57 protein-coding genes (1 of these 57 running past the window's edge) are annotated in these 55,619 nt (G+C 63.3%); 7 read left to right on the forward strand and 50 right to left on the reverse strand.

Translation table 11 applies throughout. The features are described from left to right. Positions 1-380: 380 nt before the first annotated feature. Complete coding sequence (locus AC07YS_RS21225; protein ID WP_307695367.1) at positions 381-815, forward strand: low molecular weight protein-tyrosine-phosphatase; 435 nt, start codon at positions 381-383, stop codon at positions 813-815. Further along, positions 812-3,073: a polysaccharide biosynthesis tyrosine autokinase gene (locus AC07YS_RS21230; protein ID WP_495269520.1), complete on the forward strand. Its 2,262-nt coding sequence runs from the start codon at positions 812-814 to the stop codon at positions 3,071-3,073. The genes AC07YS_RS21225 and AC07YS_RS21230 overlap by 4 nt, the downstream gene beginning before the upstream one ends. 70 nt (positions 3,074-3,143) lie before the next feature. On the opposite strand, the gene AC07YS_RS21235 is transcribed toward AC07YS_RS21230, so the two are convergent. The 17 genes from AC07YS_RS21235 to AC07YS_RS21315 all read right to left on the reverse strand — a co-directional run bounded on the left by AC07YS_RS21235 (position 3,144) and on the right by AC07YS_RS21315 (position 20,175). After that, positions 3,144-3,500, reverse strand: coding sequence for a VanZ family protein (locus AC07YS_RS21235; protein ID WP_495269521.1), 357 nt, complete (start codon positions 3,498-3,500; stop codon positions 3,144-3,146). 41 nt (positions 3,501-3,541) lie between these two features. Beyond that, positions 3,542-4,120, reverse strand: a complete 579-nt coding sequence (locus AC07YS_RS21240; protein ID WP_495269522.1) for a PglD-related sugar-binding protein — start codon at positions 4,118-4,120, stop codon at positions 3,542-3,544. Between the two features lie 14 nt (positions 4,121-4,134). Continuing rightward, complete coding sequence (locus AC07YS_RS21245; RefSeq protein ID WP_307695372.1) at positions 4,135-4,695, reverse strand: sugar transferase; 561 nt, start codon at positions 4,693-4,695, stop codon at positions 4,135-4,137. Beyond that, a complete protein-coding gene (locus AC07YS_RS21250) occupies positions 4,679-5,638 on the reverse strand; it encodes a UDP-glucose 4-epimerase family protein (protein ID WP_495269523.1) in 960 nt (319 codons plus the stop codon). The genes AC07YS_RS21245 and AC07YS_RS21250 overlap by 17 nt, the downstream gene beginning before the upstream one ends. After that, positions 5,635-6,888, reverse strand: a complete 1,254-nt coding sequence (locus tag AC07YS_RS21255) for a glycosyltransferase family 4 protein (protein WP_495269524.1) — start codon at positions 6,886-6,888, stop codon at positions 5,635-5,637. Before AC07YS_RS21255 ends, AC07YS_RS21250 begins: the two co-directional genes overlap by 4 nt. A gap of 7 nt (positions 6,889-6,895) precedes the next feature. Next, on the reverse strand, positions 6,896-8,032 hold the full coding sequence (wecB, locus tag AC07YS_RS21260; RefSeq protein WP_495269525.1) for a non-hydrolyzing UDP-N-acetylglucosamine 2-epimerase: 1,137 nt from the start codon (positions 8,030-8,032) through the stop codon (positions 6,896-6,898). Between the two features lie 25 nt (positions 8,033-8,057). Then, entirely contained in the window at positions 8,058-9,185 is a 1,128-nt protein-coding gene (gene wbjC / locus AC07YS_RS21265; RefSeq protein ID WP_495269526.1) for a UDP-2-acetamido-2,6-beta-L-arabino-hexul-4-ose reductase, read from the reverse strand. Between the two features lie 4 nt (positions 9,186-9,189). After that, positions 9,190-10,242 carry a polysaccharide biosynthesis protein gene (locus tag AC07YS_RS21270; protein ID WP_495269527.1) on the reverse strand — a complete coding sequence of 351 codons (1,053 nt, stop codon included), beginning with the start codon at positions 10,240-10,242 and terminating at the stop codon, positions 9,190-9,192. Continuing rightward, positions 10,239-11,042 carry a glycosyltransferase family 2 protein gene (locus AC07YS_RS21275; RefSeq protein ID WP_495269528.1) on the reverse strand — a complete coding sequence of 268 codons (804 nt, stop codon included), beginning with the start codon at positions 11,040-11,042 and terminating at the stop codon, positions 10,239-10,241. The genes AC07YS_RS21270 and AC07YS_RS21275 overlap by 4 nt, the downstream gene beginning before the upstream one ends. 73 nt (positions 11,043-11,115) lie before the next feature. Next, positions 11,116-12,201: a glycosyltransferase gene (locus AC07YS_RS21280; RefSeq protein WP_495269529.1), complete on the reverse strand. Its 1,086-nt coding sequence runs from the start codon at positions 12,199-12,201 to the stop codon at positions 11,116-11,118. Then, the gene (locus AC07YS_RS21285) at positions 12,179-13,420 is read right to left on the reverse strand and encodes a hypothetical protein (RefSeq protein ID WP_495269530.1); all 1,242 of its coding nucleotides are present in this window, start codon (positions 13,418-13,420) and stop codon (positions 12,179-12,181) included. Before AC07YS_RS21285 ends, AC07YS_RS21280 begins: the two co-directional genes overlap by 23 nt. 178 nt (positions 13,421-13,598) lie before the next feature. After that, complete coding sequence (locus tag AC07YS_RS21290) at positions 13,599-14,993, reverse strand: lipopolysaccharide biosynthesis protein (RefSeq protein ID WP_495269531.1); 1,395 nt, start codon at positions 14,991-14,993, stop codon at positions 13,599-13,601. 1 nt (position 14,994) lies between these two features. Next, positions 14,995-16,083: a DegT/DnrJ/EryC1/StrS family aminotransferase gene (locus AC07YS_RS21295; protein WP_495269532.1), complete on the reverse strand. Its 1,089-nt coding sequence runs from the start codon at positions 16,081-16,083 to the stop codon at positions 14,995-14,997. Beyond that, positions 16,080-16,670 (reverse strand): acyltransferase, encoded by a 591-nt coding sequence (locus AC07YS_RS21300; RefSeq protein WP_495269533.1) that lies wholly within the window; start codon positions 16,668-16,670, stop codon positions 16,080-16,082. The genes AC07YS_RS21295 and AC07YS_RS21300 overlap by 4 nt, the downstream gene beginning before the upstream one ends. A gap of 17 nt (positions 16,671-16,687) precedes the next feature. Then, on the reverse strand, positions 16,688-17,635 hold the full coding sequence (locus tag AC07YS_RS21305; protein ID WP_495269534.1) for a Gfo/Idh/MocA family protein: 948 nt from the start codon (positions 17,633-17,635) through the stop codon (positions 16,688-16,690). 24 nt (positions 17,636-17,659) lie between these two features. Then, positions 17,660-18,961, reverse strand: a complete 1,302-nt coding sequence (gene tviB / locus AC07YS_RS21310) for a Vi polysaccharide biosynthesis UDP-N-acetylglucosamine C-6 dehydrogenase TviB (protein WP_495269535.1) — start codon at positions 18,959-18,961, stop codon at positions 17,660-17,662. A gap of 140 nt (positions 18,962-19,101) precedes the next feature. Then, on the reverse strand, positions 19,102-20,175 hold the full coding sequence (locus AC07YS_RS21315) for a polysaccharide biosynthesis/export family protein (protein WP_082818073.1): 1,074 nt from the start codon (positions 20,173-20,175) through the stop codon (positions 19,102-19,104). 751 nt (positions 20,176-20,926) lie between these two features. Here AC07YS_RS21315 and mscL point away from each other — a divergent pair. Continuing rightward, positions 20,927-21,358, forward strand: coding sequence for a large conductance mechanosensitive channel protein MscL (mscL, locus tag AC07YS_RS21320; RefSeq protein ID WP_495269536.1), 432 nt, complete (start codon positions 20,927-20,929; stop codon positions 21,356-21,358). A gap of 22 nt (positions 21,359-21,380) precedes the next feature. On the opposite strand, the gene pdxA is transcribed toward mscL, so the two are convergent. From pdxA to AC07YS_RS21335, 3 genes are read right to left on the reverse strand one after another with little or no spacing between them, the layout of a single operon-like run. Continuing rightward, the gene (gene pdxA / locus AC07YS_RS21325; RefSeq protein ID WP_495269537.1) at positions 21,381-22,421 is read right to left on the reverse strand and encodes a 4-hydroxythreonine-4-phosphate dehydrogenase PdxA; all 1,041 of its coding nucleotides are present in this window, start codon (positions 22,419-22,421) and stop codon (positions 21,381-21,383) included. Then, positions 22,418-23,191: a Nif3-like dinuclear metal center hexameric protein gene (locus tag AC07YS_RS21330; protein WP_062473645.1), complete on the reverse strand. Its 774-nt coding sequence runs from the start codon at positions 23,189-23,191 to the stop codon at positions 22,418-22,420. The genes pdxA and AC07YS_RS21330 overlap by 4 nt, the downstream gene beginning before the upstream one ends. Further along, a complete protein-coding gene (locus tag AC07YS_RS21335) occupies positions 23,188-24,540 on the reverse strand; it encodes an MFS transporter (protein ID WP_492697827.1) in 1,353 nt (450 codons plus the stop codon). Before AC07YS_RS21335 ends, AC07YS_RS21330 begins: the two co-directional genes overlap by 4 nt. A gap of 291 nt (positions 24,541-24,831) precedes the next feature. Between AC07YS_RS21335 and AC07YS_RS21340 the strand changes: the two genes are divergently transcribed. Further along, complete coding sequence (locus AC07YS_RS21340) at positions 24,832-25,992, forward strand: S1C family serine protease (RefSeq protein WP_307584233.1); 1,161 nt, start codon at positions 24,832-24,834, stop codon at positions 25,990-25,992. Positions 25,993-26,092: 100 nt separating this feature from the next. On the opposite strand, the gene tatC is transcribed toward AC07YS_RS21340, so the two are convergent. From tatC to AC07YS_RS21385, 9 genes are all read right to left on the reverse strand, one after another. After that, a complete protein-coding gene (gene tatC, locus AC07YS_RS21345) occupies positions 26,093-26,908 on the reverse strand; it encodes a twin-arginine translocase subunit TatC (protein WP_095743773.1) in 816 nt (271 codons plus the stop codon). 73 nt (positions 26,909-26,981) lie between these two features. Beyond that, complete coding sequence (gene tatB / locus AC07YS_RS21350) at positions 26,982-27,443, reverse strand: Sec-independent protein translocase protein TatB (protein ID WP_062471652.1); 462 nt, start codon at positions 27,441-27,443, stop codon at positions 26,982-26,984. A gap of 19 nt (positions 27,444-27,462) precedes the next feature. After that, the gene (tatA, locus tag AC07YS_RS21355; RefSeq protein ID WP_070059921.1) at positions 27,463-27,711 is read right to left on the reverse strand and encodes a Sec-independent protein translocase subunit TatA; all 249 of its coding nucleotides are present in this window, start codon (positions 27,709-27,711) and stop codon (positions 27,463-27,465) included. A 65-nt stretch (positions 27,712-27,776) separates the two neighbouring features. Continuing rightward, positions 27,777-28,136 (reverse strand): histidine triad nucleotide-binding protein, encoded by a 360-nt coding sequence (locus AC07YS_RS21360; RefSeq protein ID WP_070059922.1) that lies wholly within the window; start codon positions 28,134-28,136, stop codon positions 27,777-27,779. Beyond that, a complete protein-coding gene (locus tag AC07YS_RS21365; RefSeq protein ID WP_056572726.1) occupies positions 28,126-28,515 on the reverse strand; it encodes a DUF4870 family protein in 390 nt (129 codons plus the stop codon). Before AC07YS_RS21365 ends, AC07YS_RS21360 begins: the two co-directional genes overlap by 11 nt. Positions 28,516-28,540: 25 nt before the next feature. Beyond that, entirely contained in the window at positions 28,541-28,930 is a 390-nt protein-coding gene (locus tag AC07YS_RS21370; protein ID WP_062471661.1) for a phosphoribosyl-ATP diphosphatase, read from the reverse strand. After that, positions 28,927-29,316 carry a phosphoribosyl-AMP cyclohydrolase gene (hisI, locus tag AC07YS_RS21375; RefSeq protein WP_095743771.1) on the reverse strand — a complete coding sequence of 130 codons (390 nt, stop codon included), beginning with the start codon at positions 29,314-29,316 and terminating at the stop codon, positions 28,927-28,929. Before hisI ends, AC07YS_RS21370 begins: the two co-directional genes overlap by 4 nt. Positions 29,317-29,358: 42 nt before the next feature. Continuing rightward, on the reverse strand, positions 29,359-30,144 hold the full coding sequence (hisF, locus tag AC07YS_RS21380; RefSeq protein ID WP_495269538.1) for an imidazole glycerol phosphate synthase subunit HisF: 786 nt from the start codon (positions 30,142-30,144) through the stop codon (positions 29,359-29,361). Between the two features lie 22 nt (positions 30,145-30,166). Continuing rightward, complete coding sequence (locus tag AC07YS_RS21385) at positions 30,167-31,027, reverse strand: D-hexose-6-phosphate mutarotase (protein WP_495269539.1); 861 nt, start codon at positions 31,025-31,027, stop codon at positions 30,167-30,169. A 105-nt stretch (positions 31,028-31,132) separates the two neighbouring features. Here AC07YS_RS21385 and AC07YS_RS21390 point away from each other — a divergent pair, with 105 nt between their 5' ends. Together AC07YS_RS21390 and AC07YS_RS21395 are read left to right on the forward strand one after the other, a co-directional pair. Beyond that, the gene (locus AC07YS_RS21390) at positions 31,133-32,440 is read left to right on the forward strand and encodes a dicarboxylate/amino acid:cation symporter (RefSeq protein WP_070059926.1); all 1,308 of its coding nucleotides are present in this window, start codon (positions 31,133-31,135) and stop codon (positions 32,438-32,440) included. Between the two features lie 11 nt (positions 32,441-32,451). Then, a complete protein-coding gene (locus tag AC07YS_RS21395; RefSeq protein WP_495269540.1) occupies positions 32,452-33,366 on the forward strand; it encodes an amino acid ABC transporter substrate-binding protein in 915 nt (304 codons plus the stop codon). A gap of 18 nt (positions 33,367-33,384) precedes the next feature. Here the strand turns inward: AC07YS_RS21395 and AC07YS_RS21400 are convergent, their stop codons facing one another. The 13 genes from AC07YS_RS21400 to AC07YS_RS21460 all read right to left on the reverse strand — a co-directional run bounded on the left by AC07YS_RS21400 (position 33,385) and on the right by AC07YS_RS21460 (position 44,310). Further along, positions 33,385-34,557, reverse strand: coding sequence for an AAA family ATPase (locus AC07YS_RS21400; protein WP_495269541.1), 1,173 nt, complete (start codon positions 34,555-34,557; stop codon positions 33,385-33,387). A 20-nt stretch (positions 34,558-34,577) separates the two neighbouring features. Next, positions 34,578-35,321 (reverse strand): 1-(5-phosphoribosyl)-5-[(5-phosphoribosylamino)methylideneamino]imidazole-4-carboxamide isomerase, encoded by a 744-nt coding sequence (hisA, locus tag AC07YS_RS21405; protein WP_062471681.1) that lies wholly within the window; start codon positions 35,319-35,321, stop codon positions 34,578-34,580. A 63-nt stretch (positions 35,322-35,384) separates the two neighbouring features. Then, positions 35,385-36,044 carry an imidazole glycerol phosphate synthase subunit HisH gene (gene hisH / locus AC07YS_RS21410; protein ID WP_307695396.1) on the reverse strand — a complete coding sequence of 220 codons (660 nt, stop codon included), beginning with the start codon at positions 36,042-36,044 and terminating at the stop codon, positions 35,385-35,387. A 19-nt stretch (positions 36,045-36,063) separates the two neighbouring features. After that, a complete protein-coding gene (gene hisB / locus AC07YS_RS21415) occupies positions 36,064-36,681 on the reverse strand; it encodes an imidazoleglycerol-phosphate dehydratase HisB (RefSeq protein WP_062471688.1) in 618 nt (205 codons plus the stop codon). After that, complete coding sequence (gene hisC / locus AC07YS_RS21420; RefSeq protein ID WP_495262616.1) at positions 36,678-37,781, reverse strand: histidinol-phosphate transaminase; 1,104 nt, start codon at positions 37,779-37,781, stop codon at positions 36,678-36,680. The genes hisB and hisC overlap by 4 nt, the downstream gene beginning before the upstream one ends. Next, entirely contained in the window at positions 37,778-38,158 is a 381-nt protein-coding gene (locus AC07YS_RS21425) for a hypothetical protein (protein WP_095743766.1), read from the reverse strand. Before AC07YS_RS21425 ends, hisC begins: the two co-directional genes overlap by 4 nt. Positions 38,159-38,170: 12 nt before the next feature. Next, entirely contained in the window at positions 38,171-38,998 is an 828-nt protein-coding gene (locus AC07YS_RS21430) for a hypothetical protein (RefSeq protein WP_095949881.1), read from the reverse strand. Between the two features lie 37 nt (positions 38,999-39,035). After that, positions 39,036-40,358, reverse strand: coding sequence for a histidinol dehydrogenase (gene hisD / locus AC07YS_RS21435; RefSeq protein ID WP_495269542.1), 1,323 nt, complete (start codon positions 40,356-40,358; stop codon positions 39,036-39,038). Between the two features lie 11 nt (positions 40,359-40,369). After that, positions 40,370-41,011 carry an ATP phosphoribosyltransferase gene (gene hisG, locus AC07YS_RS21440; protein WP_390346376.1) on the reverse strand — a complete coding sequence of 214 codons (642 nt, stop codon included), beginning with the start codon at positions 41,009-41,011 and terminating at the stop codon, positions 40,370-40,372. Continuing rightward, positions 41,008-42,297 carry a UDP-N-acetylglucosamine 1-carboxyvinyltransferase gene (gene murA / locus AC07YS_RS21445; RefSeq protein ID WP_062471705.1) on the reverse strand — a complete coding sequence of 430 codons (1,290 nt, stop codon included), beginning with the start codon at positions 42,295-42,297 and terminating at the stop codon, positions 41,008-41,010. The genes hisG and murA overlap by 4 nt, the downstream gene beginning before the upstream one ends. 42 nt (positions 42,298-42,339) lie before the next feature. Beyond that, a complete protein-coding gene (locus AC07YS_RS21450) occupies positions 42,340-42,582 on the reverse strand; it encodes a BolA family protein (protein WP_062471708.1) in 243 nt (80 codons plus the stop codon). Positions 42,583-42,601: 19 nt separating this feature from the next. After that, positions 42,602-43,366, reverse strand: coding sequence for an ABC transporter permease (locus tag AC07YS_RS21455; RefSeq protein ID WP_070059933.1), 765 nt, complete (start codon positions 43,364-43,366; stop codon positions 42,602-42,604). Further along, complete coding sequence (locus AC07YS_RS21460; RefSeq protein WP_070059934.1) at positions 43,363-44,310, reverse strand: ABC transporter ATP-binding protein; 948 nt, start codon at positions 44,308-44,310, stop codon at positions 43,363-43,365. The genes AC07YS_RS21455 and AC07YS_RS21460 overlap by 4 nt, the downstream gene beginning before the upstream one ends. Before the next feature lie 404 nt (positions 44,311-44,714). Between AC07YS_RS21460 and AC07YS_RS21465 the strand changes: the two genes are divergently transcribed. Further along, positions 44,715-46,073 carry a serine hydrolase domain-containing protein gene (locus AC07YS_RS21465; protein ID WP_495270010.1) on the forward strand — a complete coding sequence of 453 codons (1,359 nt, stop codon included), beginning with the start codon at positions 44,715-44,717 and terminating at the stop codon, positions 46,071-46,073. A gap of 4 nt (positions 46,074-46,077) precedes the next feature. Here AC07YS_RS21465 and AC07YS_RS21470 read toward each other — a convergent pair whose 3' ends face one another. The 8 genes from AC07YS_RS21470 to AC07YS_RS21505 form a co-directional block, all read right to left on the reverse strand. Continuing rightward, the gene (locus AC07YS_RS21470) at positions 46,078-46,353 is read right to left on the reverse strand and encodes an STAS domain-containing protein (RefSeq protein ID WP_495270009.1); all 276 of its coding nucleotides are present in this window, start codon (positions 46,351-46,353) and stop codon (positions 46,078-46,080) included. A gap of 12 nt (positions 46,354-46,365) precedes the next feature. Next, positions 46,366-47,028, reverse strand: coding sequence for an MlaC/ttg2D family ABC transporter substrate-binding protein (locus tag AC07YS_RS21475; RefSeq protein ID WP_492743310.1), 663 nt, complete (start codon positions 47,026-47,028; stop codon positions 46,366-46,368). Between the two features lie 166 nt (positions 47,029-47,194). Then, entirely contained in the window at positions 47,195-47,944 is a 750-nt protein-coding gene (locus AC07YS_RS21480; protein WP_070059937.1) for an MlaA family lipoprotein, read from the reverse strand. Continuing rightward, complete coding sequence (gene mlaD, locus AC07YS_RS21485) at positions 47,941-48,429, reverse strand: outer membrane lipid asymmetry maintenance protein MlaD (RefSeq protein ID WP_062471729.1); 489 nt, start codon at positions 48,427-48,429, stop codon at positions 47,941-47,943. Before mlaD ends, AC07YS_RS21480 begins: the two co-directional genes overlap by 4 nt. A gap of 41 nt (positions 48,430-48,470) precedes the next feature. After that, a complete protein-coding gene (gene mlaE, locus AC07YS_RS21490; protein ID WP_062471733.1) occupies positions 48,471-49,253 on the reverse strand; it encodes a lipid asymmetry maintenance ABC transporter permease subunit MlaE in 783 nt (260 codons plus the stop codon). Continuing rightward, positions 49,250-50,113 (reverse strand): ABC transporter ATP-binding protein, encoded by an 864-nt coding sequence (locus tag AC07YS_RS21495; RefSeq protein WP_062471736.1) that lies wholly within the window; start codon positions 50,111-50,113, stop codon positions 49,250-49,252. The genes mlaE and AC07YS_RS21495 overlap by 4 nt, the downstream gene beginning before the upstream one ends. A gap of 65 nt (positions 50,114-50,178) precedes the next feature. Continuing rightward, positions 50,179-51,657 carry a glutamate synthase subunit beta gene (locus AC07YS_RS21500; protein WP_495270008.1) on the reverse strand — a complete coding sequence of 493 codons (1,479 nt, stop codon included), beginning with the start codon at positions 51,655-51,657 and terminating at the stop codon, positions 50,179-50,181. Positions 51,658-51,692: 35 nt separating this feature from the next. Beyond that, positions 51,693-55,619, reverse strand: partial view of a glutamate synthase-related protein gene (locus tag AC07YS_RS21505; RefSeq protein ID WP_495270007.1) — the 3' portion only. Its footprint extends 819 nt past the window's final position; only the last 3,927 of its 4,746 coding nucleotides appear in the window; the start codon falls outside the window, past its right edge — the gene reads right to left on this strand; it ends in the stop codon at positions 51,693-51,695.

Genomic DNA, 55,619 nt, shown 5'->3' on the forward strand with positions numbered 1-55,619 from the left:
CCCCAATTCAGGGGATTCGCGACACTCATAATGTCATTTTTTGTATCTTTTGCATCGACATGACTTTGGTCATAGACGCACTGATCAGCGCCACGGGTCCGCTGTCCCTTTGGTACCTAGACCGATTCGAGCCTAGAACGCCCACGGCTTGACCACATCCGCGAGGCTGTGGCCGCCAATGCCCTGACTACAATGCCACGGGCGTGCCTAACCATCCTTCGGCCCTCTAGTTATATGGCGCGATCCAATCGCTCAACGAAGAAACAAATGGTGAGAACATTTCCGTATGACATGTGATTCATGCGGGAAATGAAGCACACGGCACGCACTACGCTGAGTCTGACAACAGAGGCACAAGCCTTCGCAGGGAGCCAAGTCTCATGAAATCTGTTCTGGTGGTATGCATTGGCAACATCTGCCGTAGCCCGATGGGGGAAGCATTGATTGCTGCAGCGTTGCCGCAGATTCAAGTCACGTCAGCGGGGACTGGAGCCTTGGTTGGGCACCCAGCAGATCCGATCGCACGCAAACTCATGGCCGAACGCGGCATCGACATCGAAGCCCACCGGGCACGCCAACTTACAGGGCAGATGTGCCAGCAGGCAGACCTCATTCTTGCGATGGACGAAGCCCAGCGGATTCACATCGGGCAGCGCCATCCGTTGACCCGGGGCAAGCTGTTTCGCTTGGGCGAAGTCGCACGCGTTGACATTCCCGATCCTTACCGCATGGGCCGTCCGGCCTTCGAACACGCCCTGCAACTCATCGCTGACGGCGCCCAAGCCTGGGCTGAACGCATTCGCAAACTCTCATGACTTCTTCTGCTTCCACTTCGGCTCCTTCCGCAGCACTCGCGCGCGACGATGACAACGATGCAATTCATCTGTCCGAGTACTTCGATATCCTGCTCGACCGAAAGTGGCTGGTGGCCGGCGTTACTGCCGTCGCTCTCGTCATCGGTACGGCCTACGCGCTCCTGGCTACGCCGATCTATCAATCCAACCTTTTGATTCAGGTTGAAGACTCCGCCCCAGACGCCAAGAATTTTCTCGGCGACACCGCGAACCTCTTTGATGTGAAGACGCCGGCCACGGGCGAAATCCAGATCATTCGCTCGCGATTGGTCATCGGAGGAGCCATCGAGGCAAAGCAGCTGTATATTGATGCGCAGCCACGCTACCTGCCGTTCATCGGCGAATGGTTTTCAAGGCGCGCCAAGGAACTGTCGAGTCCAGGCTTTCTTGGCATGGGAGGCTACGTTTCTGGCACCGAAACGGTCAACATTGCCAAGTTCGACGTGCCTTCCACGTTCGAAGACCAGAAGCCCTTCACGATCACCGCGCTGGCCGGTGATCAATACACGCTGAGCCATCCCGATCTTGCCGAACCATTGACCGGCACTGTCGGCAAGGTGCTCAACCAGCAGATTCCCGAAGGAGCCATCACCTTGGTGGTATCTCGACTCGACGGCAAACCCGGCGCCGAATTCTTGGTCTCGCGTGCATCGTTGCTCACCACCATCGAAGATCTTCAAAAGCGTCTCCAATTGGGAGAACAGGGCAAGCAGTCGAACGTGATCAGTGTTTCGCTCGAAGACAGCGACCGCGACCGCCTGCGGAGCACGCTCAACGAAATCGGTGCTCAGTACGTTCGCCAGAACGTTGAGCGTAAAGCCGCCGAGGCCGAAAAAACCATTGAATTTCTTGACCGGCAGCTTCCCGAATTCAAGCAACAACTCGAAGACTCGGAAGACGCATACGCACGCTTTCGCAATCAGAACGGCACCGTCGCTTTCGATGAAGAGGCCAAGGCTGCCCTGACCATGTCAGTGCAGCTGCAGACCAAGCTGCTGGAGTCCCAACAACTGCGACGCGAACTGCTTTCGCGCTTCACGGAGAGCAACCCCAAGGTCCGAATGATCGACGGCCAGATCGCGGCCGTTCGCCATGAGATCGAGGGCCTCGAGACCCGTGTCAGTGCCATGCCGGCCGTTCAGCGTGACGCCTTGCGGCTCGAGCGCGATGTGCGCGTCAATGGTGAGCTTTACAAGTCACTGCTCAATAGCTCACTGCAACTGCGCCTTGTGAAGGAAGGCAAGATCGGCAACGTGCGACTGCTCGATACCGCTGTCGAACCGAAGAAGGCCGTCAAACCGCAGAAGCCCTTGGTCGTCGCGCTTTCCCTAGTGCTCGGATTGTTGGCTGGCGTGGCCTTTGCCATTGTCCGAAGCAAGCTTTCAAGCGGCATCCAGAACCCGCAAGAAATCGAGGAGCGTCTCGGCCTCAACGTCTATTCCGTTGTGCCACTGGCGCTCGAGCAGGAAACGATTCTGGAGCATATTGCAGGCGGCGCGAAGGGTGTGCAATTGCTGGCCGTAACCTCCCCCGAGAGCCTTGCCATCGAGAGCCTGCGTAACCTACGTGTTTCCCTGCAACTGACTTTGATGGAGACCGGGAACAACCGTGTGCTCATCACGGGCGCTACGCCCGGCGTGGGCAAGAGCTTCGTCTCCGGCAATTTCGCCGTCATCATGGCGCAAGCCGGTAAGCGTGTTCTGTTGATCGATGCCGACCTACGCAAAGGTCATCTTCAAAAAGCTTTTGGCTTGCCACGTAAAGGCGGCCTAGCGGACGTATTGTCCGGCGAGATGACACCCGAGCAAGCGATTCATGCTCAAGTGGTCCCGAACCTGGACGTCCTGACCACGGGCGCCTACCCGTTCAATCCCGCCAACATGATGCTGTCGTCAGCGCTGGGCGAGTTGCTGGACGCCTTCTCGGAACGCTACGACCTGGTGGTGATCGACAGCCCGCCGGTGCTGGTGGCCGCCGATGCCGCTGCAGTTGCTGCGCATGCAGGTGCCGTGCTGCTGGTCGCTCGCGACAACCTGACCCAGTTGGGCGAATTGAACGAGAGCATCAAGCGCCTGGCGCATGCTGGCCAACAAGTCAACGGCGTGGTCTTCAATGGCATGGACCTCTCGCGCAGGCACTATGGCAGCTATGGCTACAAGTACGGTGGCTACCGCTACACCGAATACAAGTACAAAGAAGCTGGAGCGGCCTCGGAGTAACTGGCGAGACGCGGCTAGGGGAGCCGCTCTCCACCGGGCCTCTTCAGTGAGTCTCTGCAATGCAGAGAAATCAGCGCCCTGCTTGTCGATGAGCCAGCCACCGCGTCAGCCGCGCGAACATTTCCCCGACAAGCAGGCCGAAGCCATCTGCCCAAAGATCGCTCCATTCAGCGTATCGATCAGGCGTGAAAGACTGCAATATCTCGATGAGTGCGCCGTAGGCTAGCAAGCTAGGCAGCAGCCACATGCGCCCCGGCCAGGCCTTGTGTGCCAAGAAGGCCAATATTGCAAAGGCCAGAACATGATTGCTCTTGTCCCAGCCGGTGCTAGGCATGGGGATCGAGGAAGGCGCGAGCGACAGCACAAGAATCGCACAAACACAGGCCCAGAAAGCCCGGGCTGATAGCAACGCGAGCTTCGGCTTCACCTGCTTACGCTCTTTCGGGCTCGGGTCGCATGGAGACCTCCTCAGGCATCGACCACTTCGCCCGCTCGCAGCACGCGCCCAGCAGGAACCCTCACCCCATAAGCGAGCGCTGAGCCCACGGGCATCCACGCCGAGCGTCCGAGCACACTGCCCCCCGCCATGCCCGCATGGACACCGAGATGGCCAAATGACTCCACCACGCAGTCATGATCGACAACGGCGCCACAATTGACGATAACGCCCTCGCCCAGCTGAGCCCCGGTTCCGACGATAGCGCCGGCCATGATGGCACTGCCCTCCCCGATGGTGGCTGTGGGCGACACGATGGCTGCCGGATGAACCACCATCGCCAGCGTCAATCCCTGCGCCTTTACTTGCTGGTGCAGAGCCTCGCGCAACGCGTTATTGCCGATCGCCACGATCACCGTATCGATTCGGCCACGGCAGTCAGCCAGCATTGCGGTTGTGCCCCAGACCGGGCAGCCCCACAAATGATGCTGCTGTGACTTGGCCGCGTCGTCCAGGAACGCCGTCAATGCATAGTCCTGCCCGAGCAATGCGGCCTCAGCAACGGAACGTCCGTGACCACCCGCGCCAATGATCAGCAAGCGCTTTTTCATCTGCTGCCTCATGTTCAGTGCGTCACACCTTCGCGCCTCAGCACCTTGACGAAGGTAAGCCATAGGATGCGGATATCAAACCAGAACGAGCGACGCTGAAGGTATTCGATATCGAGCTGGACTTTGGCAGGGATAGGTAATTCATCGCGTCCATTCACCTGCGCCCAGCCCGTCAGGCCCGGCACCAATACATCCACACCATGCTGCGTCCGCAGATCGATCAGATCCTGCTGATTAAAGAGCGCTGGTCGGGGCCCCACAAAACTCATGTCCCCGACCAAGATGCTCCAGAGTTGCGGCAGTTCGTCGAGACTGCTTTTGCGCAGAAAAGAGCCGATAGGCGTCAGATACACCCTGGGGTCGGACAACAAATGTGTAGCTACTGCCGGCGTACCGACACGCATGCTACGGAACTTGGGCATCTTGAAAATGCGGTTATCGCGGCCGATCCGATCAGACCAGTAGAGAGCAGGCCCGCGAGAGGTAAGGCGTACTGCTATCGCCACGATCATGACGGGCAACAGCAACACGCCCCCCGCGCACAATGCCAAAAACAAATCAAACAGACGCTTCACGCCAATATCCTTCTGCAGTCCTTTTCAAGCCCTCGTCAACCGAAATGGGGGGCGTCCACCCCAGCAAGTCCCTCGTCTTTGAAATGTCGACTTGCAAAGAGCCACAGAGTCGTTGCGCGACATGGGCTTGACCCAGCATCGAAGCGCCTCGCTCCAACCAACTCGCCGGAACAGGAAGCAGCCGCGCAGGCTTCCCCATGGCCTGCCCCAGGCGTTTCAGCAGTTGTGCGGTGGAAAGATCTTCACCGTCCGAAACCAGAAAAGTCTGATTGCCCGCTGCGGGGTGGTGCACGCAAGAGGTCAACAGATCCACCAAGTTGTCGAGCGACACCATGCTTCTGCGATTGCCGGCGATGCCCCCGAGCGGCAACGGAATTCGGCGCGCGACGATGCTCATCATCGTGCGGAAGTTCGCCTTGACGCCCGGGCCGTACACGAGAGGCGGACGAACGATCACCACTTCCATTCCGGTTTGCGTTGCCAGTTCTCGCAAGGCCTGCTCCGCCTCCAGTTTGGAAACGCCGTATGGATCCACCGGCGCTGTCGGCCCATCCGCTGAAAAAGCACCGCCGATCGACGTTGCTTCTCCGTTGGCTTTGATGGAGCTCACGAAGACAAAGCGCCGCACCCCCGCCTCTGCGGCTTGCCGCGCCAATCGCAACGTTCCATGAAGATTCGTGCGCCGATATTCCATCAATGGATCGCTCGCACCGTCCGACATCACGTGGACGCGGGCGGCGGTGTGGATCACAGCCTCAACATTTGCGACAGCTTCTTGCCAGTCAGTTTCCGCACTGAGGTCGCCGACCATCGCGGTTTCGACCTTGAACTTCTCGAGCGCGGATTCACGACGAATCGCCGCGCGTACAGGCAGGCCATCAGCGAGCAGCCGCGCAATCAGCGCAGTACCTACAAAGCCCGTCGCTCCCGTTACCAAGATCATCTTGCCTCACTTTGTTTTTTTGTGGCCGCGGCGGGAAAGGACAGCGACTGAAGCCATCCTTCCAATCGATTGATCAGCGAGCCTCGCTCGAATTCGCTGGCACTCAACGCAAGGCCATTCGCGCCCATTGCCTCGCGTTCTTCAGCCGATTTTTTCGAGAGATCCAGAACTGCCTTGGCAAGCTCCTTGTGATCCCCTGCGTTGCAAGTCAAACCAGCCGCGGCATTTTTCACCACGTCAGCACCTTCGCCGTTCAGCATGGCCAATACGGGAACGCCTGCTGCCAGATACGACTGGAGCTTGCCAGGAATGGTCATGGAGAAGATCGGCTCGTTCTTCAAGCTGACCAGCAATGCGTCGGCATGCTTGAAGAAAGAGGACATTCGCTCCACTGGGTGCCGTCCCAGCATATGGACGCACTCCTGCAATCCGCGCCGCTGGATTTCATCGGCCACCCACTGCGCCATTCGGCCATCACCAACGATCAACCAACGGATGTTTCTGTGTTCCTTGAGCATCTCTGCCGCCGCAAGGATCGCCGGGAAATCTTGAGCATCGCCGATGTTTCCAGCGAACATCACATTGAAGCTTTCCGATTGGACCTGTACCTCAGGCGCGGCAACCGCTTGCTCTACATCGAACAGCATCTCGGCCCAACTGGGGAAGTACTCGATTCGGCCGCTGTTGCCCGCGTACTTCTTGATTTGAGGCACAAAGCTTTTCGACTGCGCCAGGATCAGGTCGCAGCGCTTGTAGATGAACGACACAAGCCGTCCCACTGAACGCAGGATGAAAGGCGAACGAACCACGCCAATGGCTTCCAACGTCTCGGGCCAGAGGTCAAGGACCCAGAAAGCCAGCGGTGCCCGTTTTACCGCTCGCAATGCAACTGCGGGCACGCCGACCGTGATGGGCGATGGCTCATAGGCGAGAACCGCGTCAAAGTCGCGCCCTCGCAGCTTCCACATCCCAAGCACGGAGGCACTGATCGCGAAGGTTGCAAAGTTCAGCATCAACCGGATGCCTCCCTTTCCACGTGCAGACATGGGCACCCGGACGACCTCCGCCCCTTCATAGCGCGCAAACTTCTCGGGGTCATCGCGGTACGCGGGGAAGACTTTGCCGTCGGGGTAGTTGGGCACGCCGGTCAACACCGTGACTTGGTGACCACGCCGCACGAATTCGGCGACAAGATCATTGATCCTGAAGTTTTCCGGCCAGAAGTATTGAGAGACGACGAGCAATCGCATAGTGACGTCAGTACTTCTTCCAGACCACGCGGTTCACGTAGTCGGTGTAGCTGTGAACGATCCGCAGCACCTTGTCCGACACATTGGGCATGCTGTAGTCGGCCACCTGACGCAAGCCGCGCGCATCGCCTCGCGGCTGGCTCTCCAGAATCGCCAGCCCCTGGCGCACACGCTCCACCTCGAGGCCCACCATCATCACGGCGGCCTCTTCCATGCCTTCGGGCCGCTCGTGCGCTTCGCGCAAGTTGAGCGCCGGAAAATTCAGGATCGACGACTCTTCGTTGATCGTGCCGCTGTCGGACAGCGTGGCGCGCGCCGAGAGCTGCAGCTTCACGTAGTCGTGAAAACCCAGCGGCTTCAACAGCCGCACCTGCGGATGAAAGCGAGCGCCCGTGGCATCGATGCGCTTTTGCGTGCGCGGGTGCGTCGAGACGATGACCGGCAGGTCGTGGTCTTCGGCGACGGCATTGAGCACCGCCACCAGCTTGGAAAAGGACTGCGGCGATTCGATGTTCTCTTCGCGATGGGCACTGACCACGAAGTACTGCTCGGCCTGCAGGCCAAGCCGCTCCAGCACATCGGACGCCTCGATGCGCGGGCGGTAATGCGTCAGCACCTCGAACATCGGGCTGCCGGTCTTGATGACCAGATCTGGCGGCAGCCCTTCGCGCAACAGGTAGTCGCGCGCGATCGTGCTGTAAGTGAGGTTGACGTCCGCCGTGTGGTCCACGATGCGGCGGTTGGTCTCCTCGGGCACGCGCTGGTCGAAGCAACGGTTGCCCGCTTCCATGTGAAAGATTGGAATCTTGCGGCGCTTGGCCGGAATCACAGAGAGGCAGCTGTTGGTGTCGCCCAGCACCAGCATGGCCTCGGGCTGCACCTCGCCTAGCACTTGGTCCACCGCGATGATGAGGTTGCCGATGGTGTGCGCCGCGCTGGTGGCGTTCGCCGCGCTGTTCAAAAAGTGGTCGGGCTTGCGCACGCCCAGGTCGTCGAAGAAGACCTGGTTGAGTTCGTAGTCGTAGTTCTGGCCGGTATGCACCAGCACGTGGTCGCAATGCTCGTCCAGCCGAGCCAGCACACGCGACAGGCGAATGATTTCGGGTCGCGTGCCGACCACGGTCATGACTTTGAGTTTTTTCATGGGAGATGGATCCAAAGCCAAGGGACTACAGCGGACAAGCGAAGGTGTCTGGCCGCGCGCGATCGAACACCTCGTTGGCCCAGAGCATCACGACCATTTCTTCGGTGCCGATGTTGGTGATGTCGTGCGTCCAGCCGGGCACGGTCTCGACAATTTCAGACTTGTCGCCCGCAGTCACCAGTTCATGGGTTTCGCCGGTGTGCATGTGCCGGAACTTGAAACGCGCCTGCCCCTTGATGACGAGGAACTTCTCCGTCTTGCTGTGGTGGTAGTGGCCGCCTCGCGTGATGCCCGCATGCGCGGTGAAAAACGAGAACTGGCCGGCGTCCGGCGTCTTGAGCATTTCGACAAACACACCGCGCGCATCCCCGTGCTGCGGCACGGTGTAGGCAAACGATTCGGGCGGCAGGTAGCTCACGTAAGTCGAATAGAGCGCGCGCACCAGGCCCGTTCCCACGCGGTCGGTCATGAGGGTGTTGCGGCTGTCCTTGAACGACTGGATCTGACGGGCCAGCTCGCCCACCGTGGTGGTGTATTGCGGCGTGACCGTGGCAAAACCTTCTGCGTCCACAGTGGCGTCAGCGCCATCCATGAGCTGCACGAAACGCTCGATGACATCGTCGACATACACCAGCGTGACCGGCGCGGCCGGGTCGTTGACCTGGATCGGCAGGTCGCGCGCGATGTTGTGGCAGAACGTGGCCACGGCAGAGTTGTAGTTGGGCCGGCACCATTTGCCAAACACGTTGGGCAAACGGAAGACGTGCACCGGAATGCCGAGGCTGGCGGCTGCGGCTTGCAGCGCTTCTTCCGCACCGCGCTTGCTGTTGCCATAGGGGTTGTCGCGGCCCGCCTGCGTGGAGGACGTGTAGATGATCGGCACCTTCTTGCCGGTCGCCTTCGCCACGTCGCCGACGGCGCTGCAGAGGCTCTGCGTGAGTTCCGCGTTGCCTGTAGCGAATTCCTGCGGGTCTTGCGGACGATTGACGCCTGCGAGGTGAAACACGAAGTCCACCCCCTCCAACAGCGCGGGCAGTTGCTCCACGCTGTGGTCGCGCGTGAAGCAGACCACCTGCACGTCCTTGCGCTCGGCCAGGTGCAGCTGCAGGTTCTTGCCCACGAAACCACCGGCGCCGGTAATCAACACCTTCATCGTCTTATCCCTCTGCCACGGCCGGTTCACCCCGTGCGATGCGCTGCATGAAGTCGAGCTTGAGCAGCAGCTTCTTCATGCCTTCCACATCGAGGCGGGTGGTGTTGTGCGAGTTGTAGTCCTCGCCGTGCGAGCTGTGCGTGATGCGCTTCTCGCCCTGCTCCACGTACTTGGCGTAGTTCAGGTCGCGGCCGTCTGGCGGCACGCGGTAGTAATCGCCCTGGTCTTCGGCGCAGGCCATTTCTTCCCGGCTCAGCAGCGCTTCATAGAGCTTCTCGCCATGGCGAGTGCCGATTTCGCGCACTTCGTGGTCCAGCTTGCCCATCACTTCCAGGATGGCTTGCGTGAGAACCTGCACCGTGGCGGCGGGCGCCTTCTGCACAAAGATGTCGCCGTTGTTGCCGTGCTCGAAGGCGTGAAGCACCAGTTCGACTGCGTCTTCCAGCGTCATCATGAAACGGGTCATGGACGGGTCGGTCACGGTGATGGGCTTGCCCGCCAACACCTGCTCCACGAACAACGGGATGACCGAGCCGCGGGAGGCCATGACGTTGCCGTAGCGCGTGCCGCAGATAACGGTGTTGGTGCTTTCCAGATTCCGGCTGGCCGCGACCATCACCTTTTCCATCATGGCCTTGCTGATGCCCATGGCGTTGATGGGATAGACCGCCTTGTCGGTGCTGAGGCAGACGACGCGTTTTACGCCTGCGGCAATTGCGGCTTCCAGGACGTTTTCGGTGCCGAGGACGTTGGTGCGGACTGCCTGCATCGGATGGAATTCGCAGGACGGGACTTGCTTGAGTGCTGCTGCATGAAAGACGTAGTCCACACCGCGCATTGCTGCGCTCACGCTGCGTGAGTCGCGTACGTCGCCGATATAGAACTTGAGCTTTGGATGGTTGTAGCGCTTGCGCATGTCATCCTGCTTTTTCTCGTCTCGGCTGAAAACGCGAATTTCCGCTATGTTGGTATGGAGAAAGCCTTTGAGGACGGCATTGCCAAAAGATCCCGTCCCTCCCGTTATAAGCAAAACGCCTGAAATGTTTCTCTCAGTCATAGCATCCTCCTGTAATCGGGATACCCTGCTTTCGCATATTCATATATTTGCTTTCTCGGAATTTTTGCTGTCGAAACACTCTCCGCATGAACAACTCGAAGCTTGGGCTCGTACCAGAGGATGCCGCCCGCATCATGTATTTGCTTCGAAAAATATGCTTCTTCTCCATATAAAAATTGCGGGTAATAAAGGCTATCAAATTTTTTCAGAAATGCAGGAAGAAGAACGTAACAGGCACCAATTCCCATATGAATCTCGCAGCCTTCTTCCAAAATTGGCAAAACTCTCCTTGTGGGCCGAAATACTGCCAGCATCCGAATCATTAACTTGGCAATAAAATAATTTGTGTAGTACAGGTCAAATTGAAATCGCCTGATTCGGCCAATTGGAGATAGAACGTGCGGATTTTGATGATAGCCATCAATGGTTACTACATCAGGGGCGATCGCCAAGACCGACTCTTCATACTTTGAAGACAGTAGGTTAATGCAGAAATCCTCTTGAAACTTTAAATCGTTGTTGCAGATAACAACAAAATCCGAGCTCACACTACTCAAGCCCAAATTCAGCCCCCCGAAATATCCCAAGTTTCCATTGGCAGCGACAATTTTTATATCAATGGCAGGGAAACTAAAAGCATTCAGCGCATCAAGCTGTTCTTTAGACTCCGAGTTGTCAACCAAAACGCATTCCAACTCAAAATGCTCGCCCAGTCCATTCTGAGACTCCAAAGATCGGCAGAAATCCTGCGTGACAAGATGGTTTTTATAATTAACAGAGACAAAAGATAGCTTTTTCATTTCAGACCAACAATTTGAGCCAGGCGCAAGATGCAAGGTGCACCAGCAAAGTCTATAAGCGCACCTTCAAATATCAGGAAGGCAAAAACCATTTGACTTTGATTTTAAGGTCCATATGTTCAAGCGCAAAATTACGTATCTCTTCTTTTTCGACATTTTGCGCGCTAAGCCCCTCATACCAATGAATAAGCTCGCGAATATTGACAGGCCTATCGTCATTGCTGACATGAAAAGCAAAATTGGGAATCGGCTCTAGATCAATATCATCGCCTGAAACCACTAACGGCATTCCCCGGGCTACGTACTCTCGAGTCTTCAGGCTGGAAGCGGATTGCATTCCCTTTCGGTACAACCCGAGAGTAGATATTCCTATGTCTGCAATATCAAAGAAATAATCTAAATCGCCATGCGATTTGAATCCCAGAAAAAAAACGCTCTCTGCTATTCCCAAGCGCTCGGATGCACTCTTCAATTCTTTAATAGCATCACCATCGCCAGCAATATAAAATTTCACTGCCACGTCGCATGGGTTTTCTTGAACATAATTCGAGATGCCGGCCAGTACGCGATCAAGGCCATGCCAGGAGGAGACTTTTGCAACCGCCAACAAAGTCAGGCATTTGCTTTCGAGAGAGATATCCTTGCGCTTGATCTTGTATCTCGCAACCTCTATTCCGTTTGATAGCAACTTTATTTTATTTCTCACGCCAAACGAAAAATAACGAGATTCGCCCGCATACTGAATGATTCTATTGAATGGCAATAACGAGAGCGGATAAAAAATGGAGACAATTATTTTTCTCGCACATATAGCCATCCATGCCATATTTTCACGCAGTTCAAACTCTCGGAGAACTACAGTAAGTGGCGTGGGTATGTCTATCACGAGATATTTACCCATCAGCCGGAGATACAAAAAAACAAATAGCAGGACGGGTAATTGAAAGAAGTTTCGAACGATTATTACATCAGCCTTTGATTTCAGCAATTCAAGCGTTAACTCCCGAAACCCACGAGAGGTTCCCGGGAAATTTCTATTTTTTGCTTCACAGCCAAAATTATTCAATGTCCGGACGGTATCATCTATCTTTCTAAAGATCCCGGGGTACTTCTCCGCCGCAAAAAGCGAAAAATACTCAACGCTGTGAATTTTCGACATGACCAGCCAAACCTCTATTCAATGCCTGAAAATTAAATCCATCTAATCGGAAAAACCAAAATCCAAGCGCCATCCAAAATGGAAAAAAATTAATCGATTTTACAAACACCATGGATATCAGGCAAAATACAAACAGAAGAATCCCAAACTCATCGAGAGACGACCGCAATTGTAATTTGTAGGCGAATATTTTTCTTGAAATGAAAAACATAGATGCCAAAAATAAAACGAATGGAGCCACGCCAAAGAACTGCCACGCACTCAGCAAATTATGCGAGTAAGCGCCCAGCGAATAAAACTTCTCAATCAAATAGCCCGGGTCACCGTAAAGCGCCTGCCGCGGCAAGCCATCCAATGCCCCCCAAAAAAATAAATCACGAGCAACCTCTGATTGGTCTTCAGAAAAACCATCGTAAAAAATCATCTTTTGAACCTGAGCATCATTTAGGTCGATTTTCAGAAGAAACAACGCCAAAATCAGCACGGCCAGAGATCCACCCAAAAGCACTGTAGATTTAATCAATCCCAGCCTGGAAGCATAAAATACGGAGCAAGTCAAAATAAATACAAACAAGTTAGCCCGTCCACCCAAGCAAAAAAACAATAATGCCCCCCCCGCGAACGCTAGGAATTTGTATGGCCGGGTCGAAAACGCGACGGGCAGCAAGAATGCCACCACTGCATACGAGCCAATTGTTAAATGCGAGATTTCCAAATCACTTGGTTTTTCATCGGAAATCGATTTGTAATTTAGGATCAGCCCATCGTTTAAATTTGAAACGATGCACACGACAAAAACAAGCGCTGGAATAAGAAAAAAATTTCTTCCAAAATCCTGATCACCCAATCCCTGCATTGCTGCACCTAGGCAAAACCATGTGAGACCTACCAGCAAATAATTCAGCGACACCGATGCAGGGGTTAGCCCATCGATCATCAATGAATCGGTCGCCAATAGTTGTTGAAGTACTACCGAAATGGCGATTGAGCTCAACAGAATAAAAGCAAGAAACAGACTTGAGCTTAACTCCCAAGAGGATTTTCTCTTTGAAAATTTAAAAACCACATACGCAAAACCCGTCAATGCCAAGGGATAGCTAAGGTAGTTCGATATCGAAATACTGGGCCAGTTATAAAAAAACCAACTCACAAAAGTAATTATTTTCAACCCAAACAAGGCGACGGACAGCTTGGCCAACGAACGAGCATGAATCGGCATGGTTATCTCATCCCCTCCATTTGGCGATATTTTTCAACTGAAAGGACATGAGCTTCATTTGTCGCGTGTTAATGCATTAATCACTTGCATACTCTCAACTAATTTGACGCGCCGCGTCCAAGCGCCAAGTTAGGCGGGCTGCTTTTAATACAACAATCCACGAATCTTTTCTTTTAATCTATCGACTCACAAGTGCATGCGCGATGCCCGTAAACACAAGACCTGCGCCGCACCACAGCAAGACAATAAAACCATTTGATTGAAATATTTCGATCAAACCTCGAGCGGGAATTTTCAACACCCATACTATTGCGCCAAAGTACATCAAATAAAAAACAACCCCTGATAGCGCGAAAGATTCAACAATATACGAAGGTGCAATCCAAGCTGACAGACAAACAATCCCGACGCGCAGTACCAGGCCCACTAGCTGAACCAACAATACCAGCCGTTGATGTCCCGTAACATGAAATGCCATCGAGATAGGCGACGTCAAAAATTGCATTAGAAACCATGGCGTCATCCATGCGACGAGTTCGCCTGCACGCTGCCATTTTTCCCCGAATATGAGGGGAAAAATAATAGGCGAAACAGCACCTATGAGTAACAACGGACCAACGCCGCTTTTGAATAGCCCATTTATTACTCTTAGAGTGAACTGCGTCAATCGCCCTTCTCTAAATTCATCCGCCGCGCGCGATAGGTAAACCTGGGAAACAGCGCCGCCAATTAAGCCGAGGGGAATTGCCATGGCTCGCATTGCCAATATCAGATACCCGGCCTCCGGCCCAACGGATAGCGCTGCGATTAGGATTACTGGGAGCTGACTACTAGCAGTATTCGCAAATGACTCAAAAGTTGAGAATTTTGGGAAGCGATCGTATCGTTGAAACATTTGGCGCATGCCCTGCAAATTTATGCTTTTCAGCGCAGCACCGTCCTCTCGAATTGCATTTCGGCCGAGCCCAAAAAAGCCAGCGCCGCTGTTTATGACTTGCCCCAGAAGCAACCCCATTGGAGTAAAGCCGCCAAATCCAAGCCCGATCTGTGTTCCTGTCCCTCCAACAGCCTGACTCATCCTAGTTTTTGCAATAAGTCCAAACCGTTTTTTTCGCGTAGTCCAAAACTGCATTGCAGAATACGAACTCGTCAGCCAGATGCCAAAAGGCAGAAGCCAAAGGTAGGGACGCAGGCCCGGCTGCCCGACTAAATCGATAATTTGGGCGGGCCAAAAATAGACGACAAGCCCCGATAACAATGCCACTACGGCGCTTGCGCACAGAGCCACAGCAAATAAATTCGCAGCGTCATTGTCATATTCAGGCATTGGAATCGCGAGCTCCAATCTCAGACATGCGGCAACGGAAATTATCGAAAGAATTGAAGCAAAAACGGCAAGTACACTGAAATCAGAGGGTGTATAGAGTCGGGTTACGAATGGCAGTGCCAAGACGGTAAGAGCTTGGGCAAAAGCGGTACCTCCGACGAGCACACCGATCGAGCGGGCAAAGCCCTCTCGATTTAAAGACTCCAATTTCGAGCGTAGAGTTTTTGCGGCGCGCCGGAAAAGCATGTCAGTTGGGGGCCGTTAGCGCCGTAGCAACAGCGACTTGATCGGCCAACGTCATATACGCGTGCATCGGCAGACTAAGAACTTCCCGGGCCACCGTGTCCCCCGTGGGTAGCGTGACCTTTTCATCTGCCACAGCAGGCTGCTGATTCAATGGAATGGGGTAATGCACAACAGTCGGCACCCCAGCCTGCTTCATGCGAACCTGAACACCTTCACGATCAGCCACACGCACTGTGTATTGCGCCCACGCACTCTGGTTATACGGCTCGATGTAGGGAGAGCCAGCAACACCGCTCTCTCCCAACAGGCGTCCATATTCCGCTGCCACCCGCTGACGACTGGCGATTTCGTCATCAAAAATTTCGAGTTTCTCCAGAAGCACTGCAGCCTGTAACGTATCCAACCGGCTATTCACACCCACGCGAATATGGTGATACCGCCGATCCTGCCCATGCCGGGCAATCTGCCGCATCACCTTCGCCAATTCGTCGTCATTGGTGAAGATCGCCCCGCCGTCCCCATAGCACCCCAGCGGCTTGCTCGGAAAGAAGCTCGCACACGCAATCGTGCTGAGGTTGCAACTCTTGCGCCCCTTATAAGTAGCGCCAAAACTCTGCGCCGCATCTTCGATCACGGGAATTCCGTGTTTCGCAGCAATGGCATTGATCGCGTCGAAATCCGCACACTGCCCATACAAGCTCACCGGAACAATGGCCTTGGTCCGCGGCGTGATCGCAGCCTCCAGCAGCGCCGGGTCCAGGTTGTAGGTGCGCGCATCGATGTCCACGTACACCGGCTTAGCGCCCAGCAACGCCACCGTCTCGGCAGTGGCGATGTACGTAAAACCCGGTGTGATGACTTCATCGCCCGGCCCGATGCCAAGCGCCATCTGAGCGATCTGCAAAGCATCCGTGCCATTGGCCACGGTGATGCAATGTTTGGCGCCGGTATAGGCCGCCAGCTTCTCTTCCAACTCGGCCACTTCAGGCCCAAGGATGTATTGACCATGCGCCAGCACGCGCTGAATGGCCGCGTCGATCTGGTCCTTGATACGGGCTTGCTGAGTCTTGAGGTCGATGAATTCGATCATGGCGTCTTGGCATCCAACTTGGTCACGGCATTGCCGTCGAGTACGTAGCGCGCACCGGTGTGCGCGCAAATGGCTTCGGCCGAGCCTTGCAGCGGCAACGCGAGTTGCTCGCCAAACTCGCTCATCCAGCCGATCTGCCTGGCCGGCACACCGACCATGAGCGCATAGGCCGGCACGTTCTTGTTGATCACAGCGCCGGCGCCGACAAAGGCGTATTCGCCCACGGTGTTGCCGCAGACGATGGTGCAGTTGGCGCCGAGCGTTGCACCCCGCTTCACCAGGGTGCGGCGATATTCGTCCTTGCGTGTGACAGCCGACCGCGGGTTATAGACATTGGTGAAGACCATGCTCGGCCCGCAAAACACGTCGTCTTCCAGGGTGACTGCGTCATAGACGCTGACGTTGTTCTGGATCTTGACGTTGTGGCCGATGGTCACGTCGTTGCCGACGTAGACGTTCTGCCCGAGCGAGCAGCCCTCGCCAATGGATGCCTGTGCGCTGACGTGCACCCAATGCCAGATCCGGGTGCCGTCGCCGATGCGTGCGCCCTCATCGACGATCGCGGTGGGATGGGCCTTGTATGCCATGCCGGACTCGCGGGGCGTCAGGCGAGCTGCCGCACGAACGGATGCACTTCGCCCTGCTCGCCTTGAACAGGCGTGGCGCTGCGAATCACATTGACGGTCTCGATGCAGTGGCGCGCATCCTCGAGGCCATAGCCGCGGCCGGCCAGGATTTCCTTGTAGCTCACCGTGTGGAGGTCGGTGAAGCCTTCGGAGAACTCGAGCTTCTCGCCGCTGATGTCGATGTTGCGGAAGGTCGTCTTCTTGCCCTTCACATCGGCCGGCAGATCGTTGGCGTCGATGGACAGGAACCAGCGCACGCGCGCGCGTTCGTATTCGAGATAGCCCGCCGCTTTTGCCGCGCCGCTGTAGTGCACCACGTTGCGCTGCAGCTTGCCGAAGATGAAGTGCAGCATGTCGTAGAAGTGCACGCCGATGTTGGTCGCCACGCCGAACGACTTGCGGTTGTCGCCCTTCCAGCTTTCCATGTACCACTTGCCGCGCGAGGTGATGTAGGTCAGCTCCACGTCGAACTTGGTATCTGCGGGCGCAGCGGCAACCTTGTCGCGCAGCTTCAGGATGGCGTCGTGATGGCGCAGCTGCAGGATGTTGAAGACGCGCTTGCCGGTTTCCTTTTCAACGCGTTGCAGTTCGTCGACGAGGTCCGGCGTGGGCACCAGGGGCTTCTCGCAGATCACGTCGCAACCCAGGCGCAGGCCCGCAGCGATGTGCGGGTGATGCAGGTAGTTGGGGCTGCAGATCGCCACGTAGTTCAGTGCGGTCGCGGGGTTGCGCTTGAGTTGCTGCGCATGCTCATAGAAGCGTTCGAACTCGGTGAAGAACTCGCTCTGCGGCGAGATGCTGTCGATGATGCCGACCGAATCGTTGATGTCGTAGGCCACCGCGAGATGGTTGTCCGTGTCCTTGATGGCGCGCATGTGGCGCGGGGCGATGTAACCGGCAGCGCCGATGAGGGCAAAATTTTTCATGTCGAGAAAGAAACGAGAAATGGCTTACAGGCGGAACACGGAGAAGCCGCTGTCGCGGGCTTCCTTGGTGTTGAAGAGGCTCTTGACGTCGACCAGCACGGGCTGTTCGCCTCGGCAAAGGGCGCGCAGCTCGATCATGGTCGCGCGACGGTATTCGTTGTGGCCGACAGCGACGACAAGCGCATCGACCGGGTGATCCGCATCGACCCGGCCGAGTTGAAGGCCATATTCGCGGGCCACCTCTTCAGCGTCGGCCCATGGGTCCACAATTTCCACGGAAGCGCCCCATGCCTCGAACTCGCGAACCATGTCGACGATCTTGCTGTTGCGGATGTCGGGGCAATTTTCCTTGAAGGTGATGCCCAACACGCCGATGCGGCAACGCGGCACGTCCATGCCGTTCTTCAGCATCCGCTTGATGGTGTTGCGGGCCACGTAGCGCGCCATGTTGTCGTTGATGCGGCGCCCGGCCAATATGACCTGTGGGTGGTAGCCGACCTGCTCCGCCTTGTGCGTGAGGTAGTACGGGTCCACGCCAATGCAGTGCCCCCCCACAAGGCCCGGACGGAAGGGCAGGAAATTCCATTTGCTGCCTGCGGCCTCGAGCACGTCGAGCGTATCGATGCCCAGACGCTCGAAGATCACGGAGAGTTCATTGACCAGCGCGATGTTCAGGTCACGCTGTGTGTTCTCGATCACCTTGGCTGCCTCGGCCACCTTGATGCTGGCAGCCTTGTGCGTGCCGGCGGTGATGATCTCGTTGTAGAGCGCATCCACCACATCGGCCACCTCGGGCGTGCTGCCACTCGTGATTTTCTTGATCTTTGTGAGCGTGTTGACCTTGTCGCCGGGGTTGATGCGCTCTGGGCTGTAGCCGCAGAAGAAATCGACATTGAATTTCTTGCCGCTGAATTTTTCCAGCACCGGCACACACACTTCTTCTGTCGCACCGGGATAGACCGTTGATTCGAAGATGACGATCGCCCCCTTTGACATGACCTTGCCGACGGTTTCGCTGGCCTTGACCAGCGGCGTCAGATCGGGACGGTTCGCATTGTCGATCGGCGTAGGCACGGTCACGACAAAAACAGCACAGTCACGCAAATCATCGGCATGCGACGTGAATGCCAGCTGCGTCGCGGCCTTCAACTCTTCGCTGGTGGTTTCGAGCGTGTGATCGTGTCCACCCTGCAGTTCCGTGATGCGTTTGGCATTGATATCGAAGCCGACCACCCGACGCTTCTTGCCAAACTCCACAGCGAGGGGAAGGCCCACGTAGCCAAGGCCGATGATCGCGATAGGTTGAGTTGATTGAATGACTTGCATATTGAAAGCACTGGAGACGAAAAATTGGCGACAGACTCAGTCAAGAGCCATGCCGCCACACCGCATTCACGGCCGCTGACTTCAAAAGTAAGGAGGCCCGTGACGCGAACCTCGAGAACTTGGTCTGGGGCCAGGCTTGGCTAGCGATGCCTGACGTAAACCTCGCTGGCGTTGTTGACCACTTGCGCAGACGGCAGGATCAAGCTAACCACGCGGTTCCACTTGACCAACGGCACCGGGTCGACATACACGACGTCCTGCGACTGCAGTCGGAACTGGCTTGCTAGCGCCATCGTCGCTGGGTTCTTGGCGTTCAGATGGAAGATGGCCGGCGCGCCGGTCGCGCCTTGGCGAATCACGTAGATCTGACCGGCATTGGAGGTGGTCGTCATCGGACCACCCGCCTCGCCCAGGGCCTCGCTCAAGCTCAAACGGCCATTGCTGCGCATGGACAAGGCAACAGGCGCCATGATTTCGCCCATGACGAATACCTTGGAGTCTTCGCGGTGTGCCACGCGGACGGTGTCGCCGTTCTTGAGGGGAATGTTGTTCCCGTCATAGCCAGCCTCACGCAGCCGGGTCATGTCGATCGGGACTGAGCGGCCATCGCGAATGAGCGTAACGGCCGCGCGATTGGCATTGGCCGTCATGCCACCGGCGCGGTTGATTGCCTCGTTCAGTGTCATGGGCACATCAGTGAAGATCTGAGACCCCGGAACGCGCACTTCGCCTTCCACATAAGCGCGCCGGCTTCGGAAGGACTGGATACGCACAGTCACCTGCGGGTCACGAACGTGCGGCCGGAGCAGCTTGCCGATCAGATCGGAAGCATCGCCTTCGCTCAGGCCCGCCACGCGCACACGGCCGATGTAAGGAAAGGCAATCTCACCATCCGCATCGACGATGAAGCCTGGCGCCACCTGCACACCAGTCGGATCGGCCGACTGTGAAATCACGGCACCCGCGTTAGGCAGCAGTTCCGGGTGGTCGTACACGATCACGCCCACGACGTCGCCCGACCCGATGGTGTAGCGAGCCCCCTTCCCGAACAACGCCTGCACCTCAGGCGGCACCCCCTTCGGCGACACCTCTGCCAGCGTACGCACCAACGCCAGCGAGATAGGAGTGATTTCGCCCTCAGGCGCTTCATCGGGAAGGTAGCGGAACTGCGACGGCAACTCGCCGCCCGCTTCGTATGGCTCCACCGAACCCATGCCGGGCACCACGGCACAGCCCTGGAGCAACACCGCGCCGGCAAGCGCTACCCACGCGAGGGCTTTCGCATCTCTTCTCAATTCAGGTCCCTTGAAAGTCAGTCAGTCGTATCAACAACGAAGCGGCGAAAGAACGGCAATTCCCGAAGGCATGCGAGGCTCGCACATCCGCTCTCTTGTATCGCGCTTCTTTTTCAGACACTTGTGATCGCCGCCACTACGCGGCACCATTTATGTAAAAATTTGAACAGCTATAGTCGCGCTGAAACTGGCAAATTCAGGCAACAAAGGTGCAGAATTCATCGCGGGGTCACGCAAGAACTCGGCGCACCCGGGCCGGATGCGCTCTGACAGACAGAAGTCTTGAAGGTCGATTTCGCGCGGCCGCTCCCCACTGCTCCCCTCTCATCGTACCAGTGCAGTGCACTGTCAATGGGGCTTTGCCTGCGTTCCAGGATGCTTCTGGAATGCCCGTCCGGCGCCGTTTTGCCTTCTTTTCGAGAGCAAAACACGACGTATCCGACCGGTTCTACCCATCCCGCGAAATTGGAAACAAGACGTTCCAAAGCGTAGTCGGCAAGGTTTGGCTACGGAGACTGGGTACCCTCCGTCCGTTCCAGGCAAGAGCCGCCAGCGGTCATGCCTCAGTTGCAGTCCAGCATCACCCGCCGCGCCGCCGTCTTGGCCTCCCGCTTCCACAGGCATACTGGCACCCCTTTCAACAGCAGGTCTTCAGCACCCTTTCTGAATCATGAGCATCCTCAGCGAATTCAAGGAGTTTGCCGTCAAGGGCAACGTCATCGACCTCGCCGTCGGCGTGATCATCGGGGCGGCGTTCGGCAAGATCGTCGACTCGCTCGTGGCCGACATCATCATGCCGCTCGTGGGCATGGTGTTCGGGAAGCTCGACTTCTCGAACCTCTACGTGATCCTGGGCACGGTGCCGCCGGGCGTGACGAACACGCTGGCGGAGTTGAAGAAGGCCGGCGTGCCGGTGCTGGCATATGGCAACTTCATCACGATTGCTGTCAATTTCGTGATCCTCGCCTTCATCATCTTCATCATGGTCAAGCAGATCAACAAGCTGCGCAAGACCGAAGAGGCCGCCCCGGCAGCGCCAGCCGCCACGCCGGAAGACATCGCGCTGCTGCGCGAAATCCGCGACAGCCTGAAGCGCCCCTGAGCTTTTCTTACTGGCCGCGCGCTCAGACGCCGGCCAGCGTTCGCGCCATGCGCAGCGCCTCGACAAGGCTCGAGGCATCGGCCACGCCCTGGCCCGCGATGTCGAACGCCGTGCCGTGATCCGGGCTGGTGCGCACCAGCGGCAGCCCGAGCGTCACGTTCACGCCCTTCTCCACCCCGAGGTACTTGACCGGGATCAGGCCCTGGTCGTGGTACATCGCGATCACCACGTCGAACTCACCGCTGGACGGCACGCCGGCCTTGGCGCGCGCGCGCATGAAGACGGTGTCGGGCGCATGGGGCCCGTGGGCGTCGATGCCCTCGGCGCGTGCGGCCTCGATGGCCGGCGCGATGATGGTGCACTCTTCCGAACCGAACAGGCCGCCCTCGCCCGCGTGCGGATTGAGCCCGGCCACGCCGATGCGCGGCGGCCGGCCGAGGGCGTGGGTCAAGGCGCGATGGGTGATGCGCAGCGTGTCCAGCACGCCGTCGAAGCGCACGGCCTCGATGGCGTCGCGCAGCGACATGTGGATGCTCACGAGCACGGTGCGCAGCTCGTCGTTGGCCAGCATCATGCGCACGGGCACGTCGGCCACGGTGCGGCCCAGGTGGGCGGCGGCCTCGGCCTGCAGCAGCTCGGTGTGGCCGGGGTACGGAAAGCCGGCCGCGGCCAGCGCTTCCTTGTGCAGCGGTGCGGTGACGAGGGCCGAGATCTCGCCGCGCAATGCGGCGCGCGCAGCCCACACCACACAGTCGCCAGCGGCGCGCCCGGCTTCGGCGCTGATGCGCCCCTGCACGATGCCCTGCGGCGGCGCGATCACCTGCAGCACCGGGATGCACCCCGGCGGCACTGCAACCGCCTCAGCGACGCTGGCGATCTCCACGACAGGCCACCCCAGCCGCCCCGGCGCCGCGAGCGCCTGCGAGGCGCTGCGCAGCGTGCCGACGTCGCCGACCACGAACGCACCGCGCACGGCGTCGGGCGCGTCGCGGAAGGCCTTGGCAATGATCTCGGGGCCGATGCCCGCCGGGTCGCCGAGCGTGATCGCGATCGGCGCCTTCATGCGGGGTTGTCGATGTCGATGAATTCGTGCTTCAGCCCGAGCTGGGCCGCCACATGGGCGGCCACGGCCTGCGCGCCGTAGCGCTCGGTGGCGTGGTGGCCGCAGGCCAGGAAGGCCACGCCCAGTTCGCGGGCGTAGTGCGCCTGCGGCTCGGAAATCTCGCCGGTGATGAAGGCGTCGGCGCCGGCCGCAATGGCGGCCTCGAAGTAACCCTGGGCGCCGCCCGTACACCACGCGATGTTCTTGATCGGGCGGTGGGCCGTGTCGACCAGCGTGACGGGCCGCTTCAGCACCTTCTCGACATGGGTCGCCAGAGCCTTGGCGCTGGCGAAGTTCTCGCCGTTCTCGCGCGCGCCCAGGAAGCCCAGCTCCTGTTCGCCGAAGCGCCCGGCCGACCCCGGATGCGCAACGAGCCCCAGCTGCAGGCCGAGCTGCGCGTTGTTGCCCAGTTCGGGGTGCGCGTCGAGCGGCAGGTGGTAGGCGAAGAGGTTGACGTCGTCACCCAGCAGCAGGCCCAGGCGCTGCTTCATCCAGCCGGTGACGCAGCCGTCCTGGCCGCGCCAGAACAGGCCGTGGTGAACGAAGATGGCATCGGCCTCGGCGTGGATCGCGGCCTCGATCAGCGCGCGGCTGGCGGTCACGCCCGAGACGATCTTGCGGACCACGGTGCGCCCTTCGACCTGCAGGCCGTTGGGTCCGTAATCCTTGAAGCGCCCGGGGGCCAGCAGCAGGTCGAATGCGTGAAGCAGTTCGTGGCGTGTGGTGCTCATCGCGACATTGTCGCGCTCCCCGCGGCCGGCGCGCCATCGCGCATCGGGTGGCCGCGTGCGGCCAGGGGCCACAGGGCCAGCAGGAAACCCAGCGCCGCCAGCGCGGCGACGTAGTGCGCCGGCGCCATGGTGTCGTGCTGCAGCCAGAGCGTGAGGATCACCGGCGTCAGACCGCCGAAGACGGCATAAGACATGTTGTAGGCGAACGAAAGCCCCGTGAAGCGCACCGGCGCCGGAAAGGCGCGTACGCCCGCGATCGGCACCGTGGCGATGGTGCCCACGAACAGACCCACCAGCCCGTAGTGCCAGAACAGCGTGGCCGGCGTGCCGGGCAGCCCGGTGTAGAACAGGTAGGCGGTGGCAAAGAGGCCGCCCCAACCGATGAGCATCACGGCGCGCGTGCCGATGCGGTCGCTGGCCCAGCCGACGATCACGCAGCCGATGGTCAGGGTCAGCGTGGCGAGTGCGTTGGCCTCGAGCGCCAGCGCCGCCGGAATGTGGTGCACCTTCTGCAGGTAGGTGGGCGTGTACAGCACCACCACCACGATGGCGGCCGACAGCACCCAGGTCTGCAGACCCACGTACACGCTCGCCAGGCGGTGCTCGCGCAGCACCGTGCGCAGCGGCAACTCGCGGGCGACCGTCTTGCGGCCGGCCAGTTCCTTGAAGACCGGCGTCTCGTGCAGGAAGCGGCGCAGGTAGACCGAGAACAGCCCGAACACGCCACCCAGGATGAAGGGAATGCGCCAAGCGAAGTCGTTCACCTGCTCCGGCGAGTAGTGACGGTTGATGGCCACGGCCACCAGCGAGCCCAGCAGGATGCCGCCGGTGATGCCCGAGGTGAGCGTGCCGATGCCGAAGCCGTAGCGCTTGGCCGGCACGTGCTCGCCGACGAACACCCAGGCGCCGGGCATCTCGCCGCCGATGGCCGCGCCCTGCAGCACGCGCATCGCCAGCAGCAGCAGGGGCGCCGCGACGCCGATGCTCGCGTAGGTGGGCAAGAGGCCGATCACCAGCGTGGGCGCCGCCATCAGGAAGATCGACAGCGTGAACATGCGCTTGCGCCCCAGCAGGTCGCCGAAGTGCGCGATGACGATGCCGCCCACGGGCCGTGCGAGGTAGCCCGCCGCGAAGATGCCGAAGGTCTGCAGCTGGCGCAGCCAGTCGGGCATGTCGGCGGGGAAGAACAGCGCGCCCAGCACGGTCGCGAAGAAGACGTAGATGACGAAGTCGTAGAACTCGAGCGTGCCGCCGAGGGCGGACAGGGCCAGGGTCTTGTAGTCGCGCGCATCGAGCGTGCGCGCCGGAGCGGGCGTGGCGCCGTCCGTGTAGATAGCTTCTGAGGTCATGGCAGCAGGGGTATCGTGGCCGCTCGCCTGCCTTGAACCGGATAGGGGCAGAGCGTGGCACGCCGACGAAGGGATCGCCTGGCCGCATCCGCCGGGTGGGCGGCGCGGAAGGCCTGAGGGGGCGATCCGGGTCGGATCACCTGCCGATACTAAGGGTTAGCCCGTATTCACGTCCCGAAGGCCGCGCAATCTCGACCCTGCCGCGCGGTCTATGGCGCCAGGCCGGTTGAGGGACAATTGCAACCGGCGCCCTCTTTCAGCGCTTTTCCAACGCTCTTTCTTCAAGCTTTCATGAAACGCACCTGGCTGCTCTTTGCCCAAGCCGTGACCGTCCTGCTGGCGGCCTATTTCGTCGTCGCGACGCTCAAGCCCGAGTGGATCAATAAGCGCTCGACCTCGCTGGGCGGCGTGGTGTCGATCGTCGAAGCGCCCAGCGGCGCGCCGGCCGTGCCCGCCGCGGGCAGCCTGAGCGCGGCGGCCAAGAAGGCCTCGCCGGCAGTCGTGAGCATCAACACCAGCAAGGCCGCGCAGCGCCACCCGCGCAGCAACGACCCCTGGTTCCGCTTCTTCTTCGGCGACCAGGCCGACCAGCCGCAGGTGGGCCTGGGCAGCGGCGTCATCGTGAGCACCGACGGCTACATCCTCACCAACAACCACGTGGTCGAGGGCGCCGACGAAATCGAGGTCACCCTGAACGACAGCCGCCACGCGCGCGGCAAGGTGATCGGCACCGACCCCGACACCGACCTGGCCGTGCTCAAGATCGAGCTCGACAAGCTGCCGGTGATCGTGCTGGGCAACTCCGACGAGCTGCTGGTGGGCGACCAGGTGCTGGCCATCGGCAACCCCTTCGGCGTGGGCCAGACCGTGACCAGCGGCATCGTCTCGGCGCTGGGCCGCAACCAGCTGGGCATCAACCAGTTCGAGAACTTCATCCAGACCGACGCGGCCATCAACCCCGGCAACTCGGGCGGCGCGCTGATCGACGTCAACGGCAACCTGCAGGGCATCAACACCGCCATCTACTCGCGCTCGGGTGGGAGCATGGGCATCGGCTTCGCCATCCCGGTGTCGATGGCCAAGATCGTGCTCGAGGGCATCGTGAAGGAAGGCCAGGTGCGCCGCGGCTGGATCGGCGTCGAGCCGAGCGACCTGTCGCCCGAACTGGCCGAGACCTTCGGCGTGAAGGCCGACGCGGGCGTGATCATCACCGGCGTGCTGCAGAACGGCCCCGCCGCCAAGGCCGGCATCCGCCCGGGCGACGTGATCACCTCGGTGGGCGAGAAGAAGACCGACAGCGTGCAGGCCCTGCTGACCGCCGTCGCCGGCCTCAAGCCGGGCGACACCGCACGCTTCGCCCTGCAGCGCGGCACCGACAAGATGGAACTGGACGTGACACCGGGGCTGCGGCCGAAGAGTCCGATCCGGCAGCAGTTGCCCAACAACGAGTAGGCGGGAAACGACAGCGGCTCCAGCCGCAGATCAGACAGCAACAAAAAAGCGGCCCGAGGGCCGCTTTTGTTTTGGGGGCAGGAGCCGATCGATCCGGGGATCAGGAACTGCCGGAAGACCCCGAACCCGCGCCCTCTTCTTCACCCTCGGGCGCCTTGCCCGTTCCTGCGAAATAGCGCGCCCCGATGATCCCCACCTCGTACAGCAGGCACATCGGCACCGCCAGCGCGAGCTGCGACACCACGTCGGGCGGCGTGAGCACCGCGGCCACCACGAAGGCGATCACGATGAAGTAGCCGCGGAACGAGCGCAGCTTCTCGATGGTGACCATCTCGAAGCGCACCAGCAGCATCACCACGATCGGCACCTGGAAGGCCACGCCGAAGGCGATGTACAGCGACAGGATGGCCTCGACGTAGGACGAGATGTCGGGCGTGGCCGCCACCGCCGCGGGCGTGAACTTCTGGATGAAGCCGAACATCTTGTCCAGCACAAACAGCTGCACGAAGGCGATGCCGCCGTAGGCCAGCACGCTGCCGAAGAAGATCAGCGGCAAGGCGAAGCGCTTCTCGTGGCTGTACAGGCCCGGCGCGACGAACATCCAGGCCTGGTACATGAGCCAGGGCAGCGCCAGCAGCACGGCCGCCATCATCAGCACCTTGAGCGGCACGAAGAACGGCGAGAACACGCCGATGGCGATCAGCTTGGCGTCCGGCGGCATGTGCGCGCGGATCGGCATGGCGATGATGTCCATGAGCCCGCTCGGGCCGGGCCAGATCGCCAGCAGGATGCCCGCGACCACGAGGCCGTAGACGCAGTACAGCAGCCGGTCCCGAAGCTCGACCAGGTGCTGCACGAACGGCTGCTCGGTGCCCGCCAGCTCGTCTTCTTTGTTCTTGTTGTCGGAATCGGCCATGGGAGAGGAGAAAGCGTGGGAGAAGACACAGGCGCACGGGGCGCCCGGGAACGCCGCGGGGCGTGCGCGTGCGTCAGTTGATCTTGTGGGGGCGGAAGCGGGCGACCCGCGCCGCGCCCGACAGCGCCTTGGTACGCACGCCGTTGCGCGCCTTGTACCAGTTCGGCGTGGCGCCCTGCTTCAGGCGCCAGTTCTTGCGGGGGTGCCTGTATTCGGGCACCGCCTGCTCGGGCTCGGCCAGTGCCGACAGGGTGTCGCCGGACGCGCCGGAAAACTGCTTCTCGAACTCGCTGGCGCCGGTGTGGATGCTGTGCTCCACGTCGCGCGCCGCGTCCTCGACCGTGGTCTTCATCTTGCGGAGCTCGTCGAGCTCCATGGAACGGTTGACTTCGGCCTTGACGTCGTTCACGTAGCGCTGCGCCTTGCCGAGCAGGGCGCCCACCGTGCGTGCAACGCGCGGCAGCTTCTCCGGCCCGATCACGATCAGCGCCACGACGCCGATGAGCGCCAGCTTCTCAATGCCGAGGTCGATCACGGATGTGTGCCTGCGGTGCTCAGGACTTCTGGCGCGCTTCGACGTCGATCGTCGACTTGTCGCTGTTGGCCGGCTGGCCGGTCACTTGCTGCGTGGGGGCCGGTGCAGCGGAGGCGTCAGGGGAGGCCGAGCCGTCCTTCATGCCGTCCTTGAAGCCCTTGACGGCGCCACCGAGATCCGAACCCATGTTCCGCAGCTTCTTGGTGCCGAAGATCATGACCACGACGAGCAGCACGATCAGCCAGTGCCAGATGGAAAAAGAACCCATGGAGAACTCCTAAGAATGTGTCCGATTTTAGTCGGGGGGAATGTGACAGTTTGGCTTAACCCTGCTCAGCCGCGAAGCCAGGGGCGAGGGCCGCCCATGACGTGCACATGGAGATGGTGAACCTCCTGTCCGCCTTCGGCGCCGGTGTTCACGACGACGCGGTAGCCGCCGTCCGGATAGGGCCGGCAGCCCTGCTCCAGCGCCAGCTGGGGCGCCAGCGTCATGATCTTGCCCATGAGCGCCGAATCCTCGGGCGTGAGCTGCGCCATCGAGGCGATGTGTTTCTTCGGCACCAGCATGAAATGCACCGGCGCCCAGGGCGAGATGTCATGGAAACCGAACAGGTCGTCGTCTTCGTAGACCTTGCGCGAGGGGATCTTGCCTTCGATGATTTTGCAGAAGACGCAGTTCGGATCAGATGACATCTTTGGGTTCCATGGGACGGCCGTCGTTCATCCGGATCATGCCCTTCACGATCCGGTAGAGGAACCACAGCGAAATCAGGCTCCAGGCGATCCAGCCCGGCACGAACAACAGCAGCCAGAGCCACGAGGTGACGATGTACAGCAGGCCGGCCCACAGCACCGAGCGGATGCGCCAGCTGAAGTGCGAGGCCTGCCAGGTGCCGGCCGCGTCGTCGCGCTTCACGAAATCGATCAGGAGGGCGATGAGCAGCAGCAGCACGGAGGCCTGCGCGCCCGGCACGACCGCGCCGATGGCCACGATCAGGTGCAGCACGTAGCTGACCCAGCCCCAGGTCTTGAGGGAGTCGTCGGGTTCCACGTTCACGATGTCATTGGCCATGGTCGATGCCCTTTCAATCGATCAGTCAGTCGTTGGAAGCTTCGCGGGCCTGCACCTTGCGCAGGGCTTTTTCCTCGATGCCGCTGGTGCCTTCGCGGCGCTCGAGCTCCGCGACGACGTCGGCTGGCGAGAAACCGTAGTGGGCCAGCGCCACCATGGTGTGGAACCACAGGTCGGCCACTTCGTTCACTATTTTCGAGCGGTCGCCGCCATGGTCGGCGTCCTTGGCGGCCATCACGACCTCGGTGGCTTCCTCGCCGATCTTCTTGAGGAAGGCGTCGGGGCCCTTGTGCAGCAGCCGGGCGACGTAACTCTTCTCGGGGTCGCCGCCGTTCGCGGGCAGGCGGCTCTCGAGCACCGCGGCCAGGCGGGCGAGCGCGTCGGACATATTCGAATCGTTCACTGTGGCGCTCATTTGTAGATCGACTCCGGGTCTTTCAAGACCGGTTCGACCACGGTCCACTGGCCCTTCTCGTACTTGCTGAAGAAGCAGCTGTGGCGGCCGGTGTGGCAGGCGATGCCAGGCTCGTGGCCCAACTGGGTCACCTTGAGCAGCACGACGTCGTTGTCGCAGTCGAGGCGGATCTCGTGCACGGTCTGCACGTGGCCGGACTCCTCGCCCTTGAACCACAGCTTGCTGCGCGAGCGGCTGAAATACACCGCGCGGCCCAACTCGGCGGTCTTCTCGAGCGCCTCGCGGTTCATCCACGCAAACATGAGCACGTCGTTCGTGCCTTGTTCCTGGGCGATCACGGGCACCAACCCGTTCGCGTCCCACTTCACTTCATCGAGCCAATTCATGGGGATATTGTCGAGGATAGGAAAAGACCCTTCCGGCCCCGCTCAGGCGTCGATGCGCACGGGAATCCCGCGCTCGGCCATGCGCGCCTTGGCCTCGCCCACGGTGTGCTCGCCGTAGTGGAAGATGCTCGCGGCCAGCACCGCGTCGGCGCCGCCCTTCTGGATGCCGTCGGCCAGGTCGTCGAGGTTGCCGACGCCGCCCGAGGCGATCACGGGCACGTTGACCGCGTCGCTCACGGCGCGCGTCAGGGCCAGGTCGAAGCCGCTCTTGGTGCCGTCGCGGTCCATGCTCGTGAGCAGGATCTCGCCCGCGCCGCGGCGCGCCATCTCGGTCGCCCACTGCACCACGTCCAGGCCGGTGTTCTTGCGCCCGCCGTGGCTGTAGACGTCCCAGCCCGCGCCGCGCACGGCGGCGTCTTCGGGGCTGCGGCGCTTGGCGTCGATGGCGACCACGATGCACTGCGAGCCGTACTTCTGGGCCGCGTCGCTGATCACCTGCGGATCGGCGATGGCGGCCGAGTTGAAGCTGGTCTTGTCGGCACCCGCGTTGAGCAGCCGGCGCACGTCGGCCACGGTGCGCACGCCGCCGCCCACGGTCAGCGGAATGAAGACCTGCGAGGCCACCGCTTCAATGATCGGCAGGATCAGGTCGCGGCCGTCGCTGGTGGCCGTGATGTCCAGGAAGGTCAGTTCGTCGGCGCCCTGTGCGTTGTAGCGCGCCGCGATCTCGACCGGGTCGCCGGCATCGCGCAGCTCGAGAAAATTGACGCCCTTGACGACGCGGCCGCCGGTGACGTCGAGGCAGGGAATGATGCGTTTGGCAAGCATGGGGTGGTGAACCAGGAAGAAATCAGAGAACGCAAAGCTGTTGCCAGCCCTGCCATTGGGCGCCGGGCGCCAGCACGACGGGTTCGTCGATGCGGGCCGCCTCGACGCAGAGCATGTGGCGGAAGCCCTCTGCGGGCATGTCCGCGAGTGTCGCACCGAGCACGGCACCGGGGTTCCAGACCACGGTTTCGGTGCAGGTTTCGCTCTGGGTGATTTCGAGCGTGCCGTCGGGCTGCACCAGCCGCAGCGGCTGCGCTGGGGCGGTGTAGACGCTGTCGAACTCGGCGTCGAACTGCAGCGCGGCGGCGGTTTCGGTCTGGCGCACGTCGCGCACGGCGTCCCAGCGCGGCGCGCCCTGCAGGCCTTCGAGGCGCACGGTGGCGATGTCGTCCACGCGCAGGTAGGTGTGCAGCGCGGCCGAGAACGGCCAGGGCGCGTCGCCGGTGTTGGTCAGGGTGAGCGCGGTGCGCAGCCGGCCGGCGGCGAGCGTGGCGTCCATCCGCGCCTCGAAGGCATGCGGCCAGAGCCTGCGGGTGGCGTCGTTGTCGCGCAGCACCAGCCGCATCGTGTCGGGCGCGCCCGAATCCTCGCGAATCCAAGGCAGATTGCGCATGAAGCCATGCTTGGGGAGCATGCCGCGCTGGTTGAACTGGGGGCAGCACAGGGGAATGCCGCCGCGGATGGCAGTTTGGCCGTCAAAAACGGCCTTCGGACTCAGATACAGTCGCTCCCCACCGCGGGCCGGGGCCCAGGAAAGCACCTGGGCGCCATGCAGCGCCACCGTCAGCGTGCTGCCATCGGCCGCCACGGCGTGCAACGCCGGCTGGCCTCGAAACTCGATCGAGCGGATATCCATGTGAGGAATTGTAGGCAGCCGCCGCATCCTGGCAGCGGGCCATTGCGTGCATCCGCCTTTCTTGGATACCCTGTGCCGGGTCGGTCCCGTGCACTCGAAAAGAACCACTCTCACACGACAAAGGGGATACGCATGAAGAAAAAGCTGCCCATGGCCGCCTGGATCCTGATCGCCATGGTGCTCGGCATCATCGTCGGTTACATGATCTTCACCAGCTTTCCCGACAAGAAGGCCGCCAAGGAGATCGCGGACTACGTCTCCATCGTCTCCGACGTCTTCCTGCGCCTGATCAAGATGCTGATCGGCCCGCTGGTGTTCTCCACGCTGGTGGTGGGCATCGCGCACATGGGCGACGCCAAGTCGGTGGGCCGCGTGTTCGGCAAGGCCATCGGCTGGTTCCTCACGGCCTCGCTGATCTCGCTGGTGATCGGCCTGGTCATGGCCAACCTGCTCAAGCCCGGCGAGAACCTGGGCCTGCCGCTGCCCGACATCGGCGCCTCGGCCAACCTGGCGACCAACAAGTTCACCTTCAAGGACTTCGTGAGCCACACGGTGCCCAAGTCGTTCGTGGAGGCGATGGCCAACAACGAGATCCTGCAGATCGTGGTGTTCTCGATGTTCTTCGGCGTGGCGCTGGCCTCGCTCGGCGACAAGGCCAAAACGCTGGTGGCCGCCATCGAGGAGCTGTCGCACGCCATGCTCAAGATCACGGGCTACGTCATGAAGCTCGCACCGCTGGCGGTGCTGGCCGCCATGGCCGCCACCGTGGCCGTGAACGGGCTGGGCATTCTCGTCAAGTTCGCCGTGTTCATGCGCGACTTCTACCTGGGCCTGTTCGTGCTGTGGGGCGTGCTGATCATGGCCGGCCTGCTGTTCCTGGGGCCGCGCGTGTTCAAGCTGCTGGTGCTCATCAAGGAGGCGTTCCTGCTGTCGTTCGCCACCGCGAGCTCCGAAGCCGCCTACCCGAAGATCCTGCAGGCGCTCGACCGTTTCGGCGTGAAGCGCAAGATCTCCAGCTTCGTGATGCCGATGGGCTACTCGTTCAACCTGGACGGCTCGATGATGTACTGCACCTTCGCCGTGCTGTTCATCGCGCAGGCCTACGACATCCACATGCCGATCAGCACGCAGATCACCATGCTGCTGATCCTGATGCTCACCTCCAAGGGCATGGCCGGCGTGCCGCGCGCCTCGCTGGTGGTGATCGCCGCCACGCTGAACCACTTCGACATTCCCGAGGCCGGCCTGCTGCTGATCCTGGGCGTGGACACCTTCCTGGACATGGGCCGCTCGGCCACCAACGCGGTGGGCAACTCCATCGCCACGGCCGTGGTCGCCAAGTGGGAGGGCGAGCTGCTGTCCGAGAGCGACGCCGAGGCCAACGCCAAGGTGCTCGACGAGGAAGCCGCCGCCACCCTCGCCCACCCGGCGCACGCGTGAGGCGCCACGCCATGACGCGCATCGCCACGCTGCCCTCCGCCGTCGCCGCATGGCTGCTGGCGGGCGTGGTCCTCGCCTTTCCGGCCGGCCCCGCGCAGGCGCAGGAGCTCCTCACCGGCACGCTGGCCAAGGTGCGCGAAAGCGGCACCATCGCCATCGGCCACCGCGAGGCGTCAGTGCCCTTTTCGTACCTCAATGCGCGCAAGGAGCCGATCGGCTATTCCATCGAGCTGTGCCGCGCGCTCGTCACGGCCATCGAGGACACGGTCAACAAAAGCCTCACGATCAAGTGGGTGCCCGTCACCTCCGACTCGCGCATCGACGCGGTCGTGAGCGGCCAGGTCGACCTCGAGTGCGGCTCCACCACCAGCAACCTCGAGCGCCAGAAGCGCGTGGCCTTTTCGCCGACCATGTTCGTCTCGGGCACCAAGGTGCTGGTGAAGAAGGGCGCGCCGATCCAGTCGTTCCGCGACCTGGCCGGCAAGAAGGTGGCCGTCACGGCCGGCACCACCAACGAGAAGACGCTGCGCGACCTGTCGCAGAAGTTCAAGCTCAACATCGAGCTGAAGGTGGCGCGCGACCATGCCGAGTCGTTCGCGCTCGTGAAGGACGGCCAGGCCGACGCCTTCGCCACCGACGACGTGCTGCTCTACGGCCTGATCGCCCGCGACGCCGCCAAGGCGCAGTACGAGGTGGTGGGCGACTTTCTCTCCTACGACCCGTACGCGGTCATGTACCGCAAGGGCGACCCGCAGCTCAACAAGGTGGTGGTCGACACCTTCCAGGTGCTGGCGGAAGACGGCGAGATCCACCGCCAGTACAAGCGCTGGTTCATGCGCAAGCTGCCTTCGGGGGAAAGCCTCAATTTGCCGATGAGCGCGCAGCTGGAAACGATCATCCAGACGATGGCGGTGAAGGCCGAGTAGGCCCGCCTGCCCTTTTCTCTACCGCGCCGGCCACTCCCAGCGCGGAATCTCGCTCATGTCGAGGTTCGCGATGCGGGTCTCGCCGAAGCGCTTTTCGAGCACCACCGGCTGCAGGCCGTCGCTGTCGTCCAGGGCGGCGATCAGGCGCGCCGCGTGCGACACCACGATCACCTGCGACGACCGCGCGGCCTGCGCGATGAGGCGGCCCAGCGCCGGCAGCAGGTCGGGGTGCAGGCTGGTCTCGGGCTCGTTGAGCACCAGCAGCGCGGGCGGACGGGGCGTCAGCAGCGCCGCGATCCACAGCAGGTAGCGCAGGGTGCCGTCCGACAGCTCGGCGGCCGTCAGGGGCCGCAGCAGGCCGTGCTGGTGCATCAGCGTCTCGAAGCGGTCGCCGTTCGCCTGCACCTCGATGCGGGCGCCCGGGAAGGCATCGTCCACGGCGCTGTCGAGCGCCTCGCCGTCGCCGATCTCGCGAATGGTCTGCAGGGCGGCGGCCAGGTCAGCGCCGTCGTTGGCGAGCACGGGCGTGTAGGTGCCCAGCTGTGGCTGGCGCGCGGGCGCCTCGGCGTCCGAGCGGAAGTGGTCATAGAAGCGCCAGGAGCGCATCTGCTCGCGCAGCGTGAGCATCTCAGGCGCGTCGCGCGGGTCGGCGTGCTCGGTCATCATGCTGGCGAAGGCGGGAATCGGCCGGCCGACGGCCTGCCAGCCCTTGCCGTCGCGCAGGCGCAGCGCGGCGCCCTTGCGGTCGACCAGGTGCGTGGAAGGGCGCAGCAGCGGGCCGCTCCAGATCGCCTCGTGCTTGATCTGCGGGTCGTGCGAGAAGGCCGAGGACGGGATCGGCGGCGGCAGGCCGATGTCGATGGCGTAGCCGAAGTCGTCGGCCTCGGCGCCGGCGAAGCCCAGCTTCAGCGCCACCGGCTCGCTGCGCGTGGTGCCCTGCACCGGCTGTTCGCCGCGCAGCATGGCCGCCGAAAAGCGCTCGGGCCCGGCCCACAGCGTGGAAGACAGCCCGCCCTCGCGCACCAGCGAGCGGATCACGCCGCCGTTGGCGATGTCGGCCAGCAGCCGCATCGCGCGGTACACGCTCGACTTGCCGCTGCCGTTGGCGCCCGTGACCACCGTGAGGCGGCCCAGCGGCACCGTCAGCTGGCGCAGCGAGCGGTAGTTGGCAATGGCGAGCGCGGAGAGCACGCGCCGCTACGGCAAAGGCGTCAGGCGCCGGCCAGCTCGTCCGCGCGCGCCTGGGCGGCGGCGAAGTCGAGGTCGCCCGAGTAGATGGCGCGGCCGCAGATCACGCCCTCAACGCCTTCGGACTCGACCGCGCAGAGCTGGTCGATGTCGGCCATGTTCGACAGGCCGCCCGAGGCGATCACGGGGATGGTCAGCGCCTGCGCGAGCTTGACGGTGGCGTCGATGTTGATGCCCGAGAGCATGCCGTCGCGGCCGATGTCGGTGTAGATGATCGATTCGACGCCGTAGTCCTCGAACTTCTTGCCCAGGTCGGCCACCTCGTGGCCCGTGAGCTTGCTCCAGCCGTCGGTGGCGACCTTGCCGTCCTTGGCATCCAGGCCCACGATGATGTGGCCGCCGAAGGCGCTGCAGGCGTCCTTCAGGAAGCCGGGGTTCTTGACCGCGGCGGTGCCGATGATCACGTAGCGCAGGCCGTCGTCGATGTAGCGCTCGATGGTGTCCAGGTCGCGGATGCCGCCGCCGAGCTGCACCGGGATGTCGTCGCCGACTTCCTTCAGGATCGCCTTGATCGCCGCATGGTTCTGCGGCTTGCCGGCGAAGGCGCCATTCAGATCGACCAGGTGCAGCCGACGGGCGCCGGCCTCGACCCATTTGCGGGCCATGGCGGCGGGGTCTTCGCTGAAGATGGTGGACTGGTCCATGTCGCCCTGCTTGAGGCGAACGCAGTGGCCGTCTTTGAGATCAATGGCGGGAATGAGGAGCATGGAAGTGACGCGAGTGTGCGAAAGCCGGGCTGCGAACGGTGCGGCCCGGGCGGGAATATAAGGTCAGGGATTCCAGTGGAGGAAGTTGCGATACAGCTGCAGCCCATGGTCCGCACTCTTCTCCGGGTGGAACTGGGTGGCAAAAATGTTATCGCGTGCGATGGCCGCGGTAAAGCATGCCCCGTAATCGGCCTCGCCCACGCTGTGCCGGGCATCGGCCGGACACGCGTAGAAGCTGTGCACGAAATAGAAGTAGCTCTGGTCGGGAATGCCCGCCCACACCGCGTGCGGCTGGGCCTGGCGCACCTGGTTCCAGCCCATCTGCGGCACCTTGAAGCGGCTGCCGTCGGGCTGCAGGCGACCGGCCAGGTCGAACTTGACGACTTCGCCGGGAATGAGCCCCAGGCCGTCGGTCGGGCCTTCGTCGCTGCGCGACAGCAGCATCTGCATGCCCACGCACACGCCGAAGAGCGGCTTGCTGGCCGCGGCCTCGAGCACCGATTCGAGCAGGCCCGAGTCGCGCAGCTCGCGCATGCAGTCGGGCATGGCGCCCTGCCCCGGCAGCACCACGCGGGTGGCCTTTCGCACCACGTCCGGGTCGGAGGTGACGAACACCTCCACGCCCACCTGGTCGGCCGCATGGCGCACGGCCTGCGACACGGAGTGCAGGTTGCCCATGCCGTAATCGACGACCGCGACGGAATTCTTTGCTACAGATTTCATAGCTGTTCGCCGGGGAGTTTCAGAGCGAACCTTTGGTCGAGGGAATGACGCCGACGGAGCGCGGATCGAGCTCCAGCGCGCCGCGCATGGCGCGCGCGAAGGCCTTGAACACGGTCTCGCACTGGTGGTGCGCGTTCACGCCCTTCAGGTTGTCGATGTGCAGCGTGACGAAGGCGTGGTTCACGAAGCCCTGGAAGAACTCGTAGGTGAGCTGGCTGTCGAAGGTGCCGATCATGCCGCTGGTGAAGGGCACGTGCATCACGAGGCCCGGGCGGCCCGAGAAGTCGATGACGACGCGGCTCAGCGCTTCGTCCAGCGGCACATAGGCATGGCCGTAGCGTCGGATGCCCTTCTTGTCGCCGATGGCCTTGGCCACGGCCTGGCCGAGCGTGATGCCCACGTCTTCCACCGTGTGGTGGCCGTCGATGTGCAGGTCGCCCTCGCAGTCGATGTCCAGGTCGATCAGCCCGTGGCGGGCGATCTGGTCGAGCATGTGGTCGAAAAAGCCGATGCCCGTGGAGAGCTTGGCCTTGCCGGTGCCGTCGAGGTTGACGCTGACCGTGATCTTCGTCTCGGCGGTGTGGCGGGTGACCGTCGCGATGCGATCGGTGCTGCCCGGGGTCGTGGGGGTGGTCATAGTGAGGCTTCGAGCGCCGCCAGCATCTGCGCGTTCTCGTCGGCCGTTCCGACGGTGAGGCGCAGGCAGTTGGCGAGCAGTTCATGCATTTTAGAAACGTTCTTCACCAGCACTCCGCGGGCCTTCATGCCCTCGAAGGTACGGGTGGCATCGGGCACGCGCAGCAGGATCATGTTGGCGTCGCTGGGCCAGGTCTTCACGCCCGGCAGCCGGGCCAGCGCGGCCATGAGCTGGTCGCGCCCTTCGCGGATCTGGCGCGCCTGGGCCTCGAACACGGCCGCGTGCTCCAGCGCGAACAGCGCGGCTTCGCAGTTGAGCACGCTGATGTTGTAGGGCGGGCGCACCTTGTCGATCTCGGCGACCAGCGCCGCGGGACCCATGAGGTAGCCCAGGCGGATGCCGGCCAGGCCGAACTTGCTCAGGGTGCGCATCAGCAGCACGTGGCGGTGGTTCGCGAGCCGGTCGATGTAGCTGCGGGCGGCAAAGGGCTGGTAGGCCTCGTCGATCACCACCAGGCCGCCCTGCGCGCCCTGGGCCTGCACGATCTTCTCGATGACGGCGTCGTCCCAGAGGTTGGCGGTCGGGTTGTTCGGGTAGGCGAGGTAGACGATAGCGGGCTTCTCGCGCGCGATGGCGGCCAGCATGGCGGCCTCGTCGAGCTCGAAATCGGCCGTGAGCGGCACGCCCACGAAGCGCAGGCCCTGCAGCTGGGCGCTCATCGCGTACATGACGAAGCCGGGCACGGGCGCGAGCACGGCGGCGCCGGGCTGGTCGCAGGCGATGCCCAGCAGCGAGATGAGTTCGTCCGAGCCGTTGCCCAGCATCAGCCCGAAGCCTTCGGGCAGGCCTGCGTGCGCGGCCAGCGCGCGCTGCAGGTCGGCGCCGCGGTCGCCGGGGTAGCGGTTGAGCGCCAGCGCGCCCAGGCGCGCGCCCAGTTCAGCCTGCAGCGCGGGCGGCAGGCCGTAGGGGTTCTCCATCGCGTCGAGCTTGAGGAAGCCGCGCGCGTCCTGCACCGCGTAGGCGTGCATGGCGCGCACGTCGGCGCGGATGCGGTCGAGCGGCAGACGGTTGTCGGAGGCGGAAGAATCGGAAACGGTCATCGGGTGCAGCGGTAGCTGTTGCGGAGGGCGCCGGCCATGACCAGTTGCACGGGCATGTCGGCTTCGTAGCTGTCGGCGTTGCGGCTCAGCTCGGTCTGGTAGAGCGAGCGGGCCATCGAGGGTTCGAGGCGGCGGCCCTCGATGCAGAACGGCGGCACCTGGCCGTTGCGCTGCGACGACTCGACGCCCTCGCGCAGGCCTTCGAGCACGCCGACGAGGTAGTAGCTGGCGTAGGCCTTGCCGTCCTTCTCGTTGGCTTCAAGCGTGCGCAGTTCGCGGATGCTCATGGCCTGCGCGCCGACGCCGATCGCACCGGCCGCCAGGGCGAGCAGCAGCGCCGGCAGGCGCGGCAACAGCAGGACGGCGGCGCGTTGCATGGCCTCGCTGGCTTACTTGCGGTAGCGCGGCGGCGGCGCGTACGCGCCGTCGGCCGGGAAGGCGCTGGGCTGCGACGGCGAGGCGTCGCGGCGGGTGCGGCGCGGGGCGTTCGGCTCTTCGAGCTCGAACAGCGCGGCGCCGATCACGCCGATGTTGCGCACGTCGCCAGCCTCGGTGTTCGCAGCGTAGGCACGGCCCGGCGTGGCGAAACGGAAGGCGGCCACTTCGCTCTGGCTCTTGCGGAAGCCTTCGATGTTGAGCGTCTGCTGCGGGCGCAGCACGTAGCCGCCGTTGCGCAGGCTGCCGGGCTTGCCGTTGAGCACGTCCAGGCCGTCGACGGTGGCGATCACCTCGTAGCTGCGATCGCTGAGGTTGCGAAAGCGCAGCGTGTAGCGCGCGCCTTCGACGCCGGCGAGGCGGAACATGTCATTGCCGCTTCGGCGTGCGCGCTGCAACGGCAGCGGGCGGTCGTTCTCGTCGAGCACCGACCATTCGATGTCGCCCTGGGCCAGCTGCAGGTTCAGCCGGCGCTCGGGGTTGCTGCCCGCATCGCGGCGCACGCTGGCCGCGTCGTTGTAGCCGATCGAGGCCACGTCGTCGGGCTGGTCGGACAGGCGCTTGGCAGCCACCGTGCGGGTCTTCGACTCGATGCCTTCGCCCCATTGCGTGCCGAGCTGGGCCGGCGCCGGTGCGGGCTTTGCAGCACTGGACGTGGCCGCCATCGCCGTCGTCTCGGCGCGGTTCTGCGGCATCTGGGTGCAGGCGGCCAGCAAGGCGGCACCGGCAACGAGGCCGGTGGCGAAACGGAAAAATCGCGAGCGATAGAGGCGTTGAATCATCTGGCGTGCTCCTCCCTGAAGCGGGGTTGTTGGAGCCTCAGATCTTACGCAGGCGCATGCGCGCGGCTTCGGCGTGCGCCTGCAGGCCCTCGCCTTCGGCCAGCGTGACGGCGATCGGGCCCAGCACCTGCGCACCAGCCTCGCTCACCTCGATGAGGCTGGAGCGCTTCTGGAAGTCGTACACGCCCAGCGGGCTCGAGAAGCGCGCCGTGCCGCTGGTCGGCAGCACGTGGTTCGGGCCGGCGCAGTAGTCGCCCAGGCTCTCGCTGGTGAAGTTGCCCAGGAAGATCGCGCCGGCGTGGCGCAGCAGCGGTTCCCAGCGGTGCGGCTCGCTGCTGCTCACCTCGAGGTGTTCGGGGGCGATGCGGTTGCTGATCTCGCAGGCCTCTTCCATGCTCTTCGTGTGGATCAGCGCGCCGCGGCCGTTGAGCGAGGCGGCGATGATCTCGGCGCGCGGCATGGTCGGCAGCAGGCGGTCGATCTCGGCCTGCACGCGGTCGATGTAGGCGGCGTCGGGGCACAGCAGGATGCTCTGGGCCAGCTCGTCGTGCTCGGCCTGGCTGAACAGGTCCATGGCCACCCAGTCGGGCGGCGTGGAACCGTCGGCCAGCACCAGGATTTCGCTCGGGCCCGCGATCATGTCGATGCCCACGGTGCCGAAGACGCGGCGCTTGGCGGCGGCCACGTAGGCGTTGCCGGGGCCGGTGATCTTGTCGACGGCAGGGATGGTGGCCGTGCCGTAGGCCAGCGCGGCTACGGCCTGCGCACCGCCGACGGTGAAGCCGCGCGTCACGCCAGCCACGTAGGCGGCGGCGAGCACGAGCTGGTTCTTTTCGCCCTTCGGCGTGGGCACGACCATGATGATCTCGCCCACACCCGCGACGTGCGCGGGAATGGCGTTCATCAGCACGCTCGACGGGTACGCGGCCTTGCCGCCCGGCACGTAGATGCCGACGCGGTCCAGCGGCGTGACCTTCTGGCCGAGCAGCGTGCCGTCGGCGTCGCGGTAGCTCCAGCTTTCGCCGGAGGCCTTCTTCTGCGCCTCGTGGTAGCTGCGCACACGGCGCGCGGCGGCTTCGAGCGCGTCGCGCTGCACCGCGGGGAGGCCTTCGAACGCGGCCTTCAGCTCGGCCTGCGTGAGTTCGAGCTCGGGCAACGTCTTCGCGTCGAGCTTGTCGAAGCGGTTGGTGTACTCCAGCACCGCCTCGTCGCCGCGCTTTTGCACGTCGGCGAGGATGTCGGCCACCACCTTCTCGATGGCCGCGTCGTCGTCCGCGGACCAATGCAGCCGCGCCTTGAATTCAGCGTCGAAGCTGGCTGAGTTCGTGGACAGTCGGGCGGGGGCTGCTTGCAGAGTCATGGGTTTGAGGTTCAGGCGGAGGGAATGGCGGACGCAAAGGCGTCGATGATGCGGCGGATGGGTTCGCGCTTGAGCTTGAGCGCGGCCTGGTTGACGACCAGCCGGGCGCTGATGTCCATGATGCGTTCCACCTCGACGAGGTGGTTGGCCTTGAGCGTGTTGCCGGTCGAGACCAGGTCGACGATGGCGTCGGCCAGGCCCGTGAGCGGCGCCAGCTCCATGCTGCCGTAGAGCTTGATCAGGTCGACGTGCACGCCCTTGCTCGCGAAGAAGTCGCGCGACAGGCCCACGTACTTGGTGGCCACGCGCAGGCGCGAGCCCTGCTTCACGGCCGAGGCGTAGTCGTAGTCGGCGCGCACGGCCACGCTGAGGCGGCAGGCCGCGATGCGCAGGTCCAGCGGCTGGTACAGGCCCTGGTTGCCGTGCTCGAGCAGCACGTCCAGCCCGGTCACGCCCAGGTCGGCGCCGCCGTACTGCACGTAGGTGGGCACGTCGGAAGCGCGCACCAGCACCACGCGCACATCGGGGCGGGTGGTGTCGAGGATGAGCTTGCGCGATTTCTCGGGGTCTTCGGTGACCTCGATGCCGGCGGCGGCCAGCAGGGGCATCGTCTCTTCGAAGATGCGGCCTTTGGAAAGAGCCAGAGTGATCATGCGGCGGCTCCCGTCACGCGTTCAATGTCGGCACCGAGGCCGCGCAGTTTCGATTCCATGCGGTCATAACCTCGGTCGAGGTGGTAGATGCGGTCGACCAGCGTCTCGCCCTCGGCCACGAGGCCGGCGATGACAAGGCTGGCGGAGGCGCGCAGGTCAGTGGCCATCACGGTGGCGCCCGAGAGCTGTTGCACGCCCTCGACCATCGCGACCTTGCCCTCGACGTGGATGCGCGCGCCCAGGCGCACCATCTCGTTCACGTGCATGAAGCGGTTCTCGAAGATGGTCTCGGTGACCATCGAGGCACCGCGCGCGATCACGTTCAGGGCCATGAACTGGGCCTGCATGTCGGTCGGGAAGCCGGGGTATTCGGTGGTGCTGAAGCTTTGCGCCTTCAGGTGGTCGTAGGCGGGGCCCTGCGAGCCGATGCGGATGCCGTCGGGCTCGGTCACGACGGTGCAGCCGGCGTCGCGCAGCTTGTCGATCACGGCGTCGAGGTGGTCGCCGCGCGCATGGCGCAGAAAGGCCTCGCCGCCCGTGGCCGCCACGGCGCACAGGAAGGTGCCGGCCTCGATGCGGTCGGCCACCACGGCGTGCTCGCAGCCGTGCAGCTTCTCGACGCCCTGGATGCGGATGTGGCTGGTGCCGTGGCCTTCGATCTTCGCGCCCATGCGGATCAGCATTTCGGCCAGGTCGACGATCTCGGGCTCCTGCGCGGCGTTTTCGAGCAGCGTCTCGCCCTCGGCCAGCGCGGCGGCCATGAGGAAGTTCTCGGTGCCGGTGACGGTGACCATGTCGGTCAGGATGCGCGCGCCCTTCAGCCGCGTGCGGCCCTCGGGCAGGCGCGCGACCATGTAGCCGTGCTCGACCACGATCTCGGCGCCCATCGCCTGCAGGCCCTTGATGTGCTGGTCGACCGGCCGCGAGCCGATGGCGCAGCCGCCGGGCAGCGACACCTTGGCGTGGCCGAAGCGGGCCAGCAGCGGGCCCAGCGCCAGCACCGAGGCGCGCATGGTCTTCACCAGTTCGTAGGGGGCCTCGGGGTTGCCGAGCTCGCCGGCGTTCAGGCGCACGGTGCCGTTGTCGTCGGCCTCGGCCGTCACGCCCATGTTGCGCACCAGCTTGAGCATGGTCGACACGTCCTGCAGGCGCGGCACGTTGTGCAGCACCACGGGCTGGTCGGTCAGCAGCGCCGCGCACAGCTCGGGCAGCGCGGCGTTCTTGGCGCCGGAAATGAGCACTTCGCCGCGAAGCTCACGCCCGCCGCGAATCAGAAGTTTGTCCATGAAGGATCCAGCGAAATCAGGAGGCCCGCAGGGGCCGGAAAGTCATTTGTCCACGGCGGCCCATTCGGCCGGCGTGTAGGTCTTCATCGAGAGCGCATGCACCTCGTCGGTGTGCATTTTCGCACCGAGGGTGGCGTAGACCCGCTGGTGGCGCTGGATGGCGCGCTTGCCCTCGAATTCGGCCGAGACGATGGTCGCGTACCAATGTCGGCCGTCGCCCTCGAGCGTGATGTGCTCGCACGGCAGATGGGCAGCGATGATGGCTTGGAGTTCGTCAGCGGTCATGGGGTCTTGCAAGGCGGGTTCAGCCGCGGATTTTGTAGCCGATGCGCAGCAGGTGGACAGCGATGGCGCTCACCACCAGCCAGGCGGAACCGACGATGCCGAAGCTCAGCCAGGGCGAAGCGTCGCTCACCCCGAAGAAGCCGTAGCGGAAGCCGTCGATCATGTAGAAAAAGGGGTTCAGGTGGCTCACGCTCTGCCAGAACGGCGGCAGCGAGCCGATCGAATAGAACACACCCGACAGGAAGGTCATGGGCATGATCAGGAAATTCTGGAACACGGCCATCTGGTCGAACTTCTCGGCCCAGAGCCCGGCAATGAGGCCCAGCGTACCCAGCATGGCCGAGCCCAGCAGCGCGAACACCAGGATCCACACCGGCGCCACGAAACTCGGCACGGCGAAGAAGACGGTCACGGCGAACACGCCCACGCCCACCGCCAGCCCGCGGATCACCGAGGAGCCCACGTAGGCGAAGAACCAGCCCCAGTGCGACAGCGGCGTGAGCAGCACGAACACGAGGTTGCCCATGATCTTGCTCTGGATGATCGAGGACGAGCTGTTCGCGAACGCGTTCTGCAGCACGCTCATCATCACGAGGCCGGGGATCAGGAAGGCGGTGTAGCCCACGGTGCCGTAGACCGTGACGCGGCCTTCGAGCACGTGGCCGAACACCATGAGGTACAGCAGCGCGGTGAGCACCGGCGCGCCGACGGTCTGGAAGCCGACCTTCCAGAAGCGCAGCGTTTCCTTGTACAGGAGCGCGCGCCAGCCCGTGACCGCCATCATCGCGACACCTCCAGCGGCGTCTGCTCGCCCGCCATCAGGTCGATGAACACGTCTTCCAGGTCGGCCTTGCGCATTTCCACGTCTTCCACCGCGACGCCGGCTTCGCGGATCGCGGCCAGCAGTTGTTCGACTTCATGCGCGTTCTGCGCCGGCAGCTGCACGATGCGCCCGGTGATGCGCGCATGCTGGGCGATGGCCCAGGGCAGCATGGCATCGGTCTTGAAGCGCAGCACATTGCTCGCGGCCGATTTCAGCAGCTCGCTGGTGCGATCCAGGGCGATCACCTTGCCGAGCTTGAGCATCGCGATGCGGCTGCACAGGGCTTCGGCTTCCTCGAGGTAATGGGTGGTCAGCAGCACGGTGCTGCCCTGCTTGTTGAGCTTGGCGACGAACTGCCAGAGCGTCTGACGCAGCTCGACGTCGACACCGGCCGTGGGCTCGTCGAGCACGATGACCGGTGGCTTGTGCACCAGCGCCTGCGCCACCAGCACGCGGCGCTTCATGCCGCCCGAGAGCTGGCGCATGTTGGCGGTGGCCTTGTCGGCCAGGCCCAGGCTCTGCAGCAGCTCGTCGATCCAGGCTTCGTTGTTCTTGATGCCGAAGTAGCCCGACTGGATGCGCAGCGACTCGCGCACGTTGAAGAAGGGGTCGAACACCAGCTCCTGCGGCACGATGCCGAGCTGGCGCCGGGCTTCGGCGTAGTCACGCTGCACGTCGAAGCCATGCACGCTGATCGCGCCCGCCGTGGGCCGCGACAGGCCCGCCAGCATGCTGATGAGGGTGGTCTTGCCCGCGCCGTTGGGGCCGAGCAGGCCGAAGAACTCGCCCGGCTCGATCTGGAAGGAAACCTCGTCGACCGCACGCAGCCCCTGCTTGCCTTGGGCGCGTTGCTGACGGGAGGGAGGGTAGGTCTTGGAGACCGACTGGAATGAGATCGCGGGCATGGGAGCCCGCGATTTTACGGGCGGTGGGTTTTTCGGCGCTGTTCAGGGGTGAACGCGGGGAGCCGGCCGCGCTAGGCATCGGCCCGAAGTTCACCCACAATCCCGCCGGTGCCGATTTTGCGCACCGCAACCGCCCATCGCGAGGAACGCCAATGAAGTGTTTGACCCGCAGCCCCCTCCCAACCGTTGCCGCCCTGCTCCTGGCGATGGTGCTGACTGCTTGCGGGGGAGGAGGTGGTGGCGGCGGAGGTGGTGGCGGCATCGCCCTTGTTGGCGGCGGCGCTGGCGCTGGCGCAGGGGGTGGCACCGCCCAACCTTGCGCTTCATCTGCCGGTTCGGTCCAGCTGCCAGCCCGCGATGCACTCATTGCGCGCGCCAAGTGCCTGGAGCTGGACACGCCCTACGTGCCACCACCCGGCGATGTGCTGGAGCACAACACGTCCGGCTATGCCAAGGCCATGTGCTCGGCGGTCTTCATCACCGGACTCGATCCTGCAGTCGCCGCCGAAACCATCGGGTACTTCACGGGGCCGTACGAACAGCGCAAGAAGGTGGGTGCGCCGGTGGTCGACCGCACCAAGAAGGAGGTCCGCATCACGATGCCCAGCGGCGGTCCGACGCTGGTGGCCCGCCACTTCGGCTCGCAGGGTTGCGTCACGCTGCCGCCCGGCAAGGACGACGTTTTCTTCACACCCGTCAATGTCAAGAGCGCGCTGGCCGACCCCACGACCGTGCCCTGGCCCATGGGCGATGTGCTGCCGAACGACCCGCCGCCCGCCGACGTCGACATGGCCAAGGTGAACCAGGCCCTCAGCGCCGCCTTCGAAACCACGGAGGCCTACACCGCGGCCTTCGTGGTCACGCACAAGGGGCGGCTCATCGGCGAGCGCTACATGAGCGGCATCAACGCGACAACGCCGCTCGAATCATGGTCGATGGGCAAGAGCGTCGTGGCCACGATGATGGGCGTGCTGATCAAGCAGGGCGTGTACAAGCTCGACCAGCCCGCGCCGATTCCCGAATGGCAAGGTGCCGGCGACGGCCGCCAGCAGATCCGCATTGCCGACATCCTGCGCATGTCCAGCGGGCTGCGCATCAAGGCCCCGGACGATCCGGACTTCGACCCCAACGGCACCTACCCCGATCACATCTACTACTACACGGGCCGGATCAACGCCTTCAACTACGCTGCGACCCGGCCGCAGCAATGGCCGCCCAACACGGTGGGCCGCTACCGCAACACCGATCCGGTGCTTGCCAACTACCTGGTCCGCCTTGGAGTCGAGAAGCGCGGCGAAGAGTACCTCTCGTTCCCGCAGCGCGCCATCTTCGACAAGATCGGCATCCGCTCCATGGTGATCGAGACCGACCCCTACGGCAACTTCCTCACGCAAGGCTACGACTTCATGTCGGCCCGCGATTGGGCCCGGCTGGCCAACCTCTACCTGCAGGACGGCGTGTGGAACGGGGAGCGCATTCTTCCCGAGGGGTTCGTCAACTTCGTGAGCACGGCCGCACCGGCCTGGACCGCAGACCAGCGCCCCATCTACGGGGGATTTTTCTGGATCAATGGAACGGGGGCACTGGCGGCGCCGACGACGGCCTACTACATGCTCGGCGCAGGGGGCCAGTTCGTGCTCGTGATTCCGTCGCACGATCTCGTCGTCGTGCGCATCGGCCACTCCAAGGGGGAGCGATTCGCGACCTCGACCCTGAACAAGGCACTCACGCTGCTGACCGCAGCGGTGCCACGCACGCGCTAGGGGGTCAGGGCGCAGCGGGCAAAAGGCCCGCGATGCCGTACAGCGCGGCCAGCTCGCGCAGGCGCGGCGACAGGCCCTTGACTGAGAACCCCCGGCCCAGCGCGCTGGATTCGCGCCGGCACTCGAGCAGCACCGCCAGCGCGGAGGAATCGAACTGGGCCAGTGCCGTGGCGTCGACCACGGTGGACGACGAATCGGCCTGGCCCTTGAGCCCCTGCTGCAGCATGCGCATGCAGGCAGGAGCCTCGTCGTGGGTGAGTCGGGAGGGAAGGACCAGCATGGCGTGCGCCCGTCAGCCCTTGCCGTTGCCCTTGTTGCGCGCGGCCAGCGCGGCAATCAGGCCATCGATGCCGCTCTTGTTGATTTCCTGCGCGAACTGGGTGCGGTAGGTGTCGACCAGCCACACGCCCAGCACATTCAGGTTGTAGACCTTCCAGCCGGCGCCCTGCCCCGGCGTCTTTTCGAGGCGATAGTCCAGTTGCACCGGATCGCCGCGGCCCTTCACCTCGGTACGCACGAGCACGTCGGTGTCGGTGGGCGCGCCGCGGAACGGGCGGATGGTGACGGTCTGGTCACTCACCTGGTCGAGCGCGCCGGCGTAGGTGCGCACGAGCAGGGTCTTGAACTCGTCCTGCAGGCGCTTTTGCTGCTCGGGCGTGGCCGGGCGCCAGGCCGGGCCAACGGCCGAGGCGGTCATGCGCTGGAAATTGACGTTGGGCATGATCTTGCTGTCGACCAGCAGCATGATCTTGTTGATGTCACCGGCCTTGATCGACGAATCGGCCTTGATGGTCTCGAGCACGTCGGTCGACAGGCGCTTGACGAGCGCGTCGGGGGCTTCGTCGGCCGCGAATGCGCTCTGATGCACGAAGGCGGTGGCAGCGCCGAACAGCAGCGCGCCGGCCAATGCCAGGCGGCCCAGGTCGCGTCGTTGCAGCAAGATCTTGTTGTTCATGGTGAGTCCCTCAGGTTGAATTGTCTTCCCTGCACGGTGCAGCCAATGGCTCCGTGCTGAGACAGGAACGGTTTCGACAGGCGCCAGGCCGACCGGGTTCCTGAAGCGGAGGTGAAGCCTTGCAACCGGATGCAAGCAGGACCACCCCGTCCGCCCTCTTTTGCCGTCACTTGCCGGCGTTGTCGTCGTCCGGCGGGTTGCCGTCGTAGACCTGGTTGCGGCGGCGCTGCAGGAACGCATCGCGCGTGAACGAGTACTTGTCGAGCGCGGCTTCGTCGAGCAGGCGGGTGGCGCCCAGGTAGCGCGAGCGGGTGTCCACGACACGCAGGCCCGCCAGCGAATTGCGCCAGGCGATGTCGTGGATGTGGCCCTGCGCGTCGCCGTACATGTCGAGCGGCCGGGCGATCGTGTCGCGCAGCGTGGAAGGGCCGAGCAACGGCAACACGACGTACGGACCGGCGCCCACGCCCCAGTAGCCCAGCGTCTGGCCGAAGTCTTCCTCGTGGCGCGGCAGGCGCGCCTCGGAAGCGACGTCGAGCAGGCCGCCCAGGCCGAAGAAGGTGTTGACGTTCAGCCGCATGAAGGTCTCGGCGCTGTTCTGCAGCTTGAGCTGGGCCACGTTGTTGGCCAGGCTCCAGATGTCACCGAGGTTGCTGAAGAAGTTGGTCACGCCCTGGCGCACCAGCGAGGGCACCACGTTCTGGTAGGCAGTGGCCACGGGCTCCAGCACGGCCTCGTCGACGGTGTCGTTGAAGCGCGTCATGCCGCGGTTGTACGGCTCGAAAGGGTCGGTCGGGCTTGCGCCGGATCCGGTGGCGCATCCGGCCACGAGGGCGAAACCGACGGTGGCGGTGGCCCAACGGGCGGAGCTAGCTACACTTTTAATAGCAGTCGACGAAAAAAGTCGTGTGGTCATTTCTTGTTGGCTGTTCCCGGCGCCGTATTCCCCTCGGCTGCCTTGCTGTACAGGAACTGGCTGATCAGGTTCTCCAGCACCACGGCCGATTGGGTCGCGGTGATGGTGTCGCCGGCTTGCAGGTTCTTTTCCTCGGCGCCCGCCTCGATGCCGATGTACTGCTCGCCGAGCAGGCCACTGGTCAGGATCTTGAGCGAGCTGTCCTTGGGAAAACTGTAACGGTTTTGCAGCGCAAGCGTCACATCGGCCTGAAAGGCCTTGTCGTTGAACGCGATGGATTCCACACGACCGACCACCACGCCAGCGCTCTTGACCGCCGTCTGGGGCTTGAGTCCGCCGATGTTGTCGAAACGCGCGGTGACCGTGTAGGTCTTCTGGAAGTTCAGGCTCAGCAGGTTGGCCGACTGCAGCGCCAGGAACAGCAAGGCGGCGCCGCCGATCAGCACGAACAGGCCGACCCAGATGTCGTTGGTGGAACGTTGCATGGTTTGCACTCTCTGTCTAGAACGATGGAGCCGAGGCCCCTTTAGATACTGAACATCATGGCGGTGAGCAAGAAATCGAGCCCCAAGACCGCCAGCGACGCCATCACAACGGTGCGCGTGGTGGCGCGCGACACGCCCTCGGGCGTCGGCTGGGCCTCGAAGCCCTGCAGCAACGCGACGAAGGTCACGGTGAATCCGAACACGATGCTCTTGATGACGCCGTTGCCGACGTCGCGCCAGACATCGACGCCGCCCTGCATCTGGCCCCAGAACGCGCCCGGGTCGACGCCCAGCATCAGCACGCCCACGACATAGCCGCCCATGATGCCGACCGCGCTGAACACGGCCGCCAGCAGCGGCATGGTGATGACGCCGGCCCAGAAGCGCGGCGCGAGGATGCGCTGCACCGGGTCGACCGCCATCATTTCCATGGCGCTCAACTGCTCGTTGGCTTTCATGAGGCCGATCTCGGCAGTCAGCGAGGTTCCGGCCCGGCCGGTGAACAGCAGGGCCGCGACCACGGGACCGAGTTCGCGCACGAGGCTCAGCGCCACCAGCAGGCCGAGCGCCTCGGACGAGCCGTAGCGCTGCAGCGCGTAGTACATCTGCAGCCCGAGTACGAAGCCCACGAACAGGCCCGACACGCCGATGATGGCGAGCGAGTAGTTGCCCAGGAAATGGATCTGGTCACGCACCAGCCCGAAGCGGCGCATGATCTGCGCGCCCGGGCCGAGCAGGCGCAGGAACAGCTTGGCCGCATGGCCCATGTCGGCCAGTTGGCTGCGCACGGCAAAGCCGACGTCGGCGGGCTTCCACCAGGTCATGAGCGCCCCCCTTCCCGGTTCCCGAAATCGTCTTCGATACTGACGCCCGGATAGTGGAAGTGCACCGGCCCGTCAGGCAGCGCATTGACGAACTGATGCACCAGCGGATCAGCGCTCTCGCGCACCTCGTCGGGCCGCCCCTGCGCGGCGATGCCGCCGTTGGCCAGGATGATCACGTGATCGGCGATGCGGAAGGTTTCCTCGAGGTCGTGCGACACGATGATGCTGGTGAGGCCGAGCGCATCGTTGAGCTGGCGGATCAGCCGCGCGGCCGTTCCGAGCGAGATCGGATCGAGCCCCGCGAAGGGTTCGTCGTACATCACGAGGTCGGGGTCGAGCGCGATCGCGCGCGCCAGCGCCACGCGCCGCGCCATGCCGCCCGACACCTCGCTGGGCATCAGGTCGCGCGCGCCGCGCAGGCCGACAGCGTCCAGCTTCATGAGCACGATGTCGCGCACCAGCGCTTCCGACAGCTGCGTGTGCTCGCGCAGCGGAAAGGCCACGTTGTCGAACACGCTGATGTCGGTGAACAGCGCACCGAACTGGAACAGCATGCCCATGCGGCGCCGCGCCGCATACAGCGTCGCGACATCGAAGTGGCCGACATCCTTCCCGTCGAACAGCACCTCGCCACGTTGGGCGCGCTGCTGGCCGCCGATGAGGCGCAGCACGGTGGTCTTGCCGCCACCCGATGCCCCCATCAACGCCGTCACCTTGCCGCGCGGCACGGAAAACGACACGCCGTCGAGGATCGCGCGCGCGCCGTAGCCGAACGTGACATCGCGGAATTCGACGAAGGAGGAAGACGTGGGTGTGGCTGGGTCCATCTCAATAAAAAAGCCGGGCGCCTTCTCAGGCATCCCGGCATGCGGTTTCCGCGGATGATAACGGGGCCGCGAACGGCGCCGCTTCACTGAAACAAAAATCAGCGCGGTAAGTCGCTGAATCCCATCAAAAATTCGTCGACCGAACGCGCCGCTTGACGGCCCTCGCGAATTGCCCACACCACCAGCGATTGGCCGCGGCGAATGTCGCCGGCGGCGAACACTTTGGGCACATTGGTGGCATAGCCGCCGATGAAGTCGACCGTGGCGCGCGCGTTGCCGCGGGCGTCCTTCTCGACACCGAAGGCGTCGAGCACGGTGGCCACGGGGCTGATGAAGCCCATGGCCAGCAGCACCAGGTCGGCCTTGAGGATCTGCTCGCTGCCGGGCACTTCCTGCATCTTGCCGTCCTTCCACTCGACGCGCACGGTCTTCAGACCGGTGACCTTGCCCTTCTCGCCGATGAATTCCTTGGTCGAGATGGCGAACTCGCGCTCGCAGCCTTCTTCATGGCTGGAGCTGGTGCGCAGCTTGATCGGCCAGTAGGGCCAGGTCAGCGGACGGTTCTCTTCTTCCGGCGGCTGCGGCATCAGTTCGAACTGCGTGACGCTCACGGCGCCGTGGCGGTTGCTCGTGCCCACGCAGTCGGAGCCGGTGTCACCGCCGCCGATCACGATGACGTGCTTGCCGTCGGCGCGCAGCTGGCCCTTGACCTTGTCGCCCGCGTTGACGCGGTTCTGCTGCGGCAGGAACTCCATCGCGAAGTGGATGCCGTCGAGATCGCGGCCGGGCACCGGCAGGTCGCGCGACTGCTCGGCGCCGCCGGTGAGCACCACGGCGTCGAAGTCTTTCTGCAGCTGCTCGGGCGTGACGGTTTCCTTGGCCAGGTTGGTGACCTTGGAGCCCTTGCCCAGCGGGTCTTTGGCGGCACCGACCATCACGCCGGTGCGGAAGGTCACGCCCTCGGCCTTCATCTGCTCGACGCGGCGATCGATGTGCGACTTCTCCATCTTGAAGTCGGGAATGCCGTAGCGCAGCAGGCCGCCGACACGGTCGTTCTTCTCGAACAGCGTGACGTCGTGGCCGGCGCGCGCCAGTTGCTGCGCGGCGGCCATGCCGGCCGGGCCGGAGCCCACCACGGCGACCTTCTTGCCGGTCTTGTGCTTGGCGACGCGCGGCGCCACCCAGCCTTCGCCCCAGGCGCGGTCGATGATCGCGTGTTCCAGCGACTTGATGCCGACCGCGTCGTCGTTCACGTTGAGCACGCAGGCCGCCTCGCAGGGCGCGGGGCAGATGCGGCCGGTGAACTCGGGGAAGTTGTTGGTCGAGTCGAGCACCGCGAAGGCGTTCTGCCAATCGTCGCGGTACACGAGGTCGTTGAAGTCCGGAATGATGTTGTTGACCGGGCAGCCGCTGTTGCAGAACGGCGTGCCGCAGTCCATGCAACGTGCGCCCTGCACCTTGGCCTGGTCGGTGTTCAGGCCGACGACGAATTCCTTGTAGTGCTTGACGCGCTCTTCGACAGGCTTGTAGCCCTCTTCGATGCGCTCATGCTCCATGAAGCCGGTGATCTTTCCCATCGTGCTTTCCTCTGTTCTTCGTATCTATGGCGCGCTCAGACGGCGGCCGTGGCGGGCGCGGCCAGTGCGTGCGGCTCGAGGCCGACGTGGGCGTTGTTGCCGCTGCTGGCCAGCTCGACCTGACGGTCGTGCAGTTCGGCCAGCGCGCGCTTGTACTCGTTCGGGAACACCTTGACGAACTTGGTGCGCGACTCGGCCCAGTTGTCGAGCAGCTCGCGCGCGCGCTTGCTGCCGGTCCAGCGGTGGTGCTCTTCGAGCAGCTTCTTGAGCTGCGCTTCGTCGGTCTCGCCGCCGTGCCAGATCTTGCGATGCACGCTGGCGGTCTGCTCGGCCGAGGTGAGCACCTTGTCGAGCGACACCATCGAGAGGTTGCAGCGCGAGGCGAACTGGCCGTCTTCGTCGTAGACGAAGGCGACGCCGCCGCTCATGCCGGCCGCGAAGTTGCGGCCCGTCTTGCCGAGCACGGCCACCGTGCCGCCGGTCATGTATTCGCAACCGTGGTCGCCGGTGCCTTCGATGACCGCCGTGGCGCCCGACAGGCGCACCGCGAAGCGCTCGCCGGCCACGCCGCACAGGTAGGCCTCGCCGGTGGTCGCGCCGTACAGCGCGGTGTTGCCGACGATGGTGTTGCGCGCGGCTTCACCGCGGAAGTCCAGGCTGGGGCGCACCACCACGCGGCCGCCCGAGAGGCCCTTGCCGGTGTAGTCGTTGGCATCGCCGATCAGGTACAGCGTGATGCCGCGCGCCAGGAAGGCGCCGAACGACTGGCCGCCCGTGCCTTCGAGCTGGATGCGGATCGAGTCGTCGGGCAGGCCCTGAGGATGCACCTTGGTCAGCGCGCCCGAGAGCATCGCGCCCACCGAGCGGTTGACGTTGCGCGCCACCTCGATGAACTGCACCTTCTCGCCCTTGTCGATGGCGGGACGCGACTTCTCGATGAGCTTCACGTCGAGCGCACGCTCGAGGCCGTGGTCCTGGTTCTCGACATGGAAACGCGGCACGTCGGCCGGCACGATCGGCAGCGCGAACAGGCGGCTGAAATCCAGGCCCGAGGCCTTCCAGTGCTCGATGCCCTTGCGCATGTCGAGCAGGTCGGCGCGGCCGATCAGGTCGTCGAACTTGCGGATGCCCAGCTGGGCCATGATCTGGCGCACTTCTTCCGCGACGAAGAAGAAGTAGTTGACGACATGCTCGGGCTTGCCCGAGAACTTCTTGCGCAGGATCGGGTCTTGCGTGGCCACGCCCACCGGGCAGGTGTTCAGGTGGCACTTGCGCATCATGATGCAGCCCTCGACCACCAGCGGCGCGGTGGCGAAGCCGAACTCGTCGGCGCCCAGCAGCGCGCCGATGGCGACGTCGCGGCCGGTCTTCATCTGGCCGTCGGCCTGCACGCGGATGCGGCTGCGCAGGCGGTTGAGCACCAGCGTCTGCTGCGTCTCGGCCAGGCCGATTTCCCACGGGCTGCCCGCGTGCTTGATCGACGACCAGGGCGATGCGCCCGTGCCGCCGTCATGGCCCGCGATCACGACGTGGTCGCTCTTGCACTTGGCCACGCCCGCGGCGATGGTGCCGACGCCGATCTCGCTCACCAGCTTCACGCTGATGCTGGCGTGCGGCGCGGTGTTCTTCAGGTCGTGGATGAGCTGTGCGAGGTCTTCGATCGAGTAGATGTCGTGGTGCGGCGGCGGCGAGATGAGGCCCACGCCCGGCACCGCATAACGCTGCTTGCCGATGTACTCGGTGACCTTGCCGCCCGGGAGCTGGCCGCCCTCGCCCGGCTTGGCACCTTGCGCCATCTTGATCTGGATCTGGTCGGCCGAATGCAGGTACTCGGCGGTGACGCCGAAGCGGCCCGACGCGACCTGCTTGATGCGCGAACGCAGCGAGTCGCCGTCGTTCAGCGGCAGGTCGACCTCGACGTTGGCCGCACCGATCACGCTCTTGAGCGTGTCGCCCTGCTTGATCGGAATGCCCTTCAGTTCGTTGCGGTAGCGCGCGGGGTCTTCACCACCTTCGCCCGTGTTGCTCTTGCCGCCGATGCGGTTCATGGCAATGGCGAGCGTGGCGTGTGCCTCGGTGCTGATCGAGCCCAGCGACATCGCGCCAGTGGCGAAGCGCTTGACGATCTCGGCGGCGGCTTCGACCTCATCCACCGGGATGGCCTTGGCCGGATCGATCTTGAACTCGAACAGGCCGCGCAGCGTGAGGTGGCGGCGGTTCTGGTCGTTGATGAGCTGCGCGTATTCCTTGTACGTGTTCCAGTTGTTGGAGCGCGTGCTGTGCTGCAGCTTGGCGATGGCGTCGGGCGTCCACATGTGCTCTTCGCCGCGGGTGCGCCAGGCGTATTCGCCGCCGGCGTCCAGCATGTGGGCGAGCACGGGGTCGTCGCCGAAGGCGGCCTTGTGCATGCGGATGGCTTCTTCGGCGATCTCGAAGACGCCGATGCCTTCCACGCGGCTGGCGGTGCCGGTGAAGTACTTGTTCACCGTCTCGGTGTTCAGGCCGATGGCTTCGAACAGCTGGGCGCCGCAGTAGCTCATGTAGGTGCTGACACCCATCTTCGACATGATCTTCGACAGGCCCTTGCCGATGGCCTTGACGTAGTTGTAGACCGCCTTGTCGGCGCTCAGGTCGCCCGGCAGGTCGGCGTGCATGGCCGCCAGCGTTTCCATCGCGAGGTACGGGTGCACGGCTTCGGCGCCGTAGCCGGCGAGCACGCCGAAGTGATGCACTTCGCGCGCCGAACCGGTCTCGACCACGAGGCCGGCCGTGGTGCGCAGGCCCTCGCGCACGAGGTACTGGTGCACGGCCGACAGCGCCAGCACGGCGGGGATCGCCACTTGCGTCGGGCCCACGCCGCGGTCGCTCACGATCAGGATGTTGTGGCCGCCCTTGATGGCATCGACCGCTTCGGCGCACAGCGAGGCCAGCTTGGCTTCGACGCCTTCATCGCCCCAGCCCAGCGGGTAGGTGATGTCGAGCACGTAGCTCTTGAACTTGCCCTGCGTGTAGCGGCCGATGTCGCGCAGCTTCGCCATGTCGGCGAAGTCGAGAATGGGCTGGCTCACTTCGAGCCGCATCGGCGGGTTGACCTGGTTGATGTCCAGCAGGTTCGGCTTGGGGCCGATGAAGGACACCAGCGACATCACGATCGCTTCGCGGATCGGGTCGATCGGCGGGTTGGTCACCTGCGCGAACAGCTGCTTGAAGTAGTTGTACAGCGGCTTGTTCTTGCTGGAGAGCACGGCCAGCGGGCTGTCGTTGCCCATGGAGCCGATGCCCTCTTCGCCGGCCTGTGCCATCGGGCTCATCAGGAACTTGATGTCTTCCTGGGTGTAGCCGAAGGCCTGCTGGCGGTCGAGCAGCGCGACCTGGCTCACGGGAATCGCGGCCGGTTCGGCCTTGACGCTGTCGAGCTTGATGCGCAGGTTCTCGATCCACTGCTTGTAGGGCTTGCTGTTGGCGAGGGTGGCCTTGACCTCCTCGTCGTCGATCATGCGGCCCTGCTCCAGGTCGATGAGGAACATCTTGCCGGGCTGCAGGCGCCACTTGCGCACGATCTTCTGCTCGGGCACGGGCAGCACGCCCGACTCGGAGGCCATGATGACCAGGTCGTCGTCGGTCACGCAGTAGCGCGAGGGGCGCAGGCCGTTGCGGTCGAGCGTCGCGCCGATCTGGCGGCCGTCGGTGAACACGATGGAGGCCGGGCCGTCCCACGGCTCGAGCATGGCGGCGTGGTACTCATAGAACGCGCGGCGGCGCGTGTCCATGGTGGCGTGCTGTTCCCAGGGCTCGGGAATCATCATCATCACGGCCTGGCTGATGGGGTAGCCGGCCATCGTCAAGAGCTCGAGGCAGTTGTCGAAGGTGGCGGTGTCGGACTGGCCGGCGAAGCTGATCGGGTAGAGCTTCTGCAGGTCGGCGCCGAGCACGGGCGACGACATCACGCCTTCGCGCGCCTT

It is taken from the genome of Variovorax sp. GW458-11-26-14-LB1, from assembly GCF_059423965.1.

Bases quoted from the DNA above. Each gene is read 5' to 3' on its own strand.
- AC07YS_RS21225 (WP_307695367.1), top strand. From the start codon at position 381: ATGAAATCTGTTCTGGTGGTATGCATTGGCAACATCTGCCGTAGCCCG.
- AC07YS_RS21230 (WP_495269520.1), top strand. From the start codon at position 812: ATGACTTCTTCTGCTTCCACTTCGGCTCCTTCCGCAGCACTCGCGCGC.
- AC07YS_RS21240 (WP_495269522.1), bottom strand. From the start codon at position 4,120: ATGAAAAAGCGCTTGCTGATCATTGGCGCGGGTGGTCACGGACGTTCC.
- AC07YS_RS21250 (WP_495269523.1), bottom strand. From the start codon at position 5,638: ATGATCTTGGTAACGGGAGCGACGGGCTTTGTAGGTACTGCGCTGATT.
- AC07YS_RS21255 (WP_495269524.1), bottom strand. From the start codon at position 6,888: ATGCGATTGCTCGTCGTCTCTCAATACTTCTGGCCGGAAAACTTCAGG.
- wecB (WP_495269525.1), bottom strand. From the start codon at position 8,032: ATGAAAAAACTCAAAGTCATGACCGTGGTCGGCACGCGACCCGAAATC.
- wbjC (WP_495269526.1), bottom strand. From the start codon at position 9,185: ATGAAGGTGTTGATTACCGGCGCCGGTGGTTTCGTGGGCAAGAACCTG.
- AC07YS_RS21270 (WP_495269527.1), bottom strand. From the start codon at position 10,242: ATGACTGAGAGAAACATTTCAGGCGTTTTGCTTATAACGGGAGGGACG.
- AC07YS_RS21275 (WP_495269528.1), bottom strand. From the start codon at position 11,042: ATGAAAAAGCTATCTTTTGTCTCTGTTAATTATAAAAACCATCTTGTC.
- AC07YS_RS21280 (WP_495269529.1), bottom strand. From the start codon at position 12,201: ATGTCGAAAATTCACAGCGTTGAGTATTTTTCGCTTTTTGCGGCGGAG.
- AC07YS_RS21285 (WP_495269530.1), bottom strand. From the start codon at position 13,420: ATGCCGATTCATGCTCGTTCGTTGGCCAAGCTGTCCGTCGCCTTGTTT.
- AC07YS_RS21290 (WP_495269531.1), bottom strand. From the start codon at position 14,993: ATGCTTTTCCGGCGCGCCGCAAAAACTCTACGCTCGAAATTGGAGTCT.
- AC07YS_RS21295 (WP_495269532.1), bottom strand. From the start codon at position 16,083: ATGATCGAATTCATCGACCTCAAGACTCAGCAAGCCCGTATCAAGGAC.
- AC07YS_RS21300 (WP_495269533.1), bottom strand. From the start codon at position 16,670: ATGGCATACAAGGCCCATCCCACCGCGATCGTCGATGAGGGCGCACGC.
- AC07YS_RS21305 (WP_495269534.1), bottom strand. From the start codon at position 17,635: ATGAAAAATTTTGCCCTCATCGGCGCTGCCGGTTACATCGCCCCGCGC.
- tviB (WP_495269535.1), bottom strand. From the start codon at position 18,961: ATGCAAGTCATTCAATCAACTCAACCTATCGCGATCATCGGCCTTGGC.
- AC07YS_RS21315 (WP_082818073.1), bottom strand. From the start codon at position 20,175: ATGGGTTCGGTGGAGCCATACGAAGCGGGCGGCGAGTTGCCGTCGCAG.
- mscL (WP_495269536.1), top strand. From the start codon at position 20,927: ATGAGCATCCTCAGCGAATTCAAGGAGTTTGCCGTCAAGGGCAACGTC.
- pdxA (WP_495269537.1), bottom strand. From the start codon at position 22,421: ATGAAGGCGCCGATCGCGATCACGCTCGGCGACCCGGCGGGCATCGGC.
- AC07YS_RS21330 (WP_062473645.1), bottom strand. From the start codon at position 23,191: ATGAGCACCACACGCCACGAACTGCTTCACGCATTCGACCTGCTGCTG.
- AC07YS_RS21335 (WP_492697827.1), bottom strand. From the start codon at position 24,540: ATGACCTCAGAAGCTATCTACACGGACGGCGCCACGCCCGCTCCGGCG.
- AC07YS_RS21340 (WP_307584233.1), top strand. From the start codon at position 24,832: ATGAAACGCACCTGGCTGCTCTTTGCCCAAGCCGTGACCGTCCTGCTG.
- tatC (WP_095743773.1), bottom strand. From the start codon at position 26,908: ATGGCCGATTCCGACAACAAGAACAAAGAAGACGAGCTGGCGGGCACC.
- tatA (WP_070059921.1), bottom strand. From the start codon at position 27,711: ATGGGTTCTTTTTCCATCTGGCACTGGCTGATCGTGCTGCTCGTCGTG.
- AC07YS_RS21360 (WP_070059922.1), bottom strand. From the start codon at position 28,136: ATGTCATCTGATCCGAACTGCGTCTTCTGCAAAATCATCGAAGGCAAG.
- AC07YS_RS21365 (WP_056572726.1), bottom strand. From the start codon at position 28,515: ATGGCCAATGACATCGTGAACGTGGAACCCGACGACTCCCTCAAGACC.
- AC07YS_RS21370 (WP_062471661.1), bottom strand. From the start codon at position 28,930: ATGAGCGCCACAGTGAACGATTCGAATATGTCCGACGCGCTCGCCCGC.
- hisI (WP_095743771.1), bottom strand. From the start codon at position 29,316: ATGAATTGGCTCGATGAAGTGAAGTGGGACGCGAACGGGTTGGTGCCC.
- hisF (WP_495269538.1), bottom strand. From the start codon at position 30,144: ATGCTTGCCAAACGCATCATTCCCTGCCTCGACGTCACCGGCGGCCGC.
- AC07YS_RS21385 (WP_495269539.1), bottom strand. From the start codon at position 31,027: ATGCGGCGGCTGCCTACAATTCCTCACATGGATATCCGCTCGATCGAG.
- AC07YS_RS21390 (WP_070059926.1), top strand. From the start codon at position 31,133: ATGAAGAAAAAGCTGCCCATGGCCGCCTGGATCCTGATCGCCATGGTG.
- AC07YS_RS21395 (WP_495269540.1), top strand. From the start codon at position 32,452: ATGACGCGCATCGCCACGCTGCCCTCCGCCGTCGCCGCATGGCTGCTG.
- hisA (WP_062471681.1), bottom strand. From the start codon at position 35,321: ATGCTCCTCATTCCCGCCATTGATCTCAAAGACGGCCACTGCGTTCGC.
- hisH (WP_307695396.1), bottom strand. From the start codon at position 36,044: ATGAAATCTGTAGCAAAGAATTCCGTCGCGGTCGTCGATTACGGCATG.
- hisB (WP_062471688.1), bottom strand. From the start codon at position 36,681: ATGACCACCCCCACGACCCCGGGCAGCACCGATCGCATCGCGACGGTC.
- hisC (WP_495262616.1), bottom strand. From the start codon at position 37,781: ATGACCGTTTCCGATTCTTCCGCCTCCGACAACCGTCTGCCGCTCGAC.
- AC07YS_RS21425 (WP_095743766.1), bottom strand. From the start codon at position 38,158: ATGCAACGCGCCGCCGTCCTGCTGTTGCCGCGCCTGCCGGCGCTGCTG.
- AC07YS_RS21430 (WP_095949881.1), bottom strand. From the start codon at position 38,998: ATGATTCAACGCCTCTATCGCTCGCGATTTTTCCGTTTCGCCACCGGC.
- hisD (WP_495269542.1), bottom strand. From the start codon at position 40,358: ATGACTCTGCAAGCAGCCCCCGCCCGACTGTCCACGAACTCAGCCAGC.
- hisG (WP_390346376.1), bottom strand. From the start codon at position 41,011: ATGATCACTCTGGCTCTTTCCAAAGGCCGCATCTTCGAAGAGACGATG.
- murA (WP_062471705.1), bottom strand. From the start codon at position 42,297: ATGGACAAACTTCTGATTCGCGGCGGGCGTGAGCTTCGCGGCGAAGTG.
- AC07YS_RS21450 (WP_062471708.1), bottom strand. From the start codon at position 42,582: ATGACCGCTGACGAACTCCAAGCCATCATCGCTGCCCATCTGCCGTGC.
- AC07YS_RS21455 (WP_070059933.1), bottom strand. From the start codon at position 43,366: ATGATGGCGGTCACGGGCTGGCGCGCGCTCCTGTACAAGGAAACGCTG.
- AC07YS_RS21460 (WP_070059934.1), bottom strand. From the start codon at position 44,310: ATGCCCGCGATCTCATTCCAGTCGGTCTCCAAGACCTACCCTCCCTCC.
- AC07YS_RS21470 (WP_495270009.1), bottom strand. From the start codon at position 46,353: ATGCTGGTCCTTCCCTCCCGACTCACCCACGACGAGGCTCCTGCCTGC.
- AC07YS_RS21475 (WP_492743310.1), bottom strand. From the start codon at position 47,028: ATGAACAACAAGATCTTGCTGCAACGACGCGACCTGGGCCGCCTGGCA.
- AC07YS_RS21480 (WP_070059937.1), bottom strand. From the start codon at position 47,944: ATGACCACACGACTTTTTTCGTCGACTGCTATTAAAAGTGTAGCTAGC.
- mlaD (WP_062471729.1), bottom strand. From the start codon at position 48,429: ATGCAACGTTCCACCAACGACATCTGGGTCGGCCTGTTCGTGCTGATC.
- mlaE (WP_062471733.1), bottom strand. From the start codon at position 49,253: ATGACCTGGTGGAAGCCCGCCGACGTCGGCTTTGCCGTGCGCAGCCAA.
- AC07YS_RS21495 (WP_062471736.1), bottom strand. From the start codon at position 50,113: ATGCCTGAGAAGGCGCCCGGCTTTTTTATTGAGATGGACCCAGCCACA.
- AC07YS_RS21500 (WP_495270008.1), bottom strand. From the start codon at position 51,657: ATGGGAAAGATCACCGGCTTCATGGAGCATGAGCGCATCGAAGAGGGC.